This is a genomic window from Streptomyces sp. G7(2002) (assembly GCF_028870195.1).
GTDB lineage: Bacteria > Actinomycetota > Actinomycetes > Streptomycetales > Streptomycetaceae > Streptomyces > Streptomyces nigrescens.
The window spans coordinates 514,322-571,992 of record NZ_CP102609.1 but is presented as its reverse complement, the minus strand read 5'-3'; the positions used below and the strand labels follow the sequence as shown (position 1 = coordinate 571,992).

Annotated in this window: 49 protein-coding genes, 1 pseudogene and 4 riboswitches (2 of these 54 running past the window's edge); of the genes and pseudogenes, 29 read left to right on the top strand and 21 right to left on the bottom strand. The window is 69.4% G+C overall.

All coding sequences use genetic code 11. From position 1 onward, the window contains the following. On the bottom strand, positions 1-4,037 hold the start of the coding sequence (locus NUT86_RS02535; protein ID WP_274733084.1) for an amino acid adenylation domain-containing protein. Its footprint begins 7,297 nt before the window's first position; 4,037 of the gene's 11,334 nt are visible here — the first part of the coding sequence; the start codon lies at positions 4,035-4,037; the stop codon falls past the left edge of the window. A 452-nt stretch (positions 4,038-4,489) separates the two neighbouring features. Here NUT86_RS02535 and NUT86_RS02530 point away from each other — a divergent pair, with 452 nt between their 5' ends. After that, positions 4,490-4,714, top strand: a complete 225-nt coding sequence (locus NUT86_RS02530; RefSeq protein ID WP_109886861.1) for an MbtH family protein — start codon at positions 4,490-4,492, stop codon at positions 4,712-4,714. A gap of 185 nt (positions 4,715-4,899) precedes the next feature. Here the strand turns inward: NUT86_RS02530 and NUT86_RS02525 are convergent, their stop codons facing one another. The 4 genes from NUT86_RS02525 to NUT86_RS02510 form a co-directional block, all read right to left on the bottom strand. After that, entirely contained in the window at positions 4,900-5,538 is a 639-nt protein-coding gene (locus NUT86_RS02525; RefSeq protein WP_274733083.1) for a maleylpyruvate isomerase N-terminal domain-containing protein, read from the bottom strand. A 50-nt stretch (positions 5,539-5,588) separates the two neighbouring features. Further along, on the bottom strand, positions 5,589-7,004 hold the full coding sequence (locus NUT86_RS02520; protein WP_274733080.1) for a DEAD/DEAH box helicase: 1,416 nt from the start codon (positions 7,002-7,004) through the stop codon (positions 5,589-5,591). A 158-nt stretch (positions 7,005-7,162) separates the two neighbouring features. Then, complete coding sequence (locus NUT86_RS02515; RefSeq protein WP_274733078.1) at positions 7,163-8,818, bottom strand: DUF6297 family protein; 1,656 nt, start codon at positions 8,816-8,818, stop codon at positions 7,163-7,165. Beyond that, a complete protein-coding gene (locus NUT86_RS02510) occupies positions 8,815-9,537 on the bottom strand; it encodes an ABC transporter ATP-binding protein (RefSeq protein ID WP_274733076.1) in 723 nt (240 codons plus the stop codon). Before NUT86_RS02510 ends, NUT86_RS02515 begins: the two co-directional genes overlap by 4 nt. Before the next feature lie 369 nt (positions 9,538-9,906). Here NUT86_RS02510 and katG point away from each other — a divergent pair, with 369 nt between their 5' ends. After that, on the top strand, positions 9,907-12,096 hold the full coding sequence (gene katG, locus NUT86_RS02505) for a catalase/peroxidase HPI (RefSeq protein ID WP_274733074.1): 2,190 nt from the start codon (positions 9,907-9,909) through the stop codon (positions 12,094-12,096). An 84-nt stretch (positions 12,097-12,180) separates the two neighbouring features. On the opposite strand, the gene lipA is transcribed toward katG, so the two are convergent. From lipA to gcvP, 5 genes are read right to left on the bottom strand one after another with little or no spacing between them, the layout of a single operon-like run. Then, a complete protein-coding gene (gene lipA, locus NUT86_RS02500; RefSeq protein WP_274733072.1) occupies positions 12,181-13,152 on the bottom strand; it encodes a lipoyl synthase in 972 nt (323 codons plus the stop codon). 1 nt (position 13,153) lies between these two features. After that, on the bottom strand, positions 13,154-14,425 hold the full coding sequence (glyA, locus tag NUT86_RS02495; RefSeq protein ID WP_274733070.1) for a serine hydroxymethyltransferase: 1,272 nt from the start codon (positions 14,423-14,425) through the stop codon (positions 13,154-13,156). Between the two features lies 1 nt (position 14,426). After that, positions 14,427-14,801 carry a glycine cleavage system protein GcvH gene (gene gcvH / locus NUT86_RS02490; RefSeq protein ID WP_274733068.1) on the bottom strand — a complete coding sequence of 125 codons (375 nt, stop codon included), beginning with the start codon at positions 14,799-14,801 and terminating at the stop codon, positions 14,427-14,429. A 20-nt stretch (positions 14,802-14,821) separates the two neighbouring features. Then, positions 14,822-15,151, bottom strand: a complete 330-nt coding sequence (locus tag NUT86_RS02485) for a glycine cleavage T C-terminal barrel domain-containing protein (RefSeq protein ID WP_274733066.1) — start codon at positions 15,149-15,151, stop codon at positions 14,822-14,824. Between the two features lie 33 nt (positions 15,152-15,184). Beyond that, complete coding sequence (gcvP, locus tag NUT86_RS02480; protein WP_274733064.1) at positions 15,185-18,043, bottom strand: aminomethyl-transferring glycine dehydrogenase; 2,859 nt, start codon at positions 18,041-18,043, stop codon at positions 15,185-15,187. Positions 18,044-18,095: 52 nt separating this feature from the next. Then, positions 18,096-18,193, bottom strand: a riboswitch (glycine riboswitch). Beyond that, positions 18,194-18,289, bottom strand: a riboswitch (glycine riboswitch). Positions 18,290-18,652: 363 nt separating this feature from the next. Beyond that, positions 18,653-18,749: riboswitch (glycine riboswitch) on the top strand. Further along, positions 18,750-18,841: riboswitch (glycine riboswitch) on the top strand. Between the two features lie 275 nt (positions 18,842-19,116). On the opposite strand from gcvP, the gene cycA reads away from it, so the two are divergent. The 3 genes from cycA to NUT86_RS02465 all read left to right on the top strand — a co-directional run bounded on the left by cycA (position 19,117) and on the right by NUT86_RS02465 (position 23,041). Beyond that, positions 19,117-20,601: a D-serine/D-alanine/glycine transporter gene (cycA, locus tag NUT86_RS02475; protein ID WP_266437263.1), complete on the top strand. Its 1,485-nt coding sequence runs from the start codon at positions 19,117-19,119 to the stop codon at positions 20,599-20,601. 212 nt (positions 20,602-20,813) lie between these two features. Continuing rightward, positions 20,814-21,290 (top strand): polyketide cyclase, encoded by a 477-nt coding sequence (locus NUT86_RS02470; RefSeq protein ID WP_274733063.1) that lies wholly within the window; start codon positions 20,814-20,816, stop codon positions 21,288-21,290. Between the two features lie 233 nt (positions 21,291-21,523). Beyond that, positions 21,524-23,041, top strand: coding sequence for an FG-GAP-like repeat-containing protein (locus tag NUT86_RS02465; RefSeq protein ID WP_446750748.1), 1,518 nt, complete (start codon positions 21,524-21,526; stop codon positions 23,039-23,041). An 83-nt stretch (positions 23,042-23,124) separates the two neighbouring features. Here the strand turns inward: NUT86_RS02465 and NUT86_RS02460 are convergent, their stop codons facing one another. Further along, complete coding sequence (locus NUT86_RS02460; protein WP_274733061.1) at positions 23,125-23,769, bottom strand: TetR/AcrR family transcriptional regulator; 645 nt, start codon at positions 23,767-23,769, stop codon at positions 23,125-23,127. A 270-nt stretch (positions 23,770-24,039) separates the two neighbouring features. On the opposite strand from NUT86_RS02460, the gene NUT86_RS02455 reads away from it, so the two are divergent. The 10 genes from NUT86_RS02455 to NUT86_RS02415 all read left to right on the top strand — a co-directional run bounded on the left by NUT86_RS02455 (position 24,040) and on the right by NUT86_RS02415 (position 34,656). Beyond that, positions 24,040-25,548, top strand: coding sequence for an alpha/beta fold hydrolase (locus NUT86_RS02455; protein ID WP_274733060.1), 1,509 nt, complete (start codon positions 24,040-24,042; stop codon positions 25,546-25,548). 121 nt (positions 25,549-25,669) lie between these two features. Then, a complete protein-coding gene (locus NUT86_RS40575) occupies positions 25,670-25,831 on the top strand; it encodes a putative leader peptide (RefSeq protein WP_373303755.1) in 162 nt (53 codons plus the stop codon). 402 nt (positions 25,832-26,233) lie between these two features. Then, positions 26,234-27,307, top strand: a complete 1,074-nt coding sequence (locus NUT86_RS02450; protein WP_274733059.1) for an ABC transporter substrate-binding protein — start codon at positions 26,234-26,236, stop codon at positions 27,305-27,307. A 4-nt stretch (positions 27,308-27,311) separates the two neighbouring features. Further along, complete coding sequence (locus tag NUT86_RS02445; RefSeq protein WP_274733057.1) at positions 27,312-28,163, top strand: ABC transporter ATP-binding protein; 852 nt, start codon at positions 27,312-27,314, stop codon at positions 28,161-28,163. Further along, positions 28,160-29,176: an ABC transporter permease gene (locus NUT86_RS02440; protein ID WP_266437281.1), complete on the top strand. Its 1,017-nt coding sequence runs from the start codon at positions 28,160-28,162 to the stop codon at positions 29,174-29,176. The genes NUT86_RS02445 and NUT86_RS02440 overlap by 4 nt, the downstream gene beginning before the upstream one ends. A 43-nt stretch (positions 29,177-29,219) precedes the next feature. Next, complete coding sequence (locus NUT86_RS02435) at positions 29,220-30,578, top strand: LLM class flavin-dependent oxidoreductase (protein WP_274733056.1); 1,359 nt, start codon at positions 29,220-29,222, stop codon at positions 30,576-30,578. After that, positions 30,575-32,167, top strand: a complete 1,593-nt coding sequence (locus tag NUT86_RS02430; protein WP_274733055.1) for an FAD-dependent oxidoreductase — start codon at positions 30,575-30,577, stop codon at positions 32,165-32,167. Before NUT86_RS02435 ends, NUT86_RS02430 begins: the two co-directional genes overlap by 4 nt. Beyond that, positions 32,164-32,535: a 4Fe-4S dicluster domain-containing protein gene (locus tag NUT86_RS02425; protein WP_274733054.1), complete on the top strand. Its 372-nt coding sequence runs from the start codon at positions 32,164-32,166 to the stop codon at positions 32,533-32,535. The genes NUT86_RS02430 and NUT86_RS02425 overlap by 4 nt, the downstream gene beginning before the upstream one ends. Positions 32,536-32,566: 31 nt before the next feature. Then, positions 32,567-33,466, top strand: coding sequence for a TauD/TfdA dioxygenase family protein (locus tag NUT86_RS02420; RefSeq protein WP_274733052.1), 900 nt, complete (start codon positions 32,567-32,569; stop codon positions 33,464-33,466). Between the two features lie 416 nt (positions 33,467-33,882). Further along, positions 33,883-34,656 carry a hypothetical protein gene (locus tag NUT86_RS02415; protein ID WP_274733050.1) on the top strand — a complete coding sequence of 258 codons (774 nt, stop codon included), beginning with the start codon at positions 33,883-33,885 and terminating at the stop codon, positions 34,654-34,656. Between the two features lie 81 nt (positions 34,657-34,737). Here the strand turns inward: NUT86_RS02415 and NUT86_RS02410 are convergent, their stop codons facing one another. Then, the gene (locus tag NUT86_RS02410) at positions 34,738-35,463 is read right to left on the bottom strand and encodes an SDR family oxidoreductase (RefSeq protein WP_274733048.1); all 726 of its coding nucleotides are present in this window, start codon (positions 35,461-35,463) and stop codon (positions 34,738-34,740) included. Positions 35,464-35,565: 102 nt separating this feature from the next. Between NUT86_RS02410 and NUT86_RS02405 the strand changes: the two genes are divergently transcribed. Continuing rightward, entirely contained in the window at positions 35,566-36,414 is an 849-nt protein-coding gene (locus NUT86_RS02405) for a LysR family transcriptional regulator (RefSeq protein ID WP_159491644.1), read from the top strand. Positions 36,415-36,576: 162 nt separating this feature from the next. Continuing rightward, positions 36,577-37,845 (top strand): dienelactone hydrolase family protein, encoded by a 1,269-nt coding sequence (locus NUT86_RS02400; RefSeq protein WP_274733044.1) that lies wholly within the window; start codon positions 36,577-36,579, stop codon positions 37,843-37,845. Between the two features lie 136 nt (positions 37,846-37,981). Here NUT86_RS02400 and NUT86_RS02395 read toward each other — a convergent pair whose 3' ends face one another. Beyond that, positions 37,982-38,395: a MarR family winged helix-turn-helix transcriptional regulator gene (locus NUT86_RS02395; protein WP_229838265.1), complete on the bottom strand. Its 414-nt coding sequence runs from the start codon at positions 38,393-38,395 to the stop codon at positions 37,982-37,984. 207 nt (positions 38,396-38,602) lie between these two features. Here NUT86_RS02395 and NUT86_RS02390 point away from each other — a divergent pair, with 207 nt between their 5' ends. The 4 genes from NUT86_RS02390 (at position 38,603) to NUT86_RS02375 (ending at position 42,504) form a co-directional block, all read left to right on the top strand. Next, entirely contained in the window at positions 38,603-39,514 is a 912-nt protein-coding gene (locus tag NUT86_RS02390) for an SDR family oxidoreductase (protein ID WP_274733042.1), read from the top strand. Position 39,515: 1 nt separating this feature from the next. After that, positions 39,516-40,394, top strand: coding sequence for an amidohydrolase family protein (locus tag NUT86_RS02385; protein WP_274733040.1), 879 nt, complete (start codon positions 39,516-39,518; stop codon positions 40,392-40,394). Positions 40,395-40,413: 19 nt separating this feature from the next. After that, positions 40,414-41,958 carry an acyl-CoA synthetase gene (locus tag NUT86_RS02380; RefSeq protein ID WP_274733038.1) on the top strand — a complete coding sequence of 515 codons (1,545 nt, stop codon included), beginning with the start codon at positions 40,414-40,416 and terminating at the stop codon, positions 41,956-41,958. An 87-nt stretch (positions 41,959-42,045) separates the two neighbouring features. Next, the gene (locus NUT86_RS02375; RefSeq protein ID WP_274733037.1) at positions 42,046-42,504 is read left to right on the top strand and encodes a MaoC family dehydratase; all 459 of its coding nucleotides are present in this window, start codon (positions 42,046-42,048) and stop codon (positions 42,502-42,504) included. Positions 42,505-42,642: 138 nt separating this feature from the next. Here NUT86_RS02375 and NUT86_RS02370 read toward each other — a convergent pair whose 3' ends face one another. Genes NUT86_RS02370 through NUT86_RS02360 form a run of 3 tightly spaced genes read right to left on the bottom strand, consistent with a single transcriptional unit; the run spans position 42,643 to position 44,574 of the window. After that, positions 42,643-43,062, bottom strand: a complete 420-nt coding sequence (locus NUT86_RS02370; RefSeq protein ID WP_274733036.1) for an arsenate reductase ArsC — start codon at positions 43,060-43,062, stop codon at positions 42,643-42,645. Beyond that, positions 43,055-44,176: an ACR3 family arsenite efflux transporter gene (arsB, locus tag NUT86_RS02365; protein ID WP_148589458.1), complete on the bottom strand. Its 1,122-nt coding sequence runs from the start codon at positions 44,174-44,176 to the stop codon at positions 43,055-43,057. The genes NUT86_RS02370 and arsB overlap by 8 nt, the downstream gene beginning before the upstream one ends. Further along, positions 44,173-44,574 carry an ArsR/SmtB family transcription factor gene (locus tag NUT86_RS02360; RefSeq protein WP_266437318.1) on the bottom strand — a complete coding sequence of 134 codons (402 nt, stop codon included), beginning with the start codon at positions 44,572-44,574 and terminating at the stop codon, positions 44,173-44,175. Before NUT86_RS02360 ends, arsB begins: the two co-directional genes overlap by 4 nt. Before the next feature lie 79 nt (positions 44,575-44,653). Between NUT86_RS02360 and NUT86_RS02355 the strand changes: the two genes are divergently transcribed. Next, positions 44,654-45,130: an ArsI/CadI family heavy metal resistance metalloenzyme gene (locus NUT86_RS02355; protein WP_274733034.1), complete on the top strand. Its 477-nt coding sequence runs from the start codon at positions 44,654-44,656 to the stop codon at positions 45,128-45,130. An 88-nt stretch (positions 45,131-45,218) separates the two neighbouring features. Here the strand turns inward: NUT86_RS02355 and NUT86_RS02350 are convergent, their stop codons facing one another. Next, the gene (locus NUT86_RS02350; RefSeq protein ID WP_274733033.1) at positions 45,219-45,812 is read right to left on the bottom strand and encodes a TetR/AcrR family transcriptional regulator; all 594 of its coding nucleotides are present in this window, start codon (positions 45,810-45,812) and stop codon (positions 45,219-45,221) included. 100 nt (positions 45,813-45,912) lie between these two features. On the opposite strand from NUT86_RS02350, the gene NUT86_RS02345 reads away from it, so the two are divergent. Continuing rightward, entirely contained in the window at positions 45,913-46,620 is a 708-nt protein-coding gene (locus tag NUT86_RS02345) for a nitroreductase (protein ID WP_274733031.1), read from the top strand. 199 nt (positions 46,621-46,819) lie between these two features. Here the strand turns inward: NUT86_RS02345 and NUT86_RS02340 are convergent, their stop codons facing one another. Beyond that, on the bottom strand, positions 46,820-47,404 hold the full coding sequence (locus NUT86_RS02340; RefSeq protein ID WP_274733029.1) for a DinB family protein: 585 nt from the start codon (positions 47,402-47,404) through the stop codon (positions 46,820-46,822). Here NUT86_RS02340 and NUT86_RS02335 point away from each other — a divergent pair. From NUT86_RS02335 to NUT86_RS02320, 4 genes are all read left to right on the top strand, one after another. Continuing rightward, positions 47,403-47,537, top strand: coding sequence for a hypothetical protein (locus NUT86_RS02335; protein WP_266437331.1), 135 nt, complete (start codon positions 47,403-47,405; stop codon positions 47,535-47,537). The two genes, NUT86_RS02340 and NUT86_RS02335, sit on opposite strands and share 2 nt — an antisense overlap. Before the next feature lie 225 nt (positions 47,538-47,762). Continuing rightward, positions 47,763-48,248, top strand: a complete 486-nt coding sequence (locus NUT86_RS02330; protein WP_274733028.1) for an EF-hand domain-containing protein — start codon at positions 47,763-47,765, stop codon at positions 48,246-48,248. Between the two features lie 270 nt (positions 48,249-48,518). Further along, the gene (locus tag NUT86_RS02325; protein WP_274733026.1) at positions 48,519-50,132 is read left to right on the top strand and encodes an acyl-CoA dehydrogenase family protein; all 1,614 of its coding nucleotides are present in this window, start codon (positions 48,519-48,521) and stop codon (positions 50,130-50,132) included. Between the two features lie 55 nt (positions 50,133-50,187). Further along, positions 50,188-51,525 carry a cytochrome P450 gene (locus NUT86_RS02320; RefSeq protein ID WP_274733024.1) on the top strand — a complete coding sequence of 446 codons (1,338 nt, stop codon included), beginning with the start codon at positions 50,188-50,190 and terminating at the stop codon, positions 51,523-51,525. A 159-nt stretch (positions 51,526-51,684) separates the two neighbouring features. Here the strand turns inward: NUT86_RS02320 and NUT86_RS02315 are convergent, their stop codons facing one another. Beyond that, positions 51,685-52,131, bottom strand: a complete 447-nt coding sequence (locus NUT86_RS02315; RefSeq protein WP_109886788.1) for a TIGR03618 family F420-dependent PPOX class oxidoreductase — start codon at positions 52,129-52,131, stop codon at positions 51,685-51,687. 296 nt (positions 52,132-52,427) lie between these two features. Between NUT86_RS02315 and NUT86_RS02310 the strand changes: the two genes are divergently transcribed. Then, entirely contained in the window at positions 52,428-53,420 is a 993-nt protein-coding gene (locus NUT86_RS02310; protein WP_274733022.1) for a phospholipase, read from the top strand. Between the two features lie 154 nt (positions 53,421-53,574). On the opposite strand, the gene rph is transcribed toward NUT86_RS02310, so the two are convergent. Next, positions 53,575-56,199, bottom strand: coding sequence for a rifamycin-inactivating phosphotransferase (gene rph, locus NUT86_RS02305; RefSeq protein ID WP_274733020.1), 2,625 nt, complete (start codon positions 56,197-56,199; stop codon positions 53,575-53,577). 501 nt (positions 56,200-56,700) lie between these two features. Here rph and NUT86_RS02300 point away from each other — a divergent pair. After that, positions 56,701-56,955, top strand: a pseudogene (locus tag NUT86_RS02300) (transposase); the annotation flags it as partial. Between the two features lie 270 nt (positions 56,956-57,225). On the opposite strand, the gene NUT86_RS02295 reads toward NUT86_RS02300, so the two are convergent. Next, on the bottom strand, positions 57,226-57,671 hold the 3' end of the coding sequence (locus NUT86_RS02295; RefSeq protein WP_274733018.1) for a YncE family protein. Its footprint extends 622 nt past the window's final position; the window shows 446 of its 1,068 coding nt (coding positions 623-1,068); its start codon lies off the right edge, out of view; it ends in the stop codon at positions 57,226-57,228.

The following is a 57,671-nucleotide window of genomic DNA, read 5'->3' as shown; positions in this document are numbered from 1 at the left end:
AGCGCGGCCGGATCGGTGCGGGCGTCCGCCCAGGAGCAGCCCGGATCGAGCACCACGGGGAACAGGGTGGTGAACCAGCCGACCGTACGGGACAGGTCCAGGTTGGCGGCGAATTCCTCCCGCCCATGACCTTCGAGGTCCACCAGCAGCGCGTCCGGTCCCTCCCGCCAGTCGGCGGCGGCCAGCGCGAACGCGGTCAGCAGCAGTTCGTGCACCGAGCAGTCGAAGGCCGCGGTCGCGTCGGTCACCAGACGCGCGGTGAGCGCGCCGGACAGGGTGGCGGAGTGCCGGCGCCGGGTCTCCTCGGTGTCCACCTCGCCGTCCAGCGCACGGCCGGCGACGGGCGGATCCTCGGGTACCGCATGCCACCGGGAGAAATCCCCGAGCACGGACGGGTGGTGCGCGTACTGGACCAGCGCCTTCGCCCACTGGGGGAAGGAGGTGCCGGTCCGTTGCAGCTGCGGTGTGCGCCCGTGCCGGACGGCCTCCCACGCGGTACGGAGGTCTTCCTGGAGGATGCGCCAGGAGACACCGTCGACCCCGAGATGGTGCACGGTGAGGGTCAGTTCGCCCGACTCCGCCGGTCCGGGATCCCGCCAGCTCGCGCGGACCACCTGCCCGTGCCCGGGATCGAGCAGGGTGCCAGGACGGTTCCACTCGACGGTGCCGCGCGGCAGCACTTCCAGAGCCCACAGCCCGTCCACGGCTCTCAGCGAGAGCCGCAGCATGCCGTGGTGATCCACCAGCGCCTGCACCACCGCGCGCACCTGCGCTTCGGTCATGCCCGCCGGAGTACGCACGGTCAGGGACTGGACGAAGCCGTCGATCGGGCCGCCGCGTTCACGCAGCCAGTGCATGACGGGCGTCAGCGGGACCGTGGGATCGTCCGCGTCCTCCAGCGCGATCCGGTGCCCCGGTTCCGGCGCCGTTCCCATGCCGTCGGCGAGGGCGAAGACGGTGGGTGTGCGGAACACGTCCGGGGTGCTGACGGCCAGACCGGCCCGCTGCGCCGCACCGGCGAGCTGGATCGCCTTGATGCTGTCGCCGCCGAGCTGGAAGAAGTCCTTGTCGAGCGGAACGCTCTCCAGGCCGAGGATCTCGCCGAACAGCCCGGCCAGCCGGCGCTCGACGGCGGTGCGAGGAGCCCTGGCCACGTCCGTGCTCCCGTCCTCCGGAGCGGGCAGCGCGAGCCGGTCGAGCTTGCCGTTGCGGGTCAACGGCAGCCGGTCCACCGCCACCACGGCCGACGGCACCATGTACGGGGGCAGCCGGTCCGCCACGCCATCGAGCAGCCGCGTCGTGTCACCCGACGCGGCCACATAGGAGACCAGCCGCCGCACTCCCGGCCGGTCCTCGCGCAGGATCGTCGCGGCCTGCCGCACCCCGGGCTCGGCCAGCAGCGCGGCGTCGATCTCACCCGGTTCGATCCGGTAGCCGCGGAGCTTGATCTGCCCGTCGGCGCGTCCGGCGAACTCCAGCCGGCCGTCGCGGTTCCAGCGGGCCAGGTCGCCCGTGCGGTAGACGCGGGAGCCGGGTGGGCCGAAAGGATCGGGTACGAAGCGCTCGGCGGTCGCGGCCGCCCGGCCGACGTAGCCGCGCGCGACCCCCACACCCCCGAGGTACACCTCGCCCACCACACCGGGTGGCACCGGCCGCAGCGCGTCGTCGAGCAGCAGCACCCGCTTGCCGTCCAGCGGCGCACCGATGGGAACCGAGCCGGCGCCCTCCGGTATCTCCTCGACGGCGAACCTGGTCCCGAACACCGTGGTCTCGGTGGGCCCGTAACCGTTGACGACGGTGAGTTCCGGCAGCGCGGACCGCACGGCGCGCACCGCCGCCGGGGGCACCACATCACCGCCGGTCCAGACCTGGCGCAGCCCGGCCAGACAGGCGGGGTCCTCGGTGGCGAACGCGTGGAACAGCCCGGCGGTCAGCCACAGTCCGGTGATCCCGGTGGCCGCCGTGATCCGGGACAGTCCGGCCGGGTCCAGCCTCCCCGGCGGGGCGACGACCACCTCGCCACCGGTCAGCAACGGCACCCACAGTTCCAGGTTGAACGCGTCGAAGGCGTGCGGCGAGTGCAGCAGCACCCGGTCCGCACCGCCCTCGGCCCACCACCGGTCCGCGGCGAGCCCGGCCAGGTTGCCCTGGGTGATGGCGACCCCCTTGGGACGCCCCGTGGAGCCGGAGGTGAACATCACGCACGCCAGCGCATCCGGCATCGCCCGGGGCTCTGCCGTCCGGGGCTCCCCGGCCGCCGTTCCCCGCTCCCGTACGTCCAACTGCCGCACCCCACGGTCACGTGCCGGCGCGACGAGGGGATCGTCGGCGGTCTCCCGGTCGGTGAGCAGCACTCGCGCTCCCGCATCGGACAGCACCGCTTCCTGCCGGGAGACCGCGTCGTCCCGTTGCAGGGGAATATAGGCCGCGCCCGTCTTCACCACCGCGAGCGCCGCGACGACCAGGTCCACCGAGCGTTCGAGCAGCAGCGCGACGGTCCGCTCCGGGCCCGCGCCTGCCGCGGCGACCGCGGCGGCCAGCGCCGAACTCCGCGCGTCCAGCTCGCGGTATGTCAGCCGCTCCCCGGTCCCGGCCGAGCGGACCGCGACAGCGTCAGGCGTGCGCGACACCTGCTCGGCGAACCGGCCGACAGCCGTGCCGCCGGGCGCGGCCGACGTACGGTCACCTGTGCCCAGAGCGGCGACGTGCCGGCGCTCCCTCGCGGTGGACGCCGCCATCCGGGCCAGTGGAGTCTCCCGGTCGGCCTCCGCCACCTGCCACAGCATGTGCTGGAAACGGTCGGCGACGTCCCGCAGCAACTCCTCGCTGTGGTTGGCGGGATTGGCGTCGAAGTCGAGGCGCAGCACACCGTCGCCACGGTCGTAGGCGACGATCGACAGGTCCTCCGACGGCGGCGCCTGCAAGTTGTGAACCGTCGCGGTCGTCGGACCGAACCGCAACGGCCGGTCAAAACGCTGGATGTTGAGCACCGGACCGAAGAACTTCCGGCCGTCCTCGGGATAGCCCAGCTCACGCCGCAGATGCTCACCCCGGTAACGCTGGTGACGGCGCACCAGCCGCAGTTCGTCGGCGACTTGATCGAGCAGAGCGCCGAGGGGGGCCGCCGGATCGACGTGCAACCGCAGGGGGAGGACATTGGCCGACATCGCGGGCACGGTCCGCGTGAGTCCGGCCGGACGGCCGGCGACCGGCAGGCTCAGTACGACATCGCGGCTGCCGGTCACCGCGTGCAGATAGACCGCGGTCGCCGCGGTGAACAGCCGGGTCCAGCGGTGCCCGAGCCGCTCCGCACCGTCCCGGAAACCGGCGAACTCCTCCGCCGACAGCACCCTGGTCAGCCGCAGCGACCGGTCCGTCGCCGCGGCCGCATGGGTGCCGAGGCTCAGGAAGTCAGGCCGCCCGGCCAGTCGCTCCAGCCACCAGTCCCGGTCCGCGGTACGTGCGGCGGCCTCCCGGTAGGCGGCCTCGGCGTGCACCAAGGGACGGAGCCCGGCCCAGCCGCTCTCCGGAACGGCGCGCCCTTCGTACCGACAGCTGTAGATCTCGGCGACGCGTTCGGCGAACAGGGCCATGCCCGCCCCGTCCAGAGCGAGGTGGTGAACCCGGTGGAACACCAGCGAGCGGTCGTCCGCGACACGCAGCACGGCCCCCAGGAACAACGGCCCGGCGTCGCTGCCCCCGGCCTTGGCCATCTCGGCCCGCATCCACTCCCGTGCGGCGGCGTCCGGGTCGGACGCTCCCCGGAAGTCGACCACTTCGACGGTGTGTTCCGGGTCCCGGAGCAGCCGTTGTACCGGCGAAGAACCCGTCGTCTCGATGATGCGGACGTTGACCGCCTCGCACTCGGCAGCCGCTCTGGTGACCGCGGAGGCCAGGAGGCCGGCATCGACATCGCCGTCCAGGACGAGGTACTCAGCCCATTGATAGGCGCCGGGGCGGCTGTGCCCGGCACGCTCCGCCAGCCAGACCCCGAGTTGAGCCTCGGAAAGGTGTAGTTCAGGGCAGTTTTCGGGCATGAGTATGAGCATCCCCATCGGTCTTCCCGGCGTGACGCCGGCGACTGCCGTCGGATGTGGGCCGTTTGATCGAAAGTGGACCGGCCCATCGAAACACAGCAGGCAATGGGAGAGTAAAGTCGCAGCAATATGCCCTATCTCACGTTTACTTGAAGCCTCTAGGACGTGCTGGTGGGGGAGCGCTGCACTCGGTTTTGCGCCACACGGTTGTCCGGATTATCCCGCCGGGGCGAGGTGCGGACCCCTGGCCGATTGGGCTTCTGCGGTGGCTGGTTCGCGCTTTCCGGGGCGGAGCGGGACCGGCGCCCGTGCTCGCCCGGACGGTCGGCTCAGGCAGAGCGTCGGCTCCGCCAGCCATACGGCCACTTCGCCAACCGCCAATCCGTCACCATGATAAATCCGTCACCATGATGAAGAGGAACAGACCGTATCCGCTGAGAGGGAGTGACCGGATGAGCAGCAATCCCTTCGAGGACCCGGACGGCACCTACCTGGTTCTGATCAATGACGAGGGGCAGCACTCGCTGTGGCCCTCATTCGTCGTCGTTCCGGCAGGCTGGCGGACCGTCCTTGAGGAGACCAGTCGCGACGCGGCACTCGAGTACATCGACACCCACTGGACCGACATGCGCCCCAAGAGCCTCGTTCAGGCCATGGAGGGCTCCGGCGCAGCCTGACCCGCGCCCGGTGCGGCCCGCGCCCTCGGAATCCCGGGGGCGCGGCCGCCGCTTGCAGTTCAGCAAGGCATGGGATGAAAAGGCATGGGATGAACTGGCCGGCCAGGGCGGCTCGCTACGCTCGTCGCGCCGCGCTCGTCGTGCCTGCTGGTCTCGCCGCGCTCGCCTCGCTGTCCAGCAGGAACTCACCCGCCCTGCGTGCCGTACCAGCGCCACTCGGTGAGTCGCTGACGGTCGGGGAGGGCGATGCGTCCGGTCGCCCACAGCAGCATCTCCCAGGCGTCACCCTCAATGGCGACATGGGAGAAAAGCTTCTTCAGGACCCGTTCGCACAACTCCCTTGGCGGTGACCACTCCAGACCCAACCCCTGAGTGATGTCATGGGTGTGCACGAGGGTCTCGACGACGCCCATGGCGGCAAAGCCTTCCGGGTCCGAAGGCCCAAAGACGTGGTAGGCAACGGTGGTTGAAGGGGCCGTGCGCAGGACGGACGCAAGCAGACCGCCACACGCCTCCAGGATGGTCAGAAGGCCCTCGGGGCCCGAGGCCCGCTCAACGAAGATCACGTTGGCAGGCCCATCGCTTCGGTCGCTGCTCGTCCGGAAGGGCAACACCGTGGACATCGGCGGCTTCGCCAGTCCGAACCTCGCGGCGTAGGTGAACAGGTCATCGGCGAGATGCTCGAGCGTCTCCCAACACGTCCAGTCGAGCGTTCCCGCCTTGGCCTCCCAGGCCTGGGGAGGTGCCTCCCTCAGGGCGTCGATGGCCAGAGTGACGACCCGCCGCACGTCCTCTCCGTCGACCGAGGTGTCTGCTCCGTCCATGCGGAGGATCGTAACAACGGCCCACGCGGGCTCTATCAGGGCAGCGGCCCTCAGTTGCCGCGGCGTACCCGGGCCGCCTTGCGGGCCTCGGCGAGCTTACGGGCCTCGCCGGCCTTGCGGGACTTGCCGCCGGAGCCGCGGGAGGCGTCCTTGCTGGTGCCCAGGCCGCGGAAGGGGGCGTTGGTGTTCTTGGCCCGGGGCGCGGCGGGCCCACCGTCGAGCGGGGTACCGGAGGGGGCCTTGGCCCCGGTGATCCGGCTCAGCTCCGCCTCACCCGAGCGCACCTTGGTGATCGTCGCTTCGATGCCGGCCCCGGCCATCAGCCGGCTCATCTCGCGGCGCTGGCCCGACAGCACCAGCGTGACGACGCTGCCGGACTCACCGGCCCGGGCAGTGCGGCCCGCGCGGTGCAGATAGTCCTTGGGGTCGGTGGGCGGATCGACGTTCACCACGAGATCGAGGTCGTCGATGTGCAGACCACGGGCCGCGACATTGGTCGCCACCAGGACGGTGATCTGGCCGTTCTTGAACTGTGCCAGGGTCCGTGTGCGCTGCGGCTGGGATTTGCCGCTGTGCAGGGCCGCGGCGTGCACTCCGCTGGCCCGCAGATGCCGGGTGAGCTGGTCGACCGCGTGCTTGGTGTCCAGGAACAGCAGTACGCGGCCGTCGCGGGCGGCGATCTCCGTCGTGACGGCGTACCGGTCGGGGCCGTGGACGACCAGCACATGGTGGTCCATCGTCGTGACCGCGCCCGCGGACGGGTCGACCGAGTGGACGACGGGGTCGTGGAGGTAGCGGCGGACCAGGTGATCGACGTCGCGGTCCAGGGTGGCCGAGAACAGCATCCGCTGGCCGTCGGGGTGCACCTGGTCGAGCACCTCGGTGACTTGCGGCAGGAAGCCCATGTCGCACATCTGGTCGGCCTCGTCGAGGACGGTGATCCGTACCCGTCCCAGGCGGCAGGCCCTGCGCTCGATCAGGTCGTGCAGACGGCCAGGGGTGGCGACGACGACCTCGGCCCCGTCGCGCAGCGCAGCGGCCTGCCGGCCGATCGACATGCCGCCGACGACGGTGGCCATCCGCAGACGGAGCGCCTCGGCATACGGCGCGAGCGCCTCGGTCACCTGTTGGGCCAGCTCCCGGGTGGGCGCCAGGATCAGGGCGAGGGGCTGCTTCGGCTCCGCGCGCCGCCCGGCCGTCCGTACGAGCAGGGGCAGGCCGAAGGCGAGCGTCTTGCCCGATCCCGTGCGCCCGCGCCCCAGGACGTCGCGTCCTGCGAGGGCATGGGGCAGCGTGGCCGCCTGGATCGGGAAGGGCTCGCGCACGCCGAGCTCGGTGAGCGTGCGCAGCACCTCGGCCGGCAGTTCCAGGTCCGCGAAGGAGGCGACCGGGGGCACCACCGGCGTGAGGGGCGCTGACCGGGCGAGGCTGCCGTGCGAGGCACCGAGGCGGTCCGGGTGATTCATGAAGAGCCTTCCGCATGGGGAACGTACCGAGGAAGGCCCGGCAGGAACGAGCAGCCGACGAACAAGGGAAACCGCACGGACGGAATCGCCAGCCGTCACGGCCGCGCAAATAGTCAAGAATAACATGCAAATTCGGCGATCCCCCCACCCTGCCTGGATCAATGCCTGCGCAGTTTCTTGGCCAGGTGGGAGGCGCCGAGGAGCAGCACGGCCGTCAACGCCAGGGCGACCAGCACCATGCACGCGAGGGCGCCGACGCCGGCCCCATGGGTGAGGACGGCCTCCAGGGCGAAACTCAGGGTGGTGACCGAGATCAGCAGGGGTGCTGCGTACCAGAACAGGAAGACGAAGAAGCTGAGGTCCCCGAAGGGAGTAGGGATCCCGATGAACAGCAGCTCGGACCGGACCGGCCCGCGTACGGCCGCCACGACCGAGGCCGCGGCGAACGGCAGCGCGCACACCGGCATCAGCAGGAGCGCCCAGGCAGCTCCGTTGAGTGCGAAGGGTACGGCCGCCAGGCAAGCAAGTACGGCGCCGAGCCCTGCCGGGACGATCGCGTGATGGAGCATCAAGGTAGCGAAGCGGAAGGGCGACCAGGATGAGCGCCGGAGATCGTCCGCCTCCAGTCGCGCCGACTCGGCCAGCCGGCCAACCGCCAGATACCCGAGAACCAGGGCCATGACCACGGCGGCGACCCTGCTGCCGCCGTCGAGCGATGCGGCCAGTCCCGCGATCGCTGCGGCGGCCGCGGTCCAGAGGGCCGCACCGCCGACCCGGCCCGGTGCGCGCCACAACGCCACGGCGTCGCGCCAGATCACCACGAGGTACTTGCTGCGAGGCATGGGCAGCTGACGCCGTGACGCATGCCCGTTGTGTCCGAGCGCCTCGCTCACGGCCAGCTTGGCGGCGCGCAGTTCCACCGACCACATCACCGATGCGACCGTGGTGGCCGTCGCCGCGCGAGCACGCAACTGCCTGGTGGGGACGGTCGCGGAAACCGCATGCGCGTACAGCGCCGCCACGGCGGTGAGGACCACGAGCAGCGTGACAGCGACGGGCCAGCCGCTCGCCGAGCCACCCGCCGCATGGACGACCGGTTGCGCGGCCCAGCCCCAGGGCCCGGACCACAGCTCGACCTGCTCCAGCACCGGAAGCCGGTGCCCGGTGGCCGCCCACCCCGTCTGCGCGACGAGCACCACCAGCAGCAGCACGGCGTACGGCGTCCATGTCCTGACCCGGGCTCCCAGGCTGGTCCGTCGTTCGACCTGGAGGGCGAGCACGACCGCGAGGAGCGGAAGACACAGCCCGGCGGGCAGGCAGGCCGCAAGCCCGGTCCCCAGCGAGGAGAGTCCGGTCAGGCGCAACAGAACACCCCCGGCGACCGTGCACAGCACCCCGCCGACGACGGCGAGTCCAGCAGTGAGGCGAAAGTAGGGGCGTAGCACTCGGGTCCGGTCGACCGGCTGGCTGAGCAGCCACGCCGCGGCCGGTGCCGGCACGATCACCGGCCCGCGCCACAGCGCGTCGCGCGCGGCGATCACCGCCAGGCAGAGAGCCAGCAGCACCAGACCCGCGGGAAGCGCACGGCGGATCGCCTCCAGGACGTCCCCGTGGGCGGCCACGTGCTCCAGGCGCTGGGCGAAACGGTAGACGAAAGTCGTGCCGTAGCCGCCGGCGAGCAGGACGAGCGAGTAACCGATGACGCCGAGATCACGGTTGCGCTTGCTGCGGTGCCCGCGGCGCTTGTCGCGCAGCCACCGCAACGTCTCGGAAGTGCGGTCGTACTCCGCCGTCCAGGCTGTCTCCTCGCTCACTGGTGGTCACCCATCTGCCGGAGAACCGTGGCAGGGGCGCCGGAGGCCACGACTTTGCCGTCCTCCAGAGCGACCACCCGGTCGGCGACCGCCCGGACGAGATCCGCCTGGTGGGTTGCGAGCAGTACCGCTACGCCGTCCTCTTTCTCGCCGATCAGCAGTTCGCTCAGGCGCCTGCGGGAGTCGGGGTCGAGGCGCTGCTCCGGCTCATCGAGTACGAGAAGATCGCGGGGGCGGACCAGGGCAGCGGCGAGCAGGAATGCCTGCATCTGTCCCGAGGACAGGGCGGCGGGGAGATGGTGCGCGTGGCCCTCAAGGCGGCGGTCCGCCAGGACTTGATCGATCCACCCGTCCGCGTCAGCCACATCGTGGGCCACGGTGATGAGCTTGAGATGGTCGTGCACGCTCAGGTCGGGATAGCACGCGATGGTGTCGCCGACGACGGCGACCCTGGCGCGCACCTCGGGGTCGTCCTCATCGATGACCCTGCCGTCGAACAGCGCGGTGCCGGTGGTCGGTTTGTCCCGGCCGCTGGCGATGCGCAGCAACGTGGATTTCCCGGAGCCGTTGTGTCCGAAGAGAGCGGTGCAGGTCCCGGCCTGGACCTGCAGGTCCAGGGGGTGCAGCGCCTGGCGATCACCATAAGTGCGGCTGATCCCGCGAAGCTGCAATAAGGCGGGGACGGCACCCTCGCCGGCTTCGCTTGTCTTGCTGGGCATCGTGCCTCCGATATGAGGAATCCGTTAGCGCGAGCGTAGCGGCCGCGCCGATCACCACACCTGCCGCGCCGGTCGTCGGACTTCGAGTGGTACGCGGTGATGCTCTGCGTGTTCTCGTGGCAGTGCGGTCCGCGGTGCGCGACCATACGGACGCCGAGCCAGGCTCGATCATCGGCGTCGTGCATGAGGGAAGTTTCTCGCCGGCGGCCGGCCCGCGTGGACTGCCGCGGGTCTGGTCAGGCGTTTCCAGCCGGCGGGCGCCATGGCGCGCTACGAGCGCGGGCCGCGGTGCTCGACACCAGTACAGCAACCGACGGCAAGAACAAGCAGCCAGCAGAAGGAAACACCGAGACAGGAAGAAGGACGGACGTGTCCGGCAGCGAAAGCGAGAACCCAGTAATCTCCTCCCCGGCCCCCACGCCGACCCGGCCCCGGTCGAACCGGGACTGGTGGCCGAATCAGATGGACCTTCAGATTCTCCACCAGCACTCTTCCCGGTCCAATCCGATGGACGAGGACTTCACCTACGCGGAAGAGTTCGCGGCCCTCGATCTCGACGCGCTGAAGCGGGACGTCTTCGAGGTGATGACGACCTCGCAGGAATGGTGGCCTGCCGACTACGGTCACTACGGGCCGCTCTTCATCCGGATGAGCTGGCATGCCGCGGGAACGTACCGCATCGCCGATGGCCGGGGCGGTGGCGGCGCAGGCGCTCAGCGCTTCGCCCCCCTCAACAGCTGGCCGGACAACGCGAGCCTCGACAAAGCACGCCGTTTGCTCTGGCCGGTCAAGCAGAAGTACGGCCGGAAAATCTCCTGGGCCGATCTCCTGGTCTTCGCCGGCAACTGTGCCATGGAGTCGATGGGGTTCAAGACGTTCGGGTTCGGCTTCGGGCGGGAGGACATCTGGGAGCCCGAGGAGATCTTCTGGGGGCCGGAGGACACCTGGCTCGGGGATGAGCGCTACAGCGGCGACAGGGAACTCGCCGCTCCTTTCGGTGCCGTGCAGATGGGGCTGATCTACGTCAATCCGGAGGGGCCCAACGGCAATCCGGATCCGATGGCTGCGGCCAGGGACATCCGCGAGACCTTCGGACGGATGGCGATGAATGACGAGGAGACGGTTGCGCTCATCGTCGGCGGCCACACCTTCGGGAAGTGCCATGGCGCGGTCGATCCCTCGTACATCGGCCCGGAACCCGAGGCGTGCCCCATCGAGCAGCAGGGCCTCGGCTGGCGGAACACCCACGGCAGCGGCAAGGGCGCCGACACGCTCACCAGCGGACTCGAGGGCGCATGGACCTCGCAGCCGACGACGTGGGACAACGGGTACCTGGACAACCTGTTCCGGTACGACTGGGAGCTGACGACGAGCCCGGCCGGCGCGAAGCAGTGGACTCCCACGGACACCTCGGCCCGGGGCACGGTGCCCGATGCTCATGATCCGTGGAAGAAGCACGCTCCCATGATGCTGACGACGGACCTCGCGCTGAAGCGGGATCCGGTCTACGGGCCGATCGCGAAGAGCTTCCACGAGAACCCGGACAAGCTCGCGGTGGCGTTCGCCAAGGCGTGGTACAAGCTGCTGCACCGCGACATGGGGCCCCTCTCGCGCTACCTCGGCCCGTGGGTCGCCGAGCCGCAGCTGTGGCAGGACCCGGTCCCTGAGGTCGATCACGAACTGGTCGCGGACGAGGACATCGCTGCCCTCAAGGACAGGATCCTCGGCTCGGGACTGTCCGTCTCCCAGCTGGTCACCACCGCGTGGGCGGCGGCGGCAAGCTTCCGCGGCACCGACAAGCGCGGCGGCGCCAACGGGGCACGGATTCGCCTCGCACCGCAAAAGGACTGGGAGGTCAACGCCCGGCCCGAGGTGGCCGAGGTGCTGCAGACCCTCGAACAGATCCGGCAGGACTTCAACGGCTCACAGACCGGCGGAAGGAAAGTGTCCCTCGCCGACCTGATCGTCCTGGGCGGATGCGCGGCCGTCGAGCAGGCCGCGAAGAACGCCGGGCACGACGTCACCGTCCCGTTCGCACCGGGGCGCACGGACGCCTCGCAGGAGCAGACCGACGCGGAGACGTTCGCCGTGCTCGAACCCAGGGCAGACGGGTTCCGCAACTACCTCCGGGCGGGAGAGAAGCTGTCACCGGAGACGCTGTTGCTGGACCGCGCCAGCCTGTTGACGCTGACCGCTCCCGAGATGACGGTCCTGGTCGGCGGTATGCGCGCCCTGAACACCGGCTTCGCGGGATGCCCGCATGGCGTCTTCACGCACCGGCCGGAGACCTTGACCAACGACTTCTTCGCCAACCTGCTCGACATGGGCACGGAGTGGAAGGCGTCGGCCACAGCCGAGAACGTATACGAAGGCCGGGATCGCGTCACGGGCGAGGCCAAGTGGACCGCCACCGCCGTCGACCTCATCTTCGGTTCGCACTCCCAGCTCCGAGCCGTCTCGGAGGTCTACGCGTCCGCGGACGCGGGAGAGAAGTTCATGCGTGACTTCGTGGCGGCGTGGGACAAGGTGATGAACCTCGACCGGTTCGACCTGGCCTGAGCCCGATGTCCGGTCGGCCACCCATCGGCCGACCGGGACATGGGAAGAATGCGTACGACGTGTGGACTCTCCCGCGCGGAATCGTCAGCGGTGTCTTGAGCTCTGCGGTTCTTGCCGGTGTCGCCTGTCGAGTGCTTGCTGATACAGGCTTCCGGCGCGGTAGGAGGACCGGACCAGAGGTCCGGACAGCACTCCCGCGAAACCGATCTCCTCGGCCTCTTCCTGGAGCTCGATGAACTCCTCGGGCCGGACCCACCGCTCCACCGGGTGGTGCCGCGCCGAGGGGCGCAGGTACTGGGTGATGGTGACCAGGTCGCAGCCGGCGGCGTGCAGGTCGGCCAGTGCGGTGGAGACCTCCGCCCGGGTCTCTCCCAGGCCCAGGATCAGGTTCGACTTGGTGACCAGGCCGAACTCCCGCGCCGCGGTGAGCACACCGAGCGACCTGTCGTAGCGGAACGCGGGCCGGATCCGTTTGAAGATCCGCGGCACCGTCTCCACATTGTGGGCCAGCACTTCCGGCCGCGACTCGAATACCTCGGCCAATAGCTCGGGGACACCATTGAAGTCCGGGACCAGGTTCTCCACCCCGGTGCCCGGGTTCCGTGCGTGGATCTGCCGGACCGTCTCGGCGTACAGCCAGGCACCACCGTCGGGCAGGTCGTCGCGGGCCACCCCGGTGATCGTGGCGTACCGCAGATTCATCTTGGCCACCGACTCCGCCACCCGGCGCGGCTCCTCCCGGTCCAGCGCCTGGGGCTTTCCGGTGTCGATCTGGCAGAAGTCACAGCGCCGGGTGCACTGGTCACCGCCGATGAGGAAGGTGGCCTCGCGGTCCTCCCAGCACTCGAAGATGTTCGGGCACCCGGCCTCCTGGCACACGGTGTGCAGCCCTTCGGCCTCCACCTGCGCGCGCAACGCGTTGTACTCCGGCCCCATCCTCACCCGTGTCCTCATCCACTCGGGCTTTCGTTCGACCGGGGTCCGGCTGTTGCGCACCTCAAGTCGCAGCAGCCTGCGGCCGTCGGGCGAGGCGGCGGGTGTGGGGGCGTCGCTCATGTCACAGCTCCGGGTACAAAGGGTGGGCGTCGGTGAGCGTGGCCACGCGAGCCCGCAGCTCGGCGGCGAGGCTCGGGGTGTACGCCGGCTTGAGGGCCTCGGCGATGATGTCGGCGACCGCCGCGAATTCGGCTTCCGCGAAGCCTCGGCCGGCCAGCGCCGGAGTACCGATCCTCAGTCCCGAGGTCACCATCGGCGGGCGGGGGTCGAACGGTACGGCGTTGCGGTTGACCGTGATGCCGATGTCGTGCAGACGGTCCTCCGCCTGCTGCCCGTCGAGCTCCGACTCCCGCAGGTCGACCAGGACCAGGTGGACGTCGGTGCCACCGGACAGCACGGAGACGCCCGCGTCCGCGACATCGGGACCACTCAGCCGCTCGGCGAGAAGCCGGGCACCCGCGAGGGTACGCTCCTGGCGCCGGCGGAACGCCGGCTCGGACGCCATCTTGAACGCGACGGCCTTGGCAGCGATCACATGCTCCAGCGGCCCGCCCTGCTGGCCGGGGAAGACCGCACTGTTGACCTTCTTCGCCACGTCCGCACGGTTGGTCAGCACCACTCCACCGCGCGGCCCGCCGAGCGTCTTGTGCGTGGTCGTGGTGACCACGTCGGCGTGCGGCACCGGGTTGGGGTGCAGGCCCGCGGCGACCAGACCGGCGAAGTGCGCCATGTCGACCATCAGGTACGCGCCGGAGCGGTCCGCGATCCGCCGGAAGGCGGCGAAGTCCAGCTGCCGGGGGTAGGCCGACCAGCCCGCGATGATCAGCTGCGGCCGGTGCTCCATGGCCAGCCGCTCGACCTCGGCCATGTCGACCCGGTTGTCCTCCGCGGAGACGTGGTAGGCCACGGTGTTGTAGAGCTTGCCGGAGAAGTTGATCCGCATGCCGTGGGTGAGGTGCCCGCCGTGCGCGAGGTCCAGGCCCAGGATGGTGTCTCCCGGTTGGAGCAGCGCCGTCATCGCGGCGGCGTTCGCCTGGGCGCCCGAGTGCGGCTGCACATTGGCGAAGGACGCACCGAACAACGCCTTGATCCGGGTGAGGGCGAGCCGCTCGATGACGTCGACGTGCTCACATCCGCCGTAGTAGCGGCGGCCCGGGTAGCCCTCGGCGTACTTGTTCGTCAGGACCGAGCCCTGCGCCTCCATGACCGCGACCGGTGCGAAGTTCTCGCTCGCGATCATCTCCAGCGTGTTCTGCTGCCGCGCCAGCTCGGCGCGCACGGCGGTGTGTACCTCGGGGTCGAAGTCGGCGAGCCGACGGTCGAGTACGGACATGTCATTCTCCTGCCGTGAGTGCCGCATAGGCGGCGGCGTCCAGCAGGTCCGGCGTACCGGCGATCCGCATCCGGAACAGCCAACCGGCCCCGAACGGGTCGGAGTTGACCAGACCGGGGTCGGCCACGGCGGCTTCGTTGATCTCGACGACTTCGCCGTCCGCGGGAGCGAACAGGTCGCTCACGGACTTGGTCGACTCGATCTCTCCACACGCGTCGCCGGCCTTGATCGTCGTGCCCACGGCAGGCAGATCGAGGTAGACGACGTCGCCGAGCGCGTCGGAGGCGTGTGCGGTGACACCGACGGTCGACAGGTCGCCCTCGTGCGCGATCCATTCGTGGTCGCTGGTGTACTTCAGGTCGGGGGACAGGCTCATGATCTGTTCTCCTGTGGGGGTCAGGCTCGGCGTCGGTAGAAGGGCAGCTCGACGATCTGGGCGGGCTCCTTGCTGCCCCGGATGTCGACGAGCACCTCGGTGCCGGGTGCGCTCCGGCCGGTCGGCAGATAGGCCATGGCTATGGCGTGGTCGAGGGCGCGTCCCGCCTCGGGTCCGGAAAGCTCGATCTCTCCCCTGTGGGTGAGGTCGAAGATTCCGGCGGTGGTCCGTACCGCGTGGTGCTCGGCCAGCTCGGAGGTGTAGCGCAGGGGCATGGACCAGCCGGCGAAGTCGGTGAACGACGCACCGAGCTCCGCGTGAAGGTCGTGCAGGGGAGTCTTCTTGAGCATGGTGGTTCCTCTTCGGACCGTGATCGGCCCGGGTCAGGACGCGAAGGCTTCGGGAGGCGGGCAGGAGCAGACCAGGTTGCGGTCGCCGTGCGCCTGGTCGATCCGGCCGACCGGTGGCCAGTACTTGTCGGGCGTGACGCCCGCCGGGAATGCGGCCCGCTCGCGCGAGTAGGCGCGGGTCCACTCGCCGGCGATCGCGGCGGCGGTGTGCGGTGCCTGTCGCAGCGGGCTGTCCTCAAGGCCCCAGACACCCTTGTCCACCAGGTCGATCTCCGCACGGATCGCGATCATCGCCTCGCAGAAGCGATCCAGTTCAGCGAGGCTCTCGCTCTCCGTCGGCTCGACCATCAGCGTGCCGGGGACCGGAAAGCTCATCGTCGGCGCGTGGAAGCCGTAGTCGATGAGCCGCTTGGCGATGTCATCGACCGTCACCCCCGTGGCGGCGGTGAGGGGGCGTACGTCGAGGATGCACTCGTGCGCGACGAGGCCCGACTCCCCGGCGTACAGGACGGGGAAGTGTGACGCGAGGCGCCGGGCCACGTAGTTGGCGCTCAGCACGGCCGTCCGGGTTGCCTCGGTCAGCCCCTCGGCGCCCATCATCCGGATGTAGGCCCACGGGATCGGCAGGATGCCGGCACTGCCGAACGGCGCGGCGCTCACCGCCCCGATGCCGTCGCGGCGCCCGGTGTCGGGGTGCAGCGGGTGGGTGGGCAGGTACGGCGCGAGGTGTTCGGCCACCGCGACCGGGCCGACCCCCGGCCCGCCGCCGCCGTGCGGGATGCAGAACGTCTTGTGCAGATTCAGGTGTGACACGTCGCCACCGAACTCGCCGGGCTTGGCGACTCCGAGCAGCGCGTTGAGGTTGGCGCCGTCGACGTACACCTGTCCGCCGTGCTCGTGCACCAGCTCGCACAGCCGGGTGATGCTGTCCTCGTAGACGCCGTGCGTGGAGGGATAGGTCACCATGATCGCGGCCAGGTTGTCGGAGTGCTTCGCGCACTTCGCCTCGAGGTCCCCGAGATCGACGGTGCCATCGGGCCGCGATGCCACCACGACGACGCGCATCCCGGCCATGGCGGCCGAGGCCGCGTTGGTGCCGTGCGCGCTTGCCGGGATCAGGCACACATCGCGTCCGGCCTGGCCGTTGCTCTCGTGGTAACGGCGGATCGCCAGCAGGCCGGCGAGCTCGCCCTGCGATCCCGCGTTCGGCTGGATGGAGACCTTGGCGTACCCGGTGACCTCTGCCAGCCAGGTCTCGAGCTGCTCGACCAGGGCCAGGTACCCGGCAGCGTCCGTGAGGGGCGCGAAGGGGTGCAGGTCGGCAAAGCCGGGCCAGCTGACCGGCTCCATCTCCGTGGTCGCGTTGAGCTTCATCGTGCAGGACCCGAGCGGGATCATCCCGCGGTCCAGCGCGAAGTCACGGTCGGAGAGCTTGCGCAGATAACGCAGCATCGCGGTCTCCGACCGGTGCCGGTGGAAGACCGGGTGGGTGAGGAAGGGGGAGGTGCGCCGCAGGTCCGGCGGAAGCGCCGCCGAAGCGCCGGCCGCCGGGCCGTCCAGGTCGTCCCCCACCGCGCCGAAGGCGTCGAGCACGAGACGGACATGGTCCCGCGAGGTGGCCTCGGAGCAGGAGATGCCGACGTGGTCACCGTCCACCAGCCGCAGGAGCAACCCCTTGTCGTGCGCGGCCGCGACGACCTCCTCGGCACGGCCGGGGACCCGCACCAGCAGAGTGTCGAAGAACTCGGGGTGCACCACCGTGATCCCGCTGTTCCGCAGCCCGGTGGCGAGGAGTGTGGCGTGCCGGTGCGTCCGCCGGGCGATCCCGGTCAGCCCCTCGGGGCCGTGATAGACGGCGTACATCGACGCGACCACGGCGAGCAGGACCTGCGCCGTACAGATGTTGGAGGTCGCCTTGTCGCGTCGGATGTGCTGTTCGCGGGTCTGCAGGGCGAGGCGGTACGCCGGCCGGCCGGCGTTGTCCACGGAGACGCCCACGAGCCGGCCGGGCAGGTGCCGTTCGAGCCCTTCGCGGACCGCGATGTAGCCGGCGTGCGGGCCGCCGTAGAACAGGGGGACACCGAACCGCTGGGACGATCCCACGACGATGTCGGCGCCGAACTCACCCGGCGGCACGAGCAGCGTGAGCGCCAACAGATCGGCGGTCACGGTGACCTGCGCCCCGCGCGCTCGCGCCGCGGCGGTCACCTCGCGCAGATCGCGGACGGCGCCCGAGCAGCCGGGGTAGGACAGCACCACCCCGAAGAAGTCGTCCTCCGGCAGCGGCGCGGCGACGTCGATCTCGACGATCTCGATGCCGACCGCGGCGGCACGCGTGCGCAGGACGTCGAGGGTCTGCGGCAGGGTGTCGCGGTCGACCAGGACGCGGTGGCGACTCCTGCCGGCGACACGACGCATGACCGTGACGGCCTCAGCCACCGCCGTGGCCTCGTCGAGCAGCGACGCGTTGGCGGTCGGCAGCCCGGTGAGGTCTCCGACCATGGTCTGGAAGTTGATCAATGCCTCGAGCCGGCCCTGGCTGATCTCCGGCTGGTAGGGCGTGTAGGCGGTGTACCACGAAGGGTCTTCCAGCACATTGCGCCGGATCACCGCGGGCGTGGTGGTCGCGTGGTAGCCCAGTCCGCTCATCGGGACGGCCACGGTGTTCCTGCTCGCGAGCTCCTGCAGCTCGGCGCGGGCTTCGGTCTCGGTGGCGGCGGCAGGCAGGTTCAGTTCGGAAGCGCTGCGGATGCCGCTCGGGACGGCGGCGTCGATGAGGGCGGCGAGCGTCGGGTAGCCGACTTCGGCCAGCATCTTGGCGCGGTCGGCGTCGCCGACGCCGATGTGGCGGGCGGCGAACTCACCCGACGCGGAGGACTCGGTGAAGGTCATGGTGGGAGGCTCCCTCTGGGGGCACCGCACATGCGGCGCCGTGGACGGGTGGCCTCCCCGCTCTGTCATCGGTACCTGAGAGCTTCACCACCGGGTCCGGCGGTTTGCACCGTGGGCGCAGGACATGACGTCCTGTCTTTCCAGAGTCGCCTGGCCGAAGCGGTAGTTGGGCCTGAGAGATTCTGGGGAGAGTTGCTCCTTCGGCGCCTCGCCAAGGGTGGACGAGGGCTCTCCCGCTTCGGTTCGAACAGCGCGATGTGAAGTTGTGGGGCCCGACCGTGAGGCCGGGGGGGCGGGGGAGGATTGGCTCCTTCGGCTCCACGTCGTCACATGACGTGGGCTCTCCCGCGCAGAGTCGTCAGCTGTGTAGGTGCTGTCGGATCTTTCCGGAGGCAACGTAAGGGCACCGGAAGACAGCCGTCAAGAGTCCGTCCGGTGTACGGGCCGGTAACGGATCGGCCCAGGATGTGCGCCTTGAGCTGCACAAACGCCGTGCCGAACGCCGTGCCCCACGGGGGAGCGCCGTACTACTCGGAAGTAGTGTCCAGCGTTCGGCCGGTCCCTTGACCGGTTGCTGATGTGGCCCTAGCCTCACCGCACATTGCCGTTCACCCCGGAGCGGGAGAGCACTGGATCAGCCAGACCCAGGCGCCGAAGGAGCAACACCTCCCCGGAATCTCTCAGGCACCCCTACCGCTCGGGCAGGCAACTCTGGAAAGCAGGCGCAAAGGCGCCTCGCCGACGGTGCAAGCCGCGTGCTGAGCGCGGCGAAGCTCTCAGGCTCATGACAGAGGGGGAGGCTCACTCGGCCGCACGGGCTCCTGCCCGTGCTCGACATTCGAGGAGCCCCTGATGGCTGTTCCGCCGCCTCTTCCCTGACCGCCACTGCCTGGCGGCTCCCGGGCTGATCTTCGATCTACTATGTGGGACCGTTCTGACGCCGTTCCGGTCGGCTGCCGCATGCCCGCGCGCGCAGCCCGCCCTGCCGCTCGCCCCCTGTGGGCGGGTGATCATTCTCCGAGATACCCCCTGTCCCGTGCCCGCACGGGTATTGAGATCTGCGAGGTTTGCCCATGCCTGAACGCAGTGACACCGGCTCGACGGCCGCGCCGGACCAACCGGCGGCCGGATCCACGCCCCCGCCCGAGGGCGAGCAACACCTCTCCCGTCAGCTGTCCAACCGGCACATCCAGCTCATCGCGATCGGCGGTGCGATCGGAACCGGCCTGTTCATGGGCTCGGGCAAGACGATCTCGCTGGCCGGGCCCTCGGTGATCTTCGTCTACATGATCATCGGCGTGATGCTCTTCTTCGTGATGCGGGCGATGGGGGAGCTCCTGCTCTCCAACCTGCGCTACAAGTCCTTCGCCGACTTCGCGGCCGACCTGCTGGGGCCATGGGCCGGCTTCTTCACCGGCTGGACCTACTGGTTCTGCTGGATCGTCACCGGCATCGCCGACGTCATCGCGATCTCCGGGTATGTGTCCTACTGGTGGCGCGACCTACCGCTGTGGATACCGGCGCTGGCCGCCGTCATCCTCTTGATCGCCTTGAACCTGCCCACCGTGAAGGCGTTCGGCGAGACCGAGTTCTGGTTCGCACTGATCAAGATCGTCGCGATCGTGGCGCTGATCGTTGTCGGACTGGTCATGGTGTTCAGTCACTTCCAGGCGCCCGGGGGTGCGGCGGCAAGCTTCTCCAACCTCTGGAGCGACGGAGGGTTCTTCCCCACCGGCCCCATGGGGTTCGTCGCGGGATTCCAGATCGCGACCTTCGCCTTCGTCGGCATCGAGCTGGTCGGCACCACCGCGGCCGAGGCGGAGAACCCGGAGCGGAACCTGCCCAAGGCGATCAACTCGATCCCGGTGCGCGTGATGCTGTTCTACGTCGTCGCGCTGACCGTGATCATTTCGGTCACGCCCTGGCGCGAGATCAGTGCGGAGCGCAGTCCGTTCGTCGTGATGTTCACCCTTGCCGGCCTGGGGATCGCCGCCTCGGCGATCAACTTCGTGGTGCTGACCTCGGCCGCCTCGTCCGCGAACTCGGGTATCTACTCCACCTCACGGATGGTGTACGGGTTGGCCCGCGAGGGCGATGCCCCGGCGCGCTTCGGCAGACTCACCTCCAGGAAGGTACCGGCCAACGCCCTGCTCCTCTCCGGGGTGTTTCTGCTCGCCGGTGTGGTCATGGTCGCCATGGACGACTCGATCATCGAGGCGTTCACCCTGGTGACCACCGTGTCCGCCGTGCTGTTCATCTTCGTCTGGTCGATCATCCTGATCAGCTACCTCGTCTATCGCAAGCGCCGTCCGCACCTGCACGAGGCGTCGAAGTTCAAGATGCCCGGCGGCATCGTCATGTGCTACGTCGTGCTCGTGTTCTTCGCGTTCCTCATCTGGGCGCTGACCCAGGAGCCCGACACGCTGCAGGCCTTGCTGGTGACCCCGGTCTGGTTCGTCATCCTCGGCATCGCGTGGGCGGGCCTCCGCCGCCGCCCGGGCCATGCTGCCCGTGAGGCGGCCTTCCGTTCCGAACTCCACAACGCGCAGCAGGACTGATACGGCCACCGGATCCATAACCGGCACCGATCGCGAGCGCCGTTCCCGGCGGATGGGAACGGCGCTCGCTTTCGATGTGCTTGGTCGCACGGGTGCGGGTTCCGCCCACCCGACCGATGAGTTTCGCCTCGACGCATCGTCTGCATGTAAGGAACGTCCCCCTTCCGCACCGGCGGGAGGCCCGAGATGAGATGACAAGGAGCGTGCACACCGTGGACCAGGAGAACGTGAGCGCCACCCTGACCGTCGCCGTGCCCGCCGCGAGGGTGTTCGCGGTGCTGGCGGACCCGACGACCCATTCTGCGATCGATGGCACCGGTTGGGTTCAGGAAGCTGCCGACCGGGCGCCGCTGACCGAGGTGGGGCAGATCTTCCGGATGGACATGTACCACGCCAACCATCCCAACGGTGACTACCAGGTGGCCAACAAGGTCCAGGTGCTCGACCCGCCGCGCGCCATCGGCTGGCTGACGGGGCAGGAGAAGGACGACGGTCGCCTGGAGTTCGGCGGCTGGATCTGGCGTTACGACCTTGCGCCGCTCGGTCCGTCCAAGACCGAGGTCACGCTCACCTACGACTGGTCGGCGGTCCCGCAGTCCATCCGGGAGTACCTCCAGTTCCCGCCGTTCGGCCCCGAACATCTCACCAACTCGCTGCACCATCTGGCCGAGCTCGTCTCCGGTGGGTGATGTCGTCGACCAGGTCTGGCCGACTTCCTCCCCCAGAGGCTGCTGGACGACATCGCGCACGTCGGTCCGGAACCGCGGCACCACCTGGCGGGGCCGCTCCACCGGGTCTGCGGGCGGGGGGAGTTGGTGGATCGCACCGCGGGCACGCACCTATCGCGTGGTCCATGCAACCATCATCGGGTCCGGAGCATCCATTGAGGTGAACATGGCCTGTCGACCGAAGGAAGCCCACCGTGACGCACCCGAGACGTCTTGAAGTCCGCAGGACCCGTAACGCTGCATCTGCCCGCGGCATCCGCGCCGCGGCTCCGCTGGCCGCCGCGCTCCTGGTGGCCGGCGGCCTGACCGCCTGGTCGCTCGCTCCCCAGGAGGCATTCGCGGCGACGGGCCGCGCGGCCCCCGAGGGCGACTTCAACGGCGACGGCTATGCGGACCTCGTCTCCGGTGCCCCGGGAGCCACCGTCTCCCACAAGGCCCAGGCGGGATACGTGGCGGTGACATACGGCTCGGCGAACGGGCTCGTCCCGTCCCACAAGAAGCTTGTGAGCCGTTCGACGAGCGGGGTGCCGGGATCGGCAGCCGCCAAGCAGCGCTTCGGCGAGACCTTCAGCAAGGGCGACCTGGACGGCGACGGCTACAGCGACCTGGTCATCGGTGCGGGAAAGGCGTCGTCGGGCAGCGTGATCCTGTGGGGCTCGCCGTCCGGACTGACCGGCGGCACACCGATCGCCACGTACGGACAGGCGCCGCAGGTGGGGGACTTCGACGGCGACGGCAAGGCCGATCTCGCCCTCTTCGGTGATCCCGGCAGCTACGGTGACGACCCCGTGGCGCAGGCCGCGAACCTGTGGAAGGGCCCGATCTCGCGGACGGGATCGCCGGCCGCGCGGCTCAACTTCCTGGACAAGTCCGAGTGGTTCGGCTACGACGACGACGCACCGGGCGCGGAGTGCGCCAAGAACGACAGCTGTGTCAGCGGCCCCCGCTCGATCAGCGGCCCCGTCGTCGCCAAGGCCACCGGCGATGTCAACGGCGACCACCGCCAGGACATCGTGATGTGGAACTACGCCGGCGACGGCGAGTGGGACAACAAGGTCCTGCTCGGCGGTCGTGCGGGCTTCAAGGAGGCCGCCGCGCCCGGCGTCCGGGGCACCGTCGGCGTGGGTGACGTGGACGGCGACGGTTACGGCGACGTGGTGGCCGGCGACAACGAAGACACCGGCAAAGTAACGGTCGCGTACGGCACGCCCTCGGGCCCTTCCGCCACCCGCACGCAGTCCTTCGACCAGGGCCTGCCCGGTTTCCACGGTGCCCAGGAGAGCGGCGACCGGCTCGGTTCCTGCGTCGCGGTCGCCGATGTGACCGGCGACGGCCGCGCGGAGATCGCGCTCGGGATCAGCGGGGAGGACTTCAGCGGCCTCGCCGACGCGGGCTCGATCGCTCTGCTGCACGGCACCGCATCGGGTGTCACCGGTGCCGGCAGCCAGGTCCTGCACCAGAACACCCCGGGTGTGCCCGGGGTCGCGGAGAAGAACGACGCCTTCGGGGCGGCCTGTGGCCTCCTCGACGTCAACGGTGACGGGCATCGTGATCTCGCCGTGTCGTCGGCGGCGGAGAACGCCTCGTCCGGCGCGGTATGGTCCCTGCGCGGTTCCGGCCACGGTCTGACGACGAAGGGCGCGACGGCATTCGGCCCCGGCGACGTCGGAGGCCCCGTCACCAAGGCGGAGTTCGGCATCTTCCTGCGCTGAGGACACACCGCCGGGCAGGGGAGGGAGGCCGCCCCCCCCGCCCCTCGCCCGGCGGGACCGCAGGTCCCGCGCGTCAGGCGCGGTCAGTCGTCCAGCAGACCGTTCAGTTCGGCAGCGAACAACTGGGCGGGGTCGAAGCCCATCCCGGCGAAGTGGCCGGCGAGTTCCAGCGAAAGGACGCCGTGCAGACGGGTCCAGAAGACGAGGGCGCGACGCAGTGCCGGGGCCGGGGACGGGTGTCCGCCGTCCCACTGCCGGTGCTCATCGAGGTGCGCGTCCAATGCCGTTGCGGCGGTGTCCGCTGACGTCGCCGCGCAGGCGTCGAGCAGCGTCGACATGATCTCGGCGGTGATCGCGGTGGTGTCCTCCGGCGCGTGGTAGCCGGGTACGGGCGTGCCGTAGACGAGGAGATACCGCTGGGGGTCGTCGAGCGCCCAGCGACGCAGTGCGTGTGCGAGGTCCGCGAGGTCGCCGCCGTCCGTGGCGGTGGCACGGAACGCGTCGGCCAGGCTGCGATAGGCGTCCCTGATCAGCTCGGTGATCAGTTCGTCGCGGCTCGCGAAGTAGCGATAGAGCGCCGGGCCGCTCATCCCCATCCGCTTGGCGATCGCATTGAGGGACAGCGCGGACGCCCCCGCGGTGGCGATCTGCTCCCACCCGAGTTCCTTGATCTCTGCGCGTACCTGTGCCCGGTACCGGTTGCGGGGACTCTTTGCGTTCTCCGTCATGGCCACCAGCCCTTCATGTCAAAGGTGTTACACGCTATCACTGGCGGAAGTGCTTCTAATAATTCCTGCGTCATTCCCTTGACGGGTGGTGGCGCAACACCTCAAGCTAGGCGCAGTTACAAGCTCTAACGAGAGTGTTGATGCGTAACGGGGCTAGGTCTCCGCCGCCCCAAGACGTCCTGCGCGGGCGTCAGTTCCGTCAACCGTCCCCTCGCCGTACCTCCCGACCGCGCCGGCAGTGCCGGCACGCGCCCTTCAAGGAGAGCCGTCATGCGCAGAGTGATGAGACAACTTCGGCGGACGCTCACCGCCCTGACGGCCGGGGCGGTGCTGGCCACGCCGATGCTGGCCACGCCGGTTGTCGCCGCGCCGGCGCTCGCTGCGTCCGGCCGTACCGCCCCAACGGCCCCGACGGGCCACATCACGTGGCGTCCGTGCACCGACGCCGGGTTCCCGGGCATGCAGTGCGGCACGATGCGGGTGCCGGTGGACTGGTCCAAGCCGCGAGCCGCGCAGCTCGATCTGGCCCTGGTCCGCCGTAAGGCCGACGACCCGGCACACCGCCAGGGCACCTTGCTCCTCAACGACGGAGCCGGTGGCTCCTCGATCGAGCAGCTGAGGCTGGCGACACGCAATGGCTTTCCCGATATCGCCGGTGCCATGACCCAGCGGTTCGACATCGTTGCGGTCGACCCACGCGGGGTGGGCCACAGCACCCCCATCCGCTGCTCCGAGCCGCTCAAGCCCGCCGGGGTCAGCTACTTCCCGAAGAACCGGGCCGCGTTCGACAAGCTCGTGGCCCACAACCGCACCTTCGCCAAGGACTGTCTGCGCCGCAACGGCCCGCTGGTGGCCCATGTCGACCTGACCAGCACGGCCCGTGACATCGAAGCGGTCCGTACCGGGCTCGGCGTCCGCCGGCTCAACTGGTACGGCATCCACTACAGCACCCTGCTCGGACGCACCTATGCGGCCCTCTTCCCTGGCCGGTTGCGCACGATGACCCTCGACACCGCGCTGGACGACACCACTTCGCCCCTCACCCGGATCGTCAAGGAGACGACCAGCGCCGAAGAAGCCTTCAACCGGTTCGCCGCCTGGTGCGCCAACTCGGCGCAGTGTGCTCTGAAAGGACATGACGTCGCCGCCGAGTACGACGCCCTCGTCGCCCGCGCGGACCGCACCCCCGTCCCTGTCGCGGGCGGCACACACCGCCCGCTGACCGGTGAGGACATCCGCGGTGCCACCCAGGACTACCTGAACATCGCCAGCGTCACCTGGCCCGCCCTGGCCAAGGCGATCGTCATGGCGCAGGCGGGCGACGCCACCGACTTCACCGTCGACCCCGATGGCACCCTCGATCCGGTGCAGGTGCTGGTGCCCGCCTGCCTGGACAACGCCCGTCCGGTCAGCACCTTCGAAGAGGCCGACCGACTGCACAAGTCGCTCGCCGCACGCGCACCGCACCTCGGCGGGGCGGTGCGCTCCCAGGCCGCGCTCGCCGGCTGCCTCGGGTGGCCGGTTCCTGCCAAGCCCGTGCGGGCCGGCCGTCTGGTCTCCGGGGCACCGCCCGCGCTGGTCATCCAGTCCACGCACCAGGCCCTGGCTCCCCACACGGCGGGCTCCGCCATGGCGGCCCAGCTGCCCGGCAGCGTCGTACTCAGCCGCGAGGGCGATGACTACAGCATGTTCCTGCTGTCCTCGTGCGTGCGCGCCGCGACCAACCGCTACCTGACCGACCGCGTCCTTCCCGCACCGGGTACCACCTGCGCCAACTGACCAAGTGGTACGTGCCACGGCCCGGCCCGGGCCCAGACGCCGGCCCCGCCCGGACATCCGAGTGATGTCCGGGCGGGGCCGCTGCGTGCGGCTGCGATTGTGAACGAAATGCTGCGCGCGCGTGGCGGGAGAATCAGAAAGTGAGACAAGGGCTCTCGCCGCATTGACTTGGCTGATTATCGCTGCCAGCCTCCCGAGTGTGAGTCACTCGGAGAACTTCACCGCACGCCTGCACGTCGATCTTCGACGCCAGGCCAGCGCCATCTGTGCCGCTGGCCGCTAGAGCTGCCGACCGGCGTCAGCTCCTGAACGACCCGTGATCCCGGTGCACTTACCGGCCTGGGATGTCCTCGTCGCCTGGTGATTCCCGCCGCATACATACCTGGAATCTGCCGGGTTCGGTGCGCGTGCCGACTGGTTCCGATTCGCCATTCGCCTTTCCCTTTCGGTTTTCGCACCTCGGGTGGTCTTTACGCCCCGCCGGCAGCGGATTGCGGATCTCGCAGGCCGCGGAGGGCTTCGCTCGGGCGCTCGACCACCATGCACCGGTCATCGCCACCGCCGGCCCGTAGCCACCCGGCTCCTGCTGCCCACCCGGCTCCTCCTGCCCCCCTTCACCCGCGTCCGCAACAAAGGCAGTTCGCGTCCCACCGCGCTCCACCCACCACCCGAACAGGACACTTCCATGAGCACGCTGATCACCCCATCCAGCCGACGACAGTTCCTCACCCTGCTGGGCCTCTCGGCGGTCGCGGTCAGCTGCGGCTCCGGGGGCGGCGGTGCGGCCAAGGATCAGACCAAGACCCTGCGATACCAGGGCTGGGCAGGCTCCGTCATCCTGCCCGAACTGGCCGAGGACCTCGGCTTCCTGGACGACGTGAAGCTGAAGTGGGTCGGCAACACGATCAGCGGGCCACAGGACATCCAGTCGGCGGCCACCGGGCAGGTCGACTTCGGCGGCGCGTTCAACGGAGCGGTCGTCAAACTCGCCGCGAGAAAGGCGCCCATCACAGCGGTCATCAGCTACTACGGCGTCGACAAGGCCGCGTACAGCGGCTTCTACGTGCTCAAGGACAGCCCGATCCACTCCGCCCGTGACCTGATCGGCAAGAAGGTCGGGATGAACACCCTCGGCGCGCACTCCGAGGCGATGCTCGACATCTACCTGCAACGCCACGGCCTGTCGCAGGCGGACATCAAGAAGGCCGAGCCGTTGGTGGTGCCCCCGGTCAACACCGAACAGTCGCTGCGGCAGAAGCAGATCCAGGTGGGTGTCCTCGGTGACATCCTGCGCGACAAGGCCCTGCAGACCGGTGGCATCAGGCCGCTGTTCACCGACTACCAACTGCTCGGCGATTTCTCCGCCGGCACATATGTGGTGAACGACCGGTTCCTGAAGGAGAACCCCGACACCGCGCGCACCTTTGTCACGGGCATCGCGCGTGCCATCGAGTGGGCCCGCGCCACACCGCGCGACGAGGTCATCGCCCGGCAGATCGAGATCGTCAAGAAGCGTGGCCGCAACGAGGGCACCGCTCCGCTGAAGTACTGGAAGTCCTTCGGTGTCGCCGAGACCGCCGGACGCATCACCGACAAGGAGTTCCAGCTGTGGATCGACTGGCTCGCCAAACGCGGTGACATCGAGAAGGGCCAGGTCAAGGCCTCGGACCTCTACACCAACGAGTTCAACGCGTACAGCCGGAAGGACAAGGCGGACAAGCCGTCCGCGGCCAAGACGACGTCCAAGAGCGGGAGCTGATCCCATGTCAGGAACCACCACACCCAAGATCGAGTTCGAGCGGGTGCGCAAGACCTTTCCCGCCAAGAGGGGGAGGGCCCAAGGCCGTGGTTCGGCGCACGGGGACGGCGAGTTCACCGCTCTGGACGGTGTCGATCTGCGGATCGACGCGGGGGAGTTCGTCGTCGTGGTCGGCCCGAGCGGATGCGGCAAGTCCACGCTCCTGGACCTGCTGGGAGGGCTCGCCAGGCCGAGTGCCGGACGGATCCTCCTGGACGGGGAACCGGTGACCGGACCGGGCCTGGACCGCGGCATCGTCTTCCAGCAGTACGCGCTGCTGCCCTGGCGCACCGCCCTGGGCAACGTCGAGTTCGGCCTGGAGGCGACCGGCGTGCCACGACGTGAGCGCGCTGCCCGTGCCCGCGAGTACCTGGACCTGGTCGGGCTCTCCGGATTCGAGAACCGCCACCCGCACGAGCTGTCCGGCGGTATGCGCCAGCGCGTGGCCATCGCCCGCTCTCTCGCCTACGCCCCCGACGTCCTGCTGATGGACGAGCCGTTCGCCGCACTGGACGCCCAGACCAGGGAGTCGCTCCAGGACGAGCTGCTGCGCATCTGGCAGCGCACCGGAAAGACCGTCGTCTTCATCACGCACGGCATCGAGGAGGCCGTCTACCTGGGCCAGCGGGTGGCCGTCATGACCTCCAGGCCTGGTCGTATCAAGCAGGTCGTACCGATCGGCTTCGACTCCCGTACGGCAACGGACGACCTGCGGTCCAGCCCCGAGTTCGCACGGTACCGACACGAGATCTGGACGCTTCTGCACGACGAGGTGACCAGGACCCAACTGCTGGAGAAAGAGGAGGTCTCCGTATGAGCCTCGCAAGCGGTTCGAGCACTCGGCGCAGGACCCCGGAGGAACTCAAGACCCCGGAGGAACTCACGACAACGGAGGACCTCACGACTTCGGAGGGACTCGCGACAACAGAGGAACTCACGACGCCGGAGGAGTTCTCCGCGCCGGCCACCGGCACGTCGTCGGCCTCCGCCCAGGAGTCCGCGGCCGTCCTGCCGGTTGCGCAGAGCAGGCCCCAGCTTCCTCGCCCTCCCGCGCTGCCCCGCATCCTGCGCGCGGCACTGACCGGCGCCACCAAGTCGGCGGCGATCGTCGCCCTGTTGCTCGTGTGGGAACTGGCGCCCCGGTTCGGCCTGGTGGACCGGACCTTCCTGCCGCCGTTCAGCGAGGTCGCCCAGGCGTGGTGGGAACTGGTGGCCAACGGCCAGCTCGCCGACAACGCCCGGGCGAGCCTGGTGCGTTCGTTCAGCGGCTTCGGCATCGCCGTCGCCGTGTCCGTACCGCTGGGCCTGCTCATCGGCTGGTACCGGCCCGTCGCCGATCTCCTCAACCCCTTGCTGCAGGTGTTCCTCAACACCGCCGCCCTGGCCCTGCTGCCGGTGTTCGTGCTGCTCCTCGGCATCGGCGAGACGTCGAAGATCTCCATCGTGGTGTACGCGTGCGCATGGCCGATCCTCTTCAACACCATCAGCGCGGTACGCACCGTCGACCCCACCCTGCTGAGGCTGGCGAAGTCCATGGACCTGTCCGCTCCGCGGCTGTTCCAGAAGGTGATCCTGCCGGCCTCGGTCCCGACGATCTTCACCGGAATCCGGCTTGCCGGGGCGGTGTCCATCGTCGTCCTGGTCGCCGCCGAGATGATCGGCGCCAAGGCCGGTCTCGGCTATCTGATCAACGCGTCCCAGTACAACTTCGCCATTCCGCAGATGTATGCGGGCATCGTCACGATCTCCGTCATCGGCGTCGCCTTCAACCAGCTGCTGGTCGCCGTGGAGAAGCGGCTCAGCTCATGGCGCGTCCCCGCGACGAGCTGACGTCCGTATCCGCCCCCGCGCAAGGAACCCCGAGGAGTCTTCCGTGCCCGCAGCCGGCCCCCGCCGCCTACATCTCAACGCCTTCCTGATGAACGCCGGCCACCACGACGCCGCCTGGCGACATCCGCGTACCCAGCCCGAACGCCTCACTGATCTGCGCTACTTCCAACACCTCGCGCAGACCGCCGAACGCGGCAAACTCGACTCCATCTTCTTCGCCGACGGACTGGCCCTCTGGGGCAAGGTCAAACACAACGCGCTCGGCGGTTTCGAACCGCTCACGCTGCTGTCCGCCCTGGCGACGGTGACCGAGCGCATCGGTCTGATCGCCACCGTCTCCACCACCTTCAACGAGCCCTTCCACACGGCCCGGAAGTTCGCCTCCCTCGACCACCTCAGCGGCGGGCGCGCCGGTTGGAACATCGTCACCTCCGGCACGGTCGAAGAGGCCCGCAACTTCGGGCAGGACGAACACCTCGAACACAGCCTGCGCTACGCCCGGGCGCGGGAATTCGTGGAGGTCGCCACCAAGCTCTGGGACAGCTGGGCGGACGACGCGGTCCTGCTCGACCGTGTGCGCGGGATCTACGTGGACGCCGGCAAGGTGCAGCCCCTTGACCACCGGGGGGAGCACTTCGCCGTACAGGGCCCGCTGAACGTGCAGCGCAGCCCGCAGGGTTACCCGCTGCTGGTGCAGGCCGGTTCGTCCGAGGACGGCAAGGAGTTCGCCGCCCAGTACGCCGAGGCCGTGTTCACCGCACAGCAGACCCTCGCCGACGGGCAGGCCTTCTACAAGGATGTGAAGAACCGCCTGTCCCGCTACGGACGTTCCGAGGACGACCTGAAGATCCTGCCCGGGATCTGCCCGGTCATCGGCGCGACGGAGGCGGAGGCCCGCGCCCTGGAGCAGGAGCTGACTGACCTTCAGGTGCCGGAGTACGGACTCGCTCAGCTGTCGGGGATGCTGGGCACCGACCTGACCGGGCTGCCGCTGGACGGTCCGCTTCCCGTGCTGCCCGAGGAGCGGGACATCAACGGCAACAAGAGCCGCTTCACCCTGGTCGCCGAACTGGCCCGGCGGGACGGTCTGACCCTGCGCGAGCTCATCGCGCGCCTCGGCGGCGGGCGTGGCCACCGGGTCTTCGCCGGGAGGCCGGAGCAGGTGGCCGACCAGCTCGAAGAGTGGTTCACGCAGGGAGCCGCCGACGGCTTCAACGTCATGCCGCCGCATCTGCCGGGCGGCCTGGAGGACTTCGTCGACCACGTCGTGCCGATACTCCAGGAGCGGGGCCTGTTCCGCACCGAGTACAGCGGACGCACCCTGCGCGAGCACTACGGCCTGCCACGCCCCGCGGGCCGGCTCGCCTCCGCCGTCACCGCCACCGAGGGGCAGCCGGCATGACCGGGCTCGATCTCACCACGGACGTCCTGGTGGTGGGCGGCGGCCCCGCCGCCACCTGGGCGGCGCTGAAGGCGGCCCAGGCCGGAGCGGACGTCGTCCTCGCCGACAAGGGCTACTGCGGCACCAGCGGCGCGACCGCGTCGGGCGGCACCGGCGTCTGGTACGTCCCGCCGGACCCCGCCGCGCGGGAAGCGGCCATGGCGAGCCGGGAGAAGCTCGGCGGATACCTCGACGACCGCCGCTGGAAGGAACGCGTCCTGGACCAGACGTACGCGGGCATGAACGAGCTGGCCGCGGCGGGCCGGTACCCCTTCCCCACCGGGCCGGACGGAACACAGCTCAGAAACGGCCTGCAAGGGCCCGAGTACATGCGCCGGATGCGCATCCGCGTCCAGCGGGCCGGGGCGCGCGTCCTCGATCACAGTCCGGTCACCGAGCTGTTGACGGACCCGTCCGGGGCGGTCGCCGGAGCCCGCGGCTACCGACGTCAGGCGGGTGGGACATACCGGGTGCGCGCGGGGGCGGTGGTCCTGGCGACCGGCGGCTGTGCGTTCCTCAGCGGAGCGCTCGGCTGCAACGTCAACACCGGAGACGGCGCCCTGTTCGCCGCCGAGGCGGGTGCCGAGCTGTCCGGCATGGAGTTCTCCAACGCCTACGGCATCGCACCCGAGGGCACCTCGGTCACCAAGACCGCGTTCTACTCGTTCGCGACCTTCTACCACGAGGACGGAACCGTCCTGGAAGGCGCGGCGAGCCAGGGCGGCCGGTCGGTGATCGCCCGCGCTCTGCTGCACGAGAAGGTGTACTGCCGTCTCGACCGTGCCGACGCCTCGGCCCGGCGGGCGATGCGGCTGGCCCAGCCGAACTTCTTCCTCACCTTCGACCGGCTCGGCGTCGACCCGTTCACCGAACGGTTCGCGATCACGCTGCTCGCCGAGGGCACGGTGCGCGGCACCGGAGGGATCCGCCTCACCGGTGACGACTGCTCCACCACCGTCCCCGGGCTGTACGCGGCCGGGGACGCCACCACCCGCGAGCTGATCTGCGGCGGCTTCACCGGGGGCGGCAGCCACAACGCCGCCTGGGCCATCTCTTCGGGCACCTGGGCGGGCCAGGGGGCGGCCCGGTACGCCCTGTCCTTCGGCCGCCGGGGCGGCACACGCCGACTGGCTCCGACGGGCGGGGCGGGCCTCCGGCCGGCCCGGGCAGCGGGCCCGGCAGATGCCCACCGCGAGGTGATCGAGGCGGTTCAGAGCGAGGTCCTGCCGTACGAGAAGAACTACCTGCGCCACGGCATGGCTCTCACCACCTCACTGGCAGCGCTCGACGCCATCTGGGACGAGGCCCGCTCCGCGCTGCTCGGCACGGGGCCGGATGCCGTACGGGCCCGCGAGGCCGCGGCGATGACCGCACACGCCCGCTGGATGTACGCCTCCGCGCTCGCCCGCACCGAGAGCCGCGGCATGGCACGGCGCCTCGACTTCCCCGATCAGGACCCCGCACAGCGTCACCGCATCATCACCGGCGGACTCGACGAGGTGTGGACCCGGCCCGAGCCGGTGGCCGCACTCCTGGAGGCAGTCTCGTGATCGAATTCATCTCCGCAGAGCGCTGCATCGCCTGCGACAAGTGCATCAAGGTCTGCCCGACCAACGTCTTCGACCGAGGCGAGGACGGCATCCCGGTCCTGGCCCGCCACACGGACTGCCAGACCTGCTTCCAGTGCGAGGCGAACTGCCCCGCCGACGCCCTCTACGTCGCCCCGCAGACCCACCCCCTGCCCGCCGACGAACCCACCGTCCGTGACGAGGACGGTCTTGACCGGGCCGGCCTCCTCGGCAGCTACCGCCGCCACATCGGCTGGGGGCGAGGCCGCACGCCCGGCGCCCGGCTCGCCGTAGGACCACACCTCAACCCACCCGGCTCCAAAGAAACCTCCCTGCCCATCACCTCCTGAAATCGCCGAAACCCCTGAAAGGAATACGCACATGAGCACCAGCACAGGCTTCGACATCCGCCGGATCGGCGGACGCATCGGCGCCGAGATCGTCGGCGTCGACCTCTCCGCCGACCTCGACCCGGCGATCGTCGCCGAGATCAACGAGGCCCTCCTGGAACACAAGGCGCTGGTCTTCCGCGGACAGCAGCTGGACGACGCGGGGCAGCTGCGCTTCGCCTCCCTCTTCGGTGAACTCACCACCGCCCACCCCACCGTCCCGTCCGTGGACGGGCAGCCCAACATCCTGCCCGTCGACGGGGACGAGGGCATCCGCGCCAACCACTGGCACACCGACGTCACCTTCGTCCGCACACCTCCGAAGGCATCGACCCTGCGCAGCATCGTCGTCCCGCCCTACGGCGGCAACACGCTGATCGCCAACTCGGCCGCGGCCTACCAGGATCTGCCCGAGCCGCTGCGCGAGCTGGCGGACAAGGTGTGGGCGGTGCACACCAACGCCTACGACTACGCCGCCCCGAAGACCGACAAGGCGGCCGAGCACCGCAAGCAGTTCGTCTCGCGCACATACCGCACCGCCCACCCGGTGGTACGCGTGCACCCCGAGACGGGGGAGCGGGGCCTGTTCATTGGCGGCTTCGCGCAGACCATCGAGGGCCTCGGCCCGTCGGAGTCCCGGGACCTGCTGCGCATCTTCCAGTCGTACGTGACGCGGCCGGAGAACATCGTCCGGGTGACCTGGACACCGGGCGACCTCGTCCTGTTCGACAACCGCATCACCCAGCACTACGCCCCCGACGACTACGGCGACCTCCCGCGCCTACTGCACCGCGTCACCGTCGCCGGGGACGCCCCGGTGGGCATCGCCGGCACCTCAAGCCGCGCCATCGAAGGCGGTGACACCGACCACTACACACCCGCCGTGGCCTGACGCCTCGGGCCCGTCGGCCGCCAGGATCCATGTGGAGCACCTCCTGGCGGCACCCACATGGCAAGTGCCTCTGACGGTGGCAGGAACAGGATTTCGACAATCCTCGTTATCGCCGGTCAGAGGCGCTTGTCGTCACCGGCCTTGAGGACCACGGTCGTTGTCCCGGCTGCGAACGGCACCAGCCGAAGAAAGGTGACGCAAAACCTTCGCTTTGCTATGCCTTGGGTTTTTCTTGACCATCAATTGCCGGTAGCGTCCAGCCCTGGTCGGTGACCCCGATCAGGGCCGACCCCACGTCCGAGGCATCCCGCGCCGCAGACGTAACCGTGCCCAGGCCGCACAGGCGGCCCGGGCCGGCCCAGCACGTCATCTGCTCACCGGCTCCCCGTGAGCCCATGGATGTCGCCGGAGGATGTATGAACTCTCGTATAGCTGCCGCCCTCGCCACATGCGCGCTCAGTCTCGGTGCCCTCGCCTCGGGCGCAGGCGTCGCCACAGCGGCCCCGCAGGCCCCCGCCGCCGCACCTGCCGGCGACGCGCCGTCGCTCCAGCCAACGATCAACGCGCGCGCCGCGGCCGTGGACCGGTGCAGCTACCAGGTGGTCCGCTCCCACGACTCCCGCTACGTCTACTCCGTCAGCGGAGTCTTCGGCGGCGGCGCCCGCGAGTTGCCGCTCCAGAAGGAGGACTACGTAAGGATCTCCGACGACTGGCGCAAGGTCGTCCAGGTCGACGCGTGCGCGGGCGAGCGGGGCCAGGCACCCACCGCGCTCCGCGTCACGGGGAAGCTGGACCACCCGGAGAACTACGATCCGTCCGTACCGCGGACCATCCACAGCAATGACCTCAAGCCCGCCGCCTCTTCGGTGATTCCGAAGGCGCCGGCGCTGACGTCCGTCGACCGCCTCGACGCGGCCACCGTCCGCGTCACCTGGAAGCCCGCGCAGGGCAACCCGGACCAGGTCACCCTGATGGAGCGCAAGCCCTTCTACTCCAGCGAGATCGGCGTGTGGCATCCCTACACGTTCCAACGGAACGTCCAGGCCGGAGCCACCTCGATGGACCGCAAGCTGGAGCGTCACCCCGACATTCCCCCCGCGGACCGCACACACTCCTACTGGATGCGCGTGGTCAACGGCGGCTTCGTCAGCGACCTGCGTGCCGAGAAGCCGGTCTCGGTCGAGCCGTAACCGCCTGCCTGCCTGACGCCGATATCTGCCGGGTCCGCCTCGAGCAGCTCGGGGCGGACCCGGCACTCACCGGCATTCGGGTCACCAAGGCACCTCCCCTGAGTCGTCGAAGAAGCTGCCGCTCGGGCCGTCATCGGGGAGGGTGGCGAGTCGGATCGCGATCGCCGCGCCCTGTTCCGGGGTGCGGACGCCGCGAAAACCGTTGAGGTCGGTCGCGCAGTAGCCGGGGCAGGCGGCGTTGATCAGGATGTTTGTGTCGTGCAGCTCCTTGGCGTACTGGACGGTGACAGCGTTGAGGAACGTCTTCGACGGCGCGTAAGCGGCGGCGATGGGACCCGTTTCGGTGCCGGGGGTCGTCTGCAGGGTGAGCGAGCCGACCATGCTGGACATGTTCACGATCCGCGGCGAGGCCGAGCGGCGCAGCAACGGCAGCATCGTGTTGGTGACGCGGATGACGCCGAGCACGTTGGTCTCCACGGCCGCCCGCACCGTCGCGACGTCGACGGTGGTAGGCATCTGTGGCGCGCTGCCGGTGATCCCGGCGTTGTTGACGAGCACGTCGAGGCGTCCGGCGCGGTCCTCGACCAGCCCGGCGGCAGCGGTCACGCTCGCGTCGTCGGTCACGTCGAGCGGGACACCGAACGCATCGACGCCGGCCGCCCGCAGCTTCGCCACGGCGACCCCGCGACGCTCCTCATCCCGGGCACCGACACCAACCCTCCAGCCGAGGGCGCCCAGACCGGCCGCGATCTCATACCCAATACCTTTGTTCGCGCCGGTCACCAGCGCGATCGTCTGTTCACTCATGCGGCCAATCCTGTCCGGGCGCAGCGGGAGTCGGCCAACACCGATTGGGTGGCCGGCGATACCACACGGGTATCGATCCAGTTGGGGCCGTAACATGACGCCGTGGAGACAAGGGAGTTGCGGTACTTCATCGCCGTCGCCGAGGAACTGCACTTCGGGAAGGCCGCACAGCGGCTCGGGATCGCGCAGCCCCCGCTGTCGCGGGCGATCCACCAGCTCGAACGGCGCCTCGGGGCGGCGCTGTTGGAACGCACCAGCCGCACGGTCACCCTGACGGAGGCGGGGTCGGTACTCCTGCGGGAGGCCCGAGCGGCGCTGGACGCGATCGAGGCCGCCGAGCGTCGCACCCGCCGCGCCGCCCTCACCGCGACCGGCCACGCGGGGGTGGTCCTCGCCACGAAGGCGGGCGCGGCCGGCGAACTGCTGGCGAAACTGCTCGACGCCTACGCCGCCGAACCCGATGCGGTCACCGTCGACCTGCTCCTGTGCGGGATCGGTGAGCAGGAACGAGTGCTGCGTGACGGCCGGGCCGACGTGGCCCTGCTGCACCTGCCGTTCGACTCGACGGCCGGGTTCGACACCGAGGAGCTCCGCACGGAGGGACAGGTCGTGATTCTGCCGGCCCGGCATCCCCTCACCGTCCGGCCCCATGTGCAGATGGCCGAAGTCACCAAACTGCCTGGTCTGCCGGTGCCGCGCTGGCCCGGCCGCGACGGTACGTACCCGGATGGCCCCGGTCCGCAGGTTCGGGAGCATGCGCAGTTGCTCCAGCTGATCGCGCTCGGCCGCGCTTGCTGGATCGCGCCGGAGTCGTGCAGAGCCCAACTACGCGACGATCTCGCCGCCGTGCCGGTGCTGGACGCACCGATGGTCACGACCGTGATCGCGTGGCCGCCCCACAGCCGGTCCCGAGCCGTCGCCGGGCTCGTTCAGGCCGCGACACGTCTCTAAACGCAAGAACCGCCCCCGCTGGTGCGCTGCATCCAAGAAAACCGGCCCGGCTGGTGCGAGCCCCTGCGCCCTGCGAAAGGCGGAACCGCCCGGAAGAGGCTGCGACCGCCGCCGGCACCTCCTGAGCGGAACTCGTCATCCCCGTTTCGCATCCTCCCGATTGTGAACACACGAAAACTCCGGCCTGTCAGCTTCACTGCCGCGACCGCTGCACTCGCCCTGACCATCGTGTACGGCGCCTCCGAGGCGACGGCGAATGCCACGACCAATTCCACGACCGATTCCACGACCAAGCCGAAGCCCGGCGACCGAGCCAGCCTGACCAGCTATGAGCTCGCCCCCGGCCTTCTCAAGATCACCAGCAGGCCACCCGGGAATCCGACGCAGGTGCACGGCGTGCTCGGCATGCCCAAGGGAGAAGGACCGCACCCGGTTGTCGTCGTCATGCACGGCTTGCACCACAACTGCGCGTTCTCCGACAAGCCGCCCTACTTTCCCCGTAAGCCGGTCAAGGCTCAATGGCCCCTGGTCTGCGCCGCACCCGGTGAACCGCACAACCCCAACCTCGGCCCTGACTACCTGCGCCACGACGTGGGTCTGTCGCATGTCGTGCAGGCACTGACCCGCAAGGGTTTCGCCGCCGTGTCCATCGACGTGGTCTCCCCGGAGCACTGGTGGGCAGGCGAGACCGTTCCGGAAAAGGGCTATACGGACCTGGTCAACGCACATCTGCGGCTGCTCTCCGACCTCAACAAGGGCGTCAACCACGGCCTGGACATCCCGGGGGTGAAGGGGCGGATCGACACCTCCCGCGTGGGGCTGGTCGGGCACAGCCGGGGTGGTGGCTACGTCCTGTCACCGAAGGCCGCCCAGCGCGCCGGCCTCTTCGGTGTTGTGGCCCTTGAGCCCGCCGTAGGGGCTGAGAAGGTGCCTCACAAGGTCCCCGTTCTCAATCTCCGCGGGGGGTGTGACGAGGACGTCGACCCGAGCGCCGGCCTGGAGGAGATGAAGGAACTGGCCAAGTCGGGCTCGACAAAGGTCGCCGCGGATGTACTCCTCGCAGGTACGGGCCACCGCATGCTCAACACCAACCTCCCCCCGACGGACACGAAGGAGGGCGGGGTCGGGGACTGCCCGGCCTCCAAGGTCGCCGCACCGGCGGCGGCCCAGGCCCAGGCCGCTCAGATAACCGCTTCCTTCCTGGATCAGGCCCTGCACAAATCCAAGTCCTACCGGCTCCCGGCACTCGAAGACCTCGACCCGAAGGGAGGCAACCTGCGCAAGGGCGGCCCGGCCGTCACCTTCCACCGGGCCCCTCAGCAGAGCTTCACCGATCCGCTCACGATCCGCGAAGTCACCTCGAAGCAGCGCCTGTTGCCGGCGATTCCGAAGGACCTGAAGGTGAACAAACGACCGGGCGACGACATCTGACCAGCCGACCGGCTATCTCCGCACGCTGCTCGCTCGCAGAGTCCCAGCCTCCTGAAAGGACTCCCGGGCCGTGTGTGGAATTTTGATCAACATGGCTCCCAGGCCTTGATCACCATTCATTCGACACACGGCCCGGTCAGGTGAGGGACCGCCATGTGCGATGCAGAGCCTCCCGGAACCGGTCGACCTCCTCGGCGGTCAGGTCGGCGACCATGCGCTCCTCGAGGCCGCGGGCCGGCTCGGCGTACTCGGCGAGCAGTCGGCGCCCCGCGTCGGCGAGCAGGATGAGGCGCTCGCGGCGGTTGGCGGGGTTGGGCTCGCGACGGATCAGGCCGCGGCTCTCCAGCGCGCGGACCATGTCGGCCATGGACTGCGCGGTGACGAAGGAGTCGCGGGCGAGCTGTGCGGCGGAGATGCCGTCGTGTCGTTCCAGCACGGTGAGGGCGGTGTACTGCAGCGCGGTGATGCCGGCGGGTTTGAGCAGCTCCTCCAAGCGGGCCCGCACCGCCAGCTCCGTCCTCTTGACCAGGTAGAGCAGCGAGGTGCTCACGTTCGTCCTCCTGTGGTGGTCTCCGCGTGTGGCGGTCCATGTCGTTCCCGCGCTGGGCGCCTCGGGGCATCGGTCGTACCGACCACCCTAGAGCATTGACAGGAATCCTGATGATTGCCCAGACTGCTGTTCATCAGGATCCCTGTCGATCCCGGCGTGTGCCGGTGCTTTCGGCATGCCACACACTGCTCACGAGAGGCACCCTCCATGGACCTGCACGGGAAAGTCGCCGTCGTCACCGGTAGCGGGCGCGGCCTGGGGCTGGGATACGCCCAGGCCCTCGCCGCGGCGGGAGCCGCCGTCGTCGTCAACGACGTCGACCAGGGCGCGGTGGATGCCGCTGTCGCCATGATCACGGCCGCGGGGGGCAGGGCGGCCGGTGCCGTGGCGGCGGTGGGCGACAGCGCGGCCGCCGAGGAGCTGGTGGACACGGCGGTGCGGGAGTTCGGGCGCCTGGACGTGCTCGTCACCAATGCCGGCATCCTGCGGGACCGTGTGCTGTGGAAGATGACTGACGACGACTTCGATGACGTCGTCCGCGTTCATCTGCGCGGCACCTTCACCTGCGCCCGGGCGGCCGCTGTCCGCATGCGGGAGCAGGGCACCGGCGGCCGGCTCGTCCTCATCTCCTCGCCCGCCGGGCAGCGCGGCAACTTCGGCCAGACCAACTACGCCGCGGCCAAGGCGGGCATCGTCGCCATGGCCCGGACGTGGGCCATGGAGCTGGGCCGGTCCGGCATCACCGTCAACGCCGTCGTGCCCGTCGCCGCCACCGAGATGACCAAGACCATCCCCGCGTTCGCGCCGGTCATCGAGGAGGCCGAGCGCACCGGCGTCCCACTGCCGGACTGGCTGCGCAAGGACGAGGGCCTCGGCACCATCGAGGACGTCGCCGGCCTGGTCACCTTCCTGGCCTCGGACGCCTCCGCGGGAGTGACCGGGCAGGCGATCGGCATCGGCGGCGACCGGCTGGCCCTGTGGGCGCACCCGAAGGAGAAGGCGGTCGCCTTCGCCGACGGCGGCTGGAGCGCCGACGCGATCGCCGCCCAGTGGCCGGACGGCGTCGGAGCCGAGCCCGAGACCTACGGAATCCCGGCGCCCAAGGCTCCGGAGGCGTGAGATGGGCGACCTCGCACTCGACCTCGACCGGCTGACCGCCATCGACATGCACACACACGCCGAGGTCTCCAAGGACGGCCACGGGGCGCTCAGCCCCGAACTGCTCGGCGCCTCCGCGGAGTACTTCAAGGCCCACGGACACCGGCAGCCGACCATCGAGGAGATGGCCGGGCACTACCGCGAACGCCGCATGGCGGCCGTGGTGTTCACCGTCGACGCCGAACACGCCACGGGACACCCGCGGATCTCCAACGAGGAGATCGCGGACAGCTGTGCCGCCCACCCCGACGTACTGATCCCCTTCGCCGGCATCGACCCGCACAAGGGCCGCGCGGGCGTGCGCGAAGCACGACGCCTGGTGGAGGAGTACGGCGTCCGCGGGTTCAAGTTCCACCCCAGCATCCAGGCGTTCTCCCCCAACGACCGCCTCGCCTACCCGTTGTACGAGGCCATCGAGGAACTGGGCGTGCCCGCGCTGTTCCACACCGGCCAGACCGGTATCGGAGCCGGCGTCCCGGGCGGCGGTGGCATCAGGCTGAAATACTCCAACCCCATGCTGGTCGACGACGTCGCCGTGGACTTCCCGCAGCTGCGGATCATCCTGGCCCACCCGTCCTTCCCCTGGCAGGACGAGGCCCTGGCGGTGGCCACCCACAAGCCGTACGTGTACATCGACCTGTCCGGCTGGTCGCCGAAGTACTTCCCGCCGCAGCTCGTGCGGTACGCCAACACCCTGCTCAAGGACAAGGTCCTCTTCGGCTCCGACTACCCCGTCATCACCCCCGACCGGTGGCTGGCGGACTTCGAGAAGCTCGACATCAAGCCCGAGGTCCGGCCGAAGATCCTCAAGGAGAACGCCGCCCGCCTGCTCGGTCTGTGAAGGAACGGAAGGAGTCGCCGTGTTGAACCAAGGCATCGGTTCGTGGCCGACGCGTCGGGCCCGCAAGACCCCGGACCGGGTCGCCGTCATCCACGAGGACCGCGCCTGGACCTACCGCGAGTTCCACCAGCGCGTCCTGCTTCTCGCCCACGGCCTGCAGGATGTGGGAGTGGTCCGGGGCGACCGGATCGCGTACCTCGGGCCCAATCACCCGTCCTTCCTGGAGACGCTGTTTGCCGCCGGCCTGCTCGGGGCGGTCTTCGTCCCGCTCAACAACCGGCTGACCGCACCGGAGCTGGCGTACAACTTGTCCGACTCGGGCAGCACCGTCCTCATCCACGCGCCGGAGCAGGCCTGCGCCGCACGCGCCGCCGCCGATGAGGCCGGAGTGCGCCACCGGATCACACTCGACGGGTCCCACGAAGGAGCCCTCGGCTACGAGGAGGTCCTCGCCGGCGGCGGCACCGATCCCCTGGACGAGCCGGTGGCTCCGGACGACCCCTGCATGATCATGTACACCTCCGGGACCACGGGCCGCCCCAAGGGCGCCGTCCTCTCCCATGCCAACGTCGTCTGGAACAGCGTCAACGTCCTCGTCGACACCGACCTCGGCGGCGACGAGGTGACCCTGGTCGCCGCCCCTCTGTTCCACACCGCGGGCCTCAACATGACCTGCCTGCCCACCCTCCTCAAGGGCGGCCGGGTGGTGCTGCTCACCGCCTTCGACGCCACACGAGTGCTGGAGACCATTGAGAACCTGCGCGTGACGTACATGTTCGGCGTCCCCACCATGTACGACGCCATGGCCGCCCAGCCCCGCTGGTCGACCACGGACCTGTCCAGCCTGCGCACCCTCAACTGCGGCGGCGCACCCGTCCCCGCCCGCACCATCGCCACGTACCTCGCCCGGGGACTCGCCTTCAGCCAGGGGTACGGCATGACCGAGGCGTCCCCCGGAATCCTCTTCCTGGACAAGGAACAGACCTCGGCGAAGGCCGGATCCGCCGGCGTGCCCCACTTCTTCACCGACACACGCGTGGTGCTGCCCGACGGCCTCGACGCCGGGCCGGGGCAGCGCGGCGAGATGCTCGTCCAGGGCCCCCACGTCATGACCGGCTACTGGAACCGGCCCGAGGAGACCGAGGCCGTCTTCGCCGACGGTGGCTGGCTGCGCACCGGCGATGTTGCCCGGACCGACACCGACGGCTACGCCTACATCGTCGACCGGGCCAAGGACATGTTCGTCTCAGGCGGGGAGAACGTCTATCCGGCCGAGGTCGAGGAGGCAGTTCTCTCCCACCCAGCCGTCGCCGAATGCGCAGTCATCGGGGTGCCCGACCAGACCTGGGGTGAAGTCGGCCGCGCCGTCGTCGTCCTCGGACCCGGAGCCCATGCCGACGAGCCCGGCATCCTCGACCATCTGCACGGCAAGCTCGCCAAGTACAAGATCCCCAAGTCCGTCGTCCTCACGGACAGCCTGCCTCGCACGGCCACCGGAAAAATCGTCAAATCCGCCGTGCGCGCCTCCTACGCGAACACTCCCGCGGACGAGCCCCACCGGTAGAGCCGCTACCGCCCCCACCTGTAAGGCCCCTTCTACTTCTGATCGGGGCCGTACCCAGCCCTGCCCGATCCACCGAAAGGACTCCCCATGCCCACCACCGCCAACAGCCTCGAAGCACTCAAGTCCCTCAGCGGAGCCGACCTCGGACGCACCGACTGGCAGGAGATCACCCAGGAACGGGTGAACACCTTCGCCGACGCCACCGACGACCACCAGTGGATCCACACGGACCCGGAGAGGGCCAAGGACGGCCCCTTCGGCGGTCCCATCGCCCACGGCTACCTCACCCTCTCCCTCATCATCCCGCTCTTCGGCGAACTCCTCGACATCACCGGGATCTCCATGAGCGTCAACTACGGCCTGGACAAGGTCCGTTTCCCCCGCCCCGTCCCGGTCGGCGCCAGGATCCGCCTGCACGGCGCCGTCGGCACCGTGGAGGACGTCAAGGGCAATGGCGTGCAGATGCCGTTGACCTTCACCGTAGAGGTCGAAGACAGCGACAAGCCGGCCTGCGTGGCCCACGCCGTCTACCGCCACTACGCCTGACAACCTCCGCCCCCCTGGTCGACCGCTGAACCGGAACGGGCCGGACGTCGGCGGACTCCCGAAGGGGGCGGGGGACTTGGCGCTCGCCCTCGTCCCAACGTTGCTGCGGCAGTGACCCCGGCAGCGAGTACAGCGCGTTCAGCCATCTTGCTCCGTGTTGATGTCGGCGATCAGGGCTTCGACGCGGGTCTTGATCTGGTCGCGGATGTGCCGGACGGATTCGACTCCCTTGCCGGCGGGGTCTTCCAGGACCCAGTCGAGGTAGGTCTTGCCGGGGAAGACCGGACAGGCATCGCCGCAGCCCATGGTGATGACGTAGTCGGATGCCTGGACGGCCTCGGTGGTCAGGACCTTCGGGGTCTGGGCGGAGATGTCGATGCCGGCCTCGGCCATAGCCTCCACGACGGCCGGGTTCACGGCGTCAGCGGGGGCGGAGCCCGCCGAACGGACCTCCACCCTGCCCTGGGCGAGGTGAGTGAGGAAGGCGGCGGCCATCTGGGAGCGTCCGGCGTTATGGACACAGACGAACAGCACCGACGGCTTGCGGGGATCAGTCACGGGCGGGCTCCTGGAGGCCGGCCGGCTCGGCGGCCGGGGTGGTGTCGGGGAAGAGGCGGCGGGCGGCGAGGGCGACATAGACCAGTCCGATCAGCACCGGCACCTCGATGAGGGGGCCGACGACACCGGCCAGAGCCTGGCCGGAGGTCGCGCCGAAGGTCGCGATGGCCACGGCGATGGCGAGTTCGAAGTTGTTGCCCGCCGCGGTGAACGCCAGCGTCGTCGTCCGCGGGTAGTTCAGGCCGACGGCCTTGCCCAGGGCCATGGAACCGGCCCACATGAGAGCGAAGTAGACCAGCAGCGGCAGGGCGATCCGCGCGACGTCCAGCGGGTGGGACATGATCGCGTCCCCTTGGTGGGCGAAGAGCACGACGATCGTGAACAGCAGTCCGTAGAGGGCGAACGGGCCGATGCGGGGGATCAGCTTCGTCTCGTACCAGGTGCGTCCCTTGGCCTTCTCGCCCAGACGGCGGGTGAGGAACCCTGCCGCCAGGGGGATGCCGAGGAAGATCAGCACGCTCCGGGCGATCTGCCACACCGAGACGTTCAGCCCGGTCTGTTCCAGGCCGAGCCAGCCGGGCAGGACGGAGAGGTAGAACCAGCCCAGCAGGCCGAACCCGAGGACTTGGAAGACGGAGTTCAGCGCGACCAGGACGGCGGCGGCTTCGCGGTCGCCGCAGGCCAGGTCGTTCCAGATGATGACCATGGCGATGCAGCGGGCCAGCCCGACGATGATCAGCCCGGTCCGGTATTCCGGCAGGTCGGGCAGGAAGATCCACGCGAGCGCGAACATCACAGCCGGGCCGAGGATCCAGTTGAGCACCAGGGAGGGGATGAGGAGGCGGCGGTCGCGGGTGACGGTGTCCAGGCGGTCGTAGCGGACCTTGGCCAGGACCGGGTACATCATCACCAGCAGGCCCAGCGCGATCGGCAGCGAGACGCCGGTGACCGGCGCCATCGCCAGTGCGTCCCCCAGGCCCGGGACCAGCCGGCCCAGCCCGAGGCCGGCGCCCATGGCCAACAGGATCCACAACGCCAGGAAGCGGTCCAGGAACGCCAAGCGGGCCGCGACGGGCCCGGCGGGCGCGTCCTCAGCCGTTGCCACGGCGGTCATGAGGTGGCTCCCGCAGAGGTCTGGGCGGGCTGGGGGAGGGGCTCTCCGGCGGGACGGGTCAGGATGCCGGCGAGCCGGTCGGTCATCTGCGGCAGGAGTCGATAATACACCCATGTCCCGCGGCGTTCGGAATCGATCAGCCCGGCCTGCTTCAGGAGCTTGAGGTGGTGGGAGATCGTCGGCTGGGACAGGTCGAAGGCGGGCGTCAGGTCACACACGCACACCTCGCCGCCGGCCCGGGAAGCGATCATCGACAGCAGCCGAAGCCGCACCGGATCTCCCAGAGCCTTGAAGACCGTCGCCAGCTCGGCGGCCTGGTCCTCGTCCAGTGGGGCGGTCAGCAGCCCCGGGCAGCAGGCGTCGGTCTGACCGAGCACCTCAAGCTCTTGTTTCGACATACCTCTATGTTGACAAACTTCAATACAAGGCGCAAGCTTGCATTGAAAAACATCGATACAAAGATAAGGGGAGATCGCCATGTCCCGCGTTCAGCTCGCTCTCCATGTCGCTGACCTCGAAGGATCGGTGGAGTTCTACTCCAAGCTGTTCGGCGTCGAGCCGTCCAAGCGCCGCCCGGGATACGCCAACTTCGCCGTCGGTGAGCCACCGCTGAAGCTCGTCCTCATTGAAGGCGAGGCGGGCCAGGAGACCCGCCTGGACCACCTCGGCGTCGAGGTCGACTCCACCGAGCAGGTCACCGCCGCCACCAACCGTCTCAAGGAAGCGGGGCTTGCGACCTTCGAGGAGAACGACACCTCCTGCTGCTATGCCCTTCAGGACAAGGTGTGGGTGCACGGCCCGGGTAAGGAGCCCTGGGAGGTTTACGTAGTCAAGGCCGACGCCGACCAGTTGGGCACGAACGAAGCTCTCAACGGCGACGCCTGCTGCAGCAGCCGATCCACCGCTGCCGAGCCCGCTGAGCCGGCCTCGGGTTGCGGCTGCGGCAGCGGCTGATATCGCCTCGCTCGGGCCATTTCTCCGGCGCGGCGGTCGGTAACGGAGGGAGGTTCAAGCGTCCGCCACGAGGTCGGCCATAACCTTCTCAACTCATCGGCATGAGGGCCCGGTCGAGCAGGATTTCCGCGGCGGCGCGCGCGTGTCGACCGTAGTCCGGCTGATCCAGCACCATCGCGCGGCTGGCCGCGCCGTCGGCGAGCGTGACCAACTGCTCGGCGAGCGCGGTGGGTTCGGCAGCGCCCAGCTCCGCCGCCAGCTCGGTGACGAGCTGCGCCATCAGCAGCTTCTGCTCGCGTGCGTACGTGTGGATCGCGCTGTGCGGGTCGGGGAACTCGGCCGCGGCATCGATGAACGGGCACCCGCGCACCGGGGACGCGTCCGGTGCCGGGAGGTCGAACAGCCGGAGAATCCGCTCCCGAGGATCGAGATCCTCGCGGGTGAGCACGCTCTCCAGGGTCCGTCCGGATGCGGCCAGCTCTTGCAAGTGGGCGATCACCAGGTCGCTCTTGGCGGGGAAATGTGCGTAGAGAGTGCGTTTGGATACCGGCGCCGCCTCCGCAACCTGCTCCATACCGGTTGCGTTGATCCCCTGTTTCGCGAACAGCAGGGCGGCTGCGCCCAGGATCCGTTCACGCCCGCCACGCCCCCGGCGTTGGGTCTTCGTGGTCGCTGCCTCCATGCCTCAAGTATACGCAGACGTTTACTTCAGATGGAGGCACTGTTACGGTCGAGCTTAGGTATACGTTTCCGTTTACCTAAGGTGTCTGAGGAGTACCACCATGAGCCTGTCCCACCCGACCGAGCTGAGTGGCTACGCGGAGAAGCTGATCCGGGGTCGCCGCGCGACCCGCGCATTCCGGCCCGACCCGGTGCCCGAGGAGACCTTGCGCGCCGTCTTCGCACTCGCCGGCGCCGCACCATCCAGCTCGAACACACAGCCCTGGCAGGTCGAGGTGGTGAGCGGGTCGCTCCGGGACCGTCTTGCCGACGCGCTTCAGGCCGCCCACGCCGAGCAGCGCACCACGGTCGACTTCCCCTACCGCGAGGACATGTACTCGATAGCGCAGCAGCGTCGCCGCGCCGCGTTCGGCACCGCGCTTTACGGCGCACTGGGCATCGGCCGGAACGACCACGCGGCCCGCGCGGCCTTCGACGCCGAGAGCCTGCGCTTCTACGGCGCCCCGCACGTCGCGTTCCTCTTCACAGCCGGAGACGCCGGAGACGCCGGAGACGCCGGGGCACGACTGGCCGCGGATGTCGGGATCTACGCCCAGACGCTGCTGCTGGCCATGACCGCGTACGGCTTGGACAGCTGCCCGCAGGGACTGCTGAGCTTCTACGCCGACACCGTTCGTAGCGAACTCGGCTTGGACCGCGGGAAGCTACTCGTAGGGATCTCCTTCGGTTACGCCGACGAGAGTGCGCCGGTCAACCACATCACGACCGACAGGGCCGCCCTCGACGCGACCACGACCTTTCGCTGTTAGAGGGTGCCTCACGTGGCAAGTTTCGCGAGCTTCTTGTAGCAGGCGGTCTCACCATCTTGTGACGAGCAGCGAACGACGGCAGTAACGGGGCGGCCAGCTCCCAGAGTTCATCAGGAACCAGACGCTTCGACAGATCAGCACCCACGACCGCCTAGACCGGCATCATGTCGCACGAACATCAAGTCACGTGAGACAACCTCTAAGCCTTGATTGGTGCGGCCGACCTGGCGGCCTGCTCGATCTTCGCGCAGTAGGCTGCACGGGCTTCCTCGTCGATCTGCTTCTCGTGTTCGGCGCGCAACCCGGTCCGGCCGTCGAGGCCCTCGCGCAGGATATCGGCGTGCCCGGCATGCCGGATGGACTCGCCGAGTACATGGACCATGATGGTGAACAGGTTCGTGTTGGGATAAGGCTCCGGCCACCACGGCACGTGGCCGGGGGCGTCGAGGGGAAGCTCGTTGATCGTCGCGTCCGAGTGTTCCCACGTGCGCCGGTAGAACCCGATGACCTGATCGCGGGTCTCGTCCTCGGTCGCCCACTGATCGCTGCCGTCGGAGTCCTGCCACCGGGACAGCGATTCCGGGGAAGGGCGGTCGAAGACCTCGCCGAAGTACCTGGCCTCGACGGTGGCCACGTGTTTGACCAGGCCGAGGAGGTTGGTCCCGGTCGCTGTCAAAGGCCGGCGGGCGTCGTATTCGGACAAGCCGTCGAGTTTCCAGAGCAGCGCCTTGCGGTCCCGCCGCAGTCTCCCGTGCAGGTTGCCTTTCGCGAATTCATCGATCATGCGGCGTGAGCCTGCCACGGGCTGCTCGTGGTCTCAAGATCCGTACGTGGTCCGCAACGACTGGCAGAGCCGAGGCCTGGCCATGGCCGCCGCCCTGACCTGCTACAAGAAGCTCGCGAAACTTGCCACGTGAGACAACCTCTCAGCGCTCCGGCAGAGATCGTGATCTCGAAGTCAGCCGCAGACCGGATCATTGACCAACTCGCCCCGCTCCTTGTGGGAGCAGGAATTCGAGAAAAGCGTCAACCGTGACGAGTACTTTTCACGCGAACGAGGCTCTCGTGATGGGTCGATTCACCCGATCGCACGCCGGTACTCTCGAACCGCTTCGGGGGAACTGTCGGCACTGGAGGACCGCATGGGCGCACTGCTGGATCAAAAGTACGAGAAGCTTTTCTCCTTGCTGGATGTCAATGGCGACGGCGTGATCGCCGAAGAGGACTTCGAGCTGATGGCCGCCCGGGTGCTGACCGCCTCCAGTGAGGAGCGCACGGCGAAGGGCGAGAAGTATGCCGACGCGATGATGAACTACTGGCGGGCCCTGCGTGAGACCGCCGATGCCGACGGTGACGGCCGGATCGACAAGGGCGAGTTCCGTCAGGCCCTGCGCCAGGTGAGCGTCAATTTCGACACACTGGTCGGCCCGCTCTACCAGGCCGGCTTCCACCTCGCGGACCGGGATGACGACGGTCTGGTCGGCAGGGAGGACTTCGTCACCGTCCTTGCCGCCATCGGTGTCCCCGCGGCCGAGGCCGGGGCGACGCTCATGACCTCCGCCGCGCAGTACTACCGCAATGAGGAACCGGCCGGTACCCCAAGCCATCTGCTCTTCGGCGCACTCTGAGGTAATCCCACATTGGACGCGATCGCGGCGGTGGGAACGGGCTCTTGCGCTACGGCCCACAGCACCGCCGCCCCGGCGGACCGATTGCAGGTACCGCTACTGACCGAAGTGCTCTATGACGGGCGTTTCGATCAATTACACAGACCCTGGACGGAAGTCTTCCGCCGGGATGTTTTCCGCTACCGCGACGGATTGTCACCCGCAGAGCGTTCCGAACTCGCCTATGAGCGTTTACGGGTCGTCAACGAAGAAATCGAGTCTGTCGCGGGCATGGTGACCGCGACTGACCAACTGGTGGCGCTGCACGAGTGGTTGGGCGTGGTCGACGGTTCGCTGACCACTCTGGCGACCATCCACTACAACCTGTTCCTGGGCAGCCTCCTGCGCATCGATCCCCGGCGCACGATCGACCTCCTGCCGTTCACCCGGCTGCGGCAATACGGCACGGCCCTGATCACCGAACTCGGCTACGGAAACAACGCCGCAGAGCTGGAGACCACGGCGACCTACCGGACGGAAACCGACACCTTCGTCCTGCACACGCCCTCGCTCGGCGCGCAGAAGTTCATGCCCAACACCGGCCCGGCCGGAGGGCCCAAGAGCGGTCTGGTCGCGGCCAGGCTGATCGTCCGCGACCAGGACTGCGGAGTGTTCCTGTTCCTTGTTCCGCTGCGCGACGGACAGGGGCCGCTGCCCGGTATCCGGATGCGCCCCCTCTCGGAGACTCCCGGGTCGGCCGTCGACCACGCCATCACCTCGTTCGACCAGGTGGGACTGCCGCGTACGGCGCTGCTGGCCGGCGACCACGCGGACCTGACCACCGAAGGCGCCTTCCACAGCACGTTCGGCAGCCGTCGCCGCCGGTTCCTGCGGTCCATCCAGCGCGTCACCACAGGCAAGCTCTGCCTGGGCGCGGCGGCGTTGGCCGGGGCCCGGGCCTGCCTCACCATCTCCGTGCGGTATGCCCATCGCCGGCACACCTTCGCCCCGGCAAGCAGGACCGGCGTACCGGTCTTCGACTACCGCTGCCACCAGACCAGACTGCTCGGGGTCACCGCCCGCGCCTACGCGGCGACGTTCCTGCTGCGCGAGACCACCCGCCGCTGTGCGGGTCCGGACAGCACCGAGACAGCCGAGGCGGAGGTTCTCGTCGCAGCGGCGAAGGGCTGGATCACATGGCAGTCCAGGGACATCGTGGTCGAGAGCCGGGAACGCTGCGGTGCCCAGGGGCTGCTGTCGGCCAACCGCATCGTCGACCTGCTCACGCCGATCGAGAGCACCATCACCGCCGAAGGCGACAACCTGGTCATCTGGACCAAGGCCGGCGCCGACATGCTGATCGGGCGCGGCTACAGCCCGCCCCCGCCGCCCGCCGCGCGCACCGGCCCGCTGACCGACTGCGCTCTCCTGCTCGACCTGCTTGTGCGCCATGAGCTGTACTGCCATCAGTACGCCCGCAGCCGGCTCAGCTGCCCCGGCGCCGGTCCGATGGAACGCTGGAACCATGCGGTGAACCCGGCGCTGGACCTCGTCGACGCGTACGCCACCCGGCGGGCCGCCCAGGCATTCCTGGCCGCCGCCGACCGCGTCATAGATGATGCCACGCGGCGCCCGCTCAAGCGGCTCTTCCAGCTGTTCGCACTGCAACGCCTCGCGCCCCACGCGGGGTTGCTGCTGGCGGACGGGCATCTGACCGCCGAAGCGGTCCGGGACCTGGCCCCCGCCGTCGACCGCGTCAGTGCCGCACTGGCCCCCGACGCACTCGCTCTCGTGGAGGCCTTCGCCATTCCGGACGCAATCCTCCAGGCCCCCATCGCCACTGACGGCTACGAAGCCGCCTACGACGACCCGGAGGGGCCCTGGCAGCCGGCTCCGCTCGGCTGAGCCGGTCGTATGGGCTCGCCGTTCACCGTCCACCGTTCGAGGAGTACCACCGGCCATGAACGATGCGTTCACCCGGGAGCCGTCGTGGGATCCGCGGCTCTTCCCACCGGCCGCCCGTGCGCCGCGGGCCGTGCAGACGGCACGGATGCTCCTGGAACCCCAGGGCTATGCGCGATCCCTGCGCCGGCGGTTCGGCCCGGTCTTCTCGCTCCGCACCTTCCCCTACCGCGGTGCCCTGGTGTGCGCGGCCGATGCTGCCTCCAACCGGGCCGTGTTGACCGACCACGCCCGGTTCACCGGCGGTGATGCCGCTGCCCTGCTGGCGCCCGCCGTAGGCAGCGGTTCGCTGATCTGCACGCCACCACCCGTGCATCTGGGCCATCGCAAACTCCTGCTGCCCCCGTTCCACGGGGCCCGGATCATCCGTTGGACGGAGCGGGTGCGGGAACTTGTGCACACCGAGCTTCCCGCTCTGCTGTCCGGCGATGGCGTGCCCCTGCGGCCCTGGGCGCAGCGACTGACGCTCGACGTCATTCTGAGGGTCGTCTTCGGCCTGACGGCCCCCGCCCGCATCGCGACCTTCCGGACCGCGCTGAGTTCGTTCGTCGCCATGGGCAACCTGGCCGTCCTGTTTCTGCCCAAGCCGCTGCAGCGCGATCTCGGACCGCTCTCTCCGGGCGGCCGCTTTCACCGGCTCCGCGCGACCGTACGGGACCTGGCCCGCGAGGAGATTGCCGCACGCCGGACCGAGTCCGACCACGCCCACCGCGACGACGTGCTGTCCATGCTGCTCGACGCACGTGACGAGCACGGGGCCGGGCTGGACGACGCACAGCTCCTGGACGAGCTGACCGGCCTCGTGCTGGCCGGTTACGAGACCACGGCGACCACCATCGCCTGGACACTGCACCTGCTCGCCCACCATCCCGCCGCCCGCGACGACCTGATCGCCGACCTCGACGAGGGAGCGGGCCGCCTGCTCAAGGCGACCATCAAGGAGTCCGGCCGGCTGCGCCCCGCCGTCTACAACGCCATGCGCACCGCAGCGCACGACACGGAGCTAGGCGGCCGGCCGGTGCCGAGGGGCGCTTTCGTCGCGGCACTGTTCTCGCTCACTCACCTCGACCCCGAGCTGTGGCCGGAGCCGGACGCCTTCCGGCCCGAGCGCCACGTGGGCACGGACCCGGTGCCCTACTCGCTGACACCGTTCGGCGGCGGCGTGCGGCGCTGTATCGGGGTGTCGCTGGCCCAGTTGGAAACCGAGACCGTCCTGAGGGAGATCCTCGCGGCGGCCGTTCCCGAGCCGGCCGGCCCTCTGGAACCGGCTCGGCTCGTGTCGGTGACGCTCGTACCCGCCCAGGGCGGACGGGTCCGGCTCCGTGCACGCCGGTAGCACCGGACCCGCAGGGCCCAAATCACCTTGAACGAGCCGGAGTTCGACTGGTCAGTGCTGGGGCCGGAACTCGCGTGAGAGGAAGCTGGTGGCGACGGATCGCCACGACCGGCCGGAAGGCCCCCTGCGCGGAGAGCGGGCGGCGCTTGGGTGGGCCGGTCAGGGTGCGGGGACGGGGCCGCCGGGCCGGAACCGCTCCACCCCGACGATGTGCCGCACCTTGACCGGGCGCACGATCACCGCAACCCGCTGCTCCCCGGGCATGATCCACTCGAACCGTTCGCTGCCCAGGTACTTCCGGGCCAGCCGGTCCATGTGGTCGTGCGCCTCCTGGCCTTCGATGAAGCGGGCCACCTCGCCACTGATCTGCACCCGGTCGAAGGGGTCGGCTGCGTCCGCGTGCGAGAGATAGACGCGGGGGTCGCGGCGCAGGTTTTCCTCCTTCACCCGGCCCACCGAGGTGTTGAACATCAGCTCACCCTCTCCCTCCAGATCGACCCACATCGGGCTGACCTGCGGTGCTCCGTCGGCGAACACAGTGCCGACGTACCAGATGTTGGGGGCTTGCAGCCGGGCGCGGACGGCTTCGTCAAAGATCGCAGTCATCCCGGGAGGCTACCAACCATGATCACCGGGATGGATCGGAGGGATCCGTGGATTCCGCAGCAGGCTCATGATGCGGTCGCGGAGTCGGGGACCATCGTTGATCTCCAACTACTCGACCACACACGACCAGGGCAGCCGTGTACGGTCCGCAGCCAATGTTTACCCGCGGGTAACTTAGCGTACAGTGCTTGCAGTTGCGGGCAGTTGGCCCGCCGTCTGCCTGTAGGGCAGGCAGCCACCGCACGGCACACGGGCTGCCGCCACACGTAGCCCGTGCAACGGAAAGGACCGTCCTCATGGCCGCCCCACGTCCGCTTCGCGCCATACTGCTGCCGCTGGCTCTGGTCGCCTCCGCAGCCACCCTGGGCACCGGAGTCGCAATGGCCGGACCGGAGGAGGAGCCCTCCGAGACCGCGCCCAGCACCACCGAGCAGCGCCCCACCTGGGCCATTGCCCACCGGGTGCTGACCACGGGCGGGGTGACCACGGCGCTCAAGAACGGGGCCAACGCGCTGGAGATGGACGCAACGGCCTGGCGCAAGGGCTGGTGGGCCGACCACGACGGCACTCTCACCAGCTACGGGGACACCATGTCGGCCATGTTCGACCAGGTGGCAAAGGAGCATGACGACGGGCGTCAGGTCTCCTTCGTCTGGCTGGACATGAAGAACCCCGACTGGTGCGACAGCAGCGACCCCAAGTGGCGCCACTGCTCCGTGGCCGCGCTCCGGGACCTGGCGCGCGAGAAGCTGGAGAGCAGGGGAATCCGGGTGCTCTACGGCTTCTACGGCAAGGAGGGCGGCAGCGGCTGGAAGAACGCCCTCGCTGACCTGAACTCCAAGGAAGCGGTCAGCTACAGCGGCGATTACGCGCAGGTCCGGGACGGCTTCGCCGAGCACGGGCCGAACGTCCCCGGCAACCAGCGCGTGATGGACAAGGGCGAGTTCAACATGGCCTTGAAGTTCGACAGCATCCGGAAGGAGCTGGAGGCCGGCAGGAAGGCCCGTGACGCCGGAGAGCTCGGGCAGACCGTCGGCTGGACGGTGGGCAAGGGTGACGGGGAGCGTGCCGCCACCCTGCTCGACGCGTCCGGCGGGAGTGCCGCCGTGGACAGCCTGATCTACGGCAACCGGATGTCGTGCTACCCGGACGGCGTCAGCGGCCCGAAGGGCTGCGGCACGGACGACAGCGCGGTGCGGGAGTCGCTCTCGTACATCACGGACTATGTGAAGGCCCACCCGGACACCCGCCGTATGGCCACCCCTCGGGACATCCCCTTCGGCAGCTGACGCCCCGAGCTGCCCCGCCCGGCCCCGGTTCCTGTCGGCGCCGTCGCCGCCCGGACCGTGGACCGCGTCGTACGCGGCGGTCCACGGTCACGGCTGGGCGCGGGTGAGCTCTCGCTGTCCGGTCACGCTGCCGAGCTGAGCCGGCCGCGGCGGGCTACCCGACCAGATCGCCGCCTGTTGCACCCCCCAGGATCTCGACGTACCCGTCGGTTCCGTGCACACGGATCCGCTGCCCGTCCCGGATCAGCCGGGTGGCCTGCTCCACGCCCACGACGGCCGGCAAGCCGTACTCCCGGGCGATCACTGCGCCATGGGTCATCAGGCCGCCCACCTCCGTCACCAGGCCCGCGATTCCGACGAACAGCGGCGACCAGCTCGGGTCCGTGAAGGGCGTGACCAGGATGTCGCCCGCTTCGAGATCCGCGTCCGCCATGTCCAGGATGACGCGGGCCCTTCCCTCGATGGTCCCGGCGGATACCGCCAGGCCGATCAGGGCGCCGGCCGGCACGTCGTCGCGCCGGTACGCCCCGGTGACGGCCTCACCGTCCGAGGTGAGAACCCGGGGCGGTGTGAGCGCGTGGTACGACCGGAACGCCTCCTTGCGCTGCTGAATGAGCCGGTCATCCACCTGCTGCGAGCGCACGACGCCGCGGAGTTCCTGGAACGTGAGGTAGAAGATGTCCTCCTTCTCAGGAAGCACGCCTGCCTGCACGAGGCGCTCGGCCTCCTCCAGCAGGGCCTGCTTGTAGAGGAAGTAGCGGCTGACGATGCCGTACTTCGGGTACTCCCGGTACCCGATGAAGGTTCTGACCCGGTCGATCATCCGCTTGGCCTCGTCGGCTTTCCGGTCCCCGTCCGGCAGGGCCCGCAAGCGTGACAGCACGTCCTGTTCCTTCTTCTGCGCCTTCTGCCGCCCTTGCTCGAAGCGCCGCTCGGCGGCGCCCGGCTCGAAGTTCCTGACGTTGTCGAGGATCACGGGCACGAGCGTGGTGGGGCGCTCGCGCCAACGTGGCCTCGTGATGTCGATCTCGCCGACGCAGCGCATGCCGTACCGGTCGAGGTACCCCTCGATGGCGTCGCGCGCTTCGGTCCCGCCCGGGAGCTTCGCCAGCTCGTCCAGGAAGCCCTCGTCCTCGACGCCCTGCAGGAACGCCACCACCTCCGACTGCGGGCGGATCACGTCCGCGACGTCGAGCAGCGCCAGTCCCATCTCCGACGTGACGTTGTCGGGGGCGGACAGCGTGAGCGTGTCAGCCGCGTTCTTCTCGCCCAGCCACTCCTGCAGCTGGTCGTTGAGCCACCACGTGGCCTCCATCCCCGCCATGATCGCCTGCATGCTCAACGGATCACTGAGGACCCGCTTGTGCTCCTCGAAGGCCTCCAGCAGGAAGTCGAACAGCGCCGGTCCGGTCTTCGTCCGGATGTCGCGCTCCAGCGCGGCGATGGACGCCTGGCTGCGCTCGATCAGCTCGGTGACGATGGCCGGATCGGGCTCGCTCGGGGCGGACGCACCACCGGCCGGCGGCCCGCCGGGGCCCGCGTCCGGGAGCGAGGGGACGAAATCGTCGCGGTCGAGGACGGTCTCCAGAGCGTCCCTGATCAGCGGATCGCCTCTCCCCAGGACGTCCAGGAGACCGGCGCGGCTCGCGGGCGAGGCCAGGCGCCGGGTGACGTCGACGAACAGCCTCCCGCCGGCCTCGTGCATCGGCACCATGGCCGTCAGCTGCCACATGGAGAACCCCAGGGGCTTCATGGGGTCGGTCATCATCTGCCCATGACCAACGGAGACGTAGACGTGATTCTCCTGGTCGCCGCTTACGGGGATGGGGAACAGCGTCGTGATCGGCCGGCTCTGAACGATCCGGAAGCCATCATCAACCAGGCACCATTCGATGTCCTGCGGGCGGCCGAAGTGCGCTTCGATCCGCCGCCCGAGCTGCACGAGCCGCACGACCTGCGCATCCGTCAGCGCCGGCTGCTCCTGCCGCTGCGAGTCGATCGCCACTTCCTGAGTGCCGCCGGCCGGCAGGGCCTGAACGGCACGCTCTTTGGCGGCGATTGCTTTGGCGACGACTTCGCCGTCCCGCACCGTGAAGACGTCCGGGTTCACCAGGCCGGAGACCAGTGCCTCGCCGAGGCCGAAGCCGGCGTCCACGGTGGCGACCTTCCGGTTGCCCGTGACGGGGTCGGCCGTGAACAGGATGCCGGCCGCATGCGGGAAGACCATCTGCTGCACGACCACGGCCATGTCGACCGTACGGTGGTCGATGCCGTTCCGCTGGCGGTAGGTCACGGCCCGCTCCGTGAACAGCGAGGCCCAGCACCGACTGACGTGCTGGAGGATCGCCGCCGGCCCCACGACGTTCAAATACGTGTCCTGCTGGCCGGCGAAGGATGCCGTCGGCAGGTCCTCGGCCGTCGCGCTGGATCGGACGGCGTAGGCGGCCTCCTCGCCGAGCCGGCCGAGCGCGCGGGTGATCGCCGCCGCGAGATCGCCCGGGATGGCAGCCCCTTCGATGATGCGGCGAATCTGTGCGCTGAGCGTCCCGATCGCCTCCCGGTCGTCCGGGTTCAAGCGCGACAGCTGATCGAGCCGATCGTCGATCGACGGCGCTTCCGCCATGATCCGCCGGAAGGCATCCGTCGTCACGCAGAAGCCGGCCGGCACGCGGATGCCTTCTATCCGCGACAGCCCGCCCAGGTGCGCGCCCTTACCGCCCACGACCGCGACCTGCGTCTCGTCAACCTCTTGAAGATCCCACACGTACTGCTCGATCATCGCGATACCTCCGAGGCAGTCGTGTCCCGTTGCACTGCAGTGGCCGATCGAATCACCGGCGCCTCCACCTCTGTCGAACCTCTCGTCAGGCACGCCCTCGTCTCTGGCTGCCTTCCCTCCGACGAGTCGGCCGACCGCTCCGCCGAGTCGGGTGGCGCGCACCCCCGCACCACCGCCCCGAGCGCTCGCGACCGGACTGCCGGTCCCACCGCTGGTTCGACGTCACCGCGTCCCCCATACGTCTCCAACACACGCACGTCGTGCCCCCGTTTCCGCAGGTTGTGGCCTCGGCCGATGATTTTGCGCCACCACCCGGGTCTTGCCGCAAGCCCCCCAGTGCGCTATAAGTTAAGAGTGGCAAGGAGAGAGATCTCCTTGCCTTTGCTTTTTGGCGTCCGCTGGAACCGACAAGCCTCTCGCTCGCGAAGCGATGGCGCGCCGCGTACGGGTACGGGACGGCGGCCCAGGCAGCTGACCCGCCGCACCGGCCAGATCCTCCTCCTGCGCACCACTTACAGCGGCCGGCGCCGACGCCCGACCGATACGGAGCGGGAGTTCATCGGGCCGTACCTGCCGATCGGTGAGTACGGCCCGTACCCCGAGCGGCTGCGGCAGCAGTTCGGGGGAGTGATCTGGCGGTTCAAGACCGGCGGGCAGTGGCGGGAGATGCCGCGGGAGTTCGGCGCCTGGTTGGCCGTCCACCACGGCTTCCGGCTGTGGCGTGACGCCGGCGTCTTCGGGCCACTCGGCAGCGGTCAGCCGTACGAGTGGACCGCCCCAGCTGTGGCCGACCAAGACGAAGGGACCTGGCCCCCAGGGCGGGGGGGGAACGGTTCAGGATTCGTCACGGGACGCTCGCGGGCTGGGGTGTGCTGGGGAGCCGTTCAGCTTCCGCGGCGGGGCGGCGGGAAACCGGCCTGGTCCTACAGATGTGGCGGGCCCGGGTTTCGGGTCCGGGTCCCGCCCGCGCTCGGCGAGGTGGGCGGGACGCGGTACGGCTCCGGACCGAGCCACGGTGGTGGGGTGTCAGTGCCCGAGGGGGAAGCGGTGCAGGAGGTCTTGGCCCTCGGGGCCGGAGCCGGACTTGGCGGCCACGAACGCCGCGCCGTGCGCCACGTGAACGTGGTTGGTGTTGGCGCCGGTGGTCAGGCTGTCGACGACGGTGCCCTTGTGGGGGTCGACCACCGTGACGGTGGCCGTGGTGCGATTGGCGACCAGGACCAGGCCCGAACGCGGATCGGTGGCCACGGACTTCGCACCCGCACCGGTCGGCACGGTCTTGGTGACGGCACCCTTACGAAGGTTGATCACCGAGACGGTGCCGGCGGCCTGGTCGGCGGAGTAGGCGGTGCGGCCGTCCTTGGACAGGGCTATCGAGAGCGGGTTGTCACCGGTCGGGATCAGGCGCGGGCTCTTGGCGCGTGGGGTGATCTCGATGATCCGGTCGTTGGCGAAGTCGGTGGCGTAGGCGG

Bases quoted from the DNA above. Each gene is read 5' to 3' on its own strand.
- NUT86_RS02315 (WP_109886788.1), bottom strand. From the start codon at position 52,131: ATGACTGCGATCTTTGACGAAGCCGTCCGCGCCCGGCTGCAAGCCCCC.
- NUT86_RS02375 (WP_274733037.1), top strand. From the start codon at position 42,046: ATGCCCACCACCGCCAACAGCCTCGAAGCACTCAAGTCCCTCAGCGGA.
- NUT86_RS02410 (WP_274733048.1), bottom strand. From the start codon at position 35,463: ATGAGTGAACAGACGATCGCGCTGGTGACCGGCGCGAACAAAGGTATT.
- NUT86_RS02440 (WP_266437281.1), top strand. From the start codon at position 28,160: ATGAGCCTCGCAAGCGGTTCGAGCACTCGGCGCAGGACCCCGGAGGAA.
- NUT86_RS02455 (WP_274733060.1), top strand. From the start codon at position 24,040: ATGCGCAGAGTGATGAGACAACTTCGGCGGACGCTCACCGCCCTGACG.
- NUT86_RS02485 (WP_274733066.1), bottom strand. From the start codon at position 15,151: ATGCTCAAGAAGACTCCCCTGCACGACCTTCACGCGGAGCTCGGTGCG.
- NUT86_RS02450 (WP_274733059.1), top strand. From the start codon at position 26,234: ATGAGCACGCTGATCACCCCATCCAGCCGACGACAGTTCCTCACCCTG.
- NUT86_RS02390 (WP_274733042.1), top strand. From the start codon at position 38,603: ATGGACCTGCACGGGAAAGTCGCCGTCGTCACCGGTAGCGGGCGCGGC.
- NUT86_RS02385 (WP_274733040.1), top strand. From the start codon at position 39,516: ATGGGCGACCTCGCACTCGACCTCGACCGGCTGACCGCCATCGACATG.
- NUT86_RS02325 (WP_274733026.1), top strand. From the start codon at position 48,519: ATGGTGACCGCGACTGACCAACTGGTGGCGCTGCACGAGTGGTTGGGC.
- NUT86_RS02530 (WP_109886861.1), top strand. From the start codon at position 4,490: ATGAGCAGCAATCCCTTCGAGGACCCGGACGGCACCTACCTGGTTCTG.
- NUT86_RS02350 (WP_274733033.1), bottom strand. From the start codon at position 45,812: ATGGAGGCAGCGACCACGAAGACCCAACGCCGGGGGCGTGGCGGGCGT.
- NUT86_RS02335 (WP_266437331.1), top strand. From the start codon at position 47,403: ATGCGGCGTGAGCCTGCCACGGGCTGCTCGTGGTCTCAAGATCCGTAC.
- NUT86_RS02430 (WP_274733055.1), top strand. From the start codon at position 30,575: ATGACCGGGCTCGATCTCACCACGGACGTCCTGGTGGTGGGCGGCGGC.
- NUT86_RS02525 (WP_274733083.1), bottom strand. From the start codon at position 5,538: ATGGACGGAGCAGACACCTCGGTCGACGGAGAGGACGTGCGGCGGGTC.
- rph (WP_274733020.1), bottom strand. From the start codon at position 56,199: ATGATCGAGCAGTACGTGTGGGATCTTCAAGAGGTTGACGAGACGCAG.
- NUT86_RS02310 (WP_274733022.1), top strand. From the start codon at position 52,428: ATGGCCGCCCCACGTCCGCTTCGCGCCATACTGCTGCCGCTGGCTCTG.
- lipA (WP_274733072.1), bottom strand. From the start codon at position 13,152: ATGAGCGACGCCCCCACACCCGCCGCCTCGCCCGACGGCCGCAGGCTG.
- glyA (WP_274733070.1), bottom strand. From the start codon at position 14,425: ATGTCCGTACTCGACCGTCGGCTCGCCGACTTCGACCCCGAGGTACAC.
- NUT86_RS02345 (WP_274733031.1), top strand. From the start codon at position 45,913: ATGAGCCTGTCCCACCCGACCGAGCTGAGTGGCTACGCGGAGAAGCTG.
- NUT86_RS02360 (WP_266437318.1), bottom strand. From the start codon at position 44,574: ATGTCGAAACAAGAGCTTGAGGTGCTCGGTCAGACCGACGCCTGCTGC.
- NUT86_RS02355 (WP_274733034.1), top strand. From the start codon at position 44,654: ATGTCCCGCGTTCAGCTCGCTCTCCATGTCGCTGACCTCGAAGGATCG.
- cycA (WP_266437263.1), top strand. From the start codon at position 19,117: ATGCCTGAACGCAGTGACACCGGCTCGACGGCCGCGCCGGACCAACCG.
- gcvH (WP_274733068.1), bottom strand. From the start codon at position 14,801: ATGAGCCTGTCCCCCGACCTGAAGTACACCAGCGACCACGAATGGATC.
- NUT86_RS02510 (WP_274733076.1), bottom strand. From the start codon at position 9,537: ATGCCCAGCAAGACAAGCGAAGCCGGCGAGGGTGCCGTCCCCGCCTTA.
- gcvP (WP_274733064.1), bottom strand. From the start codon at position 18,043: ATGACCTTCACCGAGTCCTCCGCGTCGGGTGAGTTCGCCGCCCGCCAC.
- NUT86_RS02445 (WP_274733057.1), top strand. From the start codon at position 27,312: ATGTCAGGAACCACCACACCCAAGATCGAGTTCGAGCGGGTGCGCAAG.
- NUT86_RS02460 (WP_274733061.1), bottom strand. From the start codon at position 23,769: ATGACGGAGAACGCAAAGAGTCCCCGCAACCGGTACCGGGCACAGGTA.
- arsB (WP_148589458.1), bottom strand. From the start codon at position 44,176: ATGACCGCCGTGGCAACGGCTGAGGACGCGCCCGCCGGGCCCGTCGCG.
- NUT86_RS02415 (WP_274733050.1), top strand. From the start codon at position 33,883: ATGAACTCTCGTATAGCTGCCGCCCTCGCCACATGCGCGCTCAGTCTC.
- NUT86_RS02340 (WP_274733029.1), bottom strand. From the start codon at position 47,404: ATGATCGATGAATTCGCGAAAGGCAACCTGCACGGGAGACTGCGGCGG.
- NUT86_RS02330 (WP_274733028.1), top strand. From the start codon at position 47,763: ATGGGCGCACTGCTGGATCAAAAGTACGAGAAGCTTTTCTCCTTGCTG.
- NUT86_RS02520 (WP_274733080.1), bottom strand. From the start codon at position 7,004: ATGAATCACCCGGACCGCCTCGGTGCCTCGCACGGCAGCCTCGCCCGG.
- NUT86_RS02320 (WP_274733024.1), top strand. From the start codon at position 50,188: ATGAACGATGCGTTCACCCGGGAGCCGTCGTGGGATCCGCGGCTCTTC.
- NUT86_RS02420 (WP_274733052.1), top strand. From the start codon at position 32,567: ATGAGCACCAGCACAGGCTTCGACATCCGCCGGATCGGCGGACGCATC.